The 57,671-nt window shown below is 66.9% G+C and carries 49 protein-coding genes, 1 tRNA gene and 1 pseudogene (2 of these 51 cut by a window edge); 26 read left to right on the forward strand and 25 right to left on the reverse strand.

The window, feature by feature from the left end; all coding sequences use genetic code 11:
* Positions 1-344, reverse strand: the 5' portion of a protein-coding gene (locus JO236_RS21665) for an acyl-CoA carboxylase subunit beta (protein ID WP_293335685.1). 1,153 nt of this gene lie to the left of the window's left edge; only the first 344 of its 1,497 coding nucleotides appear in the window; the start codon lies at positions 342-344; its stop codon lies off the left edge, out of view.
* Between the two features lie 75 nt (positions 345-419).
* Here JO236_RS21665 and JO236_RS21670 point away from each other — a divergent pair, with 75 nt between their 5' ends.
* Genes JO236_RS21670 through JO236_RS21685 form a run of 4 tightly spaced genes read left to right on the forward strand, consistent with a single transcriptional unit; the run spans position 420 to position 4,020 of the window.
* Entirely contained in the window at positions 420-875 is a 456-nt protein-coding gene (locus JO236_RS21670; RefSeq protein ID WP_293335415.1) for a pyridoxamine 5'-phosphate oxidase family protein, read from the forward strand.
* Between the two features lie 39 nt (positions 876-914).
* The gene (locus tag JO236_RS21675; RefSeq protein ID WP_293335418.1) at positions 915-1,937 is read left to right on the forward strand and encodes an LLM class F420-dependent oxidoreductase; all 1,023 of its coding nucleotides are present in this window, start codon (positions 915-917) and stop codon (positions 1,935-1,937) included.
* Positions 1,934-3,169: a cytochrome P450 gene (locus tag JO236_RS21680; RefSeq protein WP_293335421.1), complete on the forward strand. Its 1,236-nt coding sequence runs from the start codon at positions 1,934-1,936 to the stop codon at positions 3,167-3,169. The genes JO236_RS21675 and JO236_RS21680 overlap by 4 nt, the downstream gene beginning before the upstream one ends.
* A gap of 20 nt (positions 3,170-3,189) precedes the next feature.
* Positions 3,190-4,020 (forward strand): SDR family NAD(P)-dependent oxidoreductase, encoded by an 831-nt coding sequence (locus tag JO236_RS21685; protein WP_293335424.1) that lies wholly within the window; start codon positions 3,190-3,192, stop codon positions 4,018-4,020.
* Positions 4,021-4,224: 204 nt separating this feature from the next.
* Here the strand turns inward: JO236_RS21685 and JO236_RS21690 are convergent, their stop codons facing one another.
* Entirely contained in the window at positions 4,225-5,382 is a 1,158-nt protein-coding gene (locus JO236_RS21690; RefSeq protein ID WP_293335427.1) for a Zn-dependent alcohol dehydrogenase, read from the reverse strand.
* A gap of 8 nt (positions 5,383-5,390) precedes the next feature.
* Positions 5,391-6,626, reverse strand: coding sequence for a cytochrome P450 (locus tag JO236_RS21695; protein ID WP_293335430.1), 1,236 nt, complete (start codon positions 6,624-6,626; stop codon positions 5,391-5,393).
* Between the two features lie 131 nt (positions 6,627-6,757).
* On the opposite strand from JO236_RS21695, the gene JO236_RS21700 reads away from it, so the two are divergent.
* From JO236_RS21700 to JO236_RS21710, 3 genes are read left to right on the forward strand one after another with little or no spacing between them, the layout of a single operon-like run.
* Entirely contained in the window at positions 6,758-7,129 is a 372-nt protein-coding gene (locus JO236_RS21700; RefSeq protein WP_416362305.1) for a Rieske (2Fe-2S) protein, read from the forward strand.
* Complete coding sequence (locus tag JO236_RS21705; RefSeq protein ID WP_293335433.1) at positions 7,126-8,169, forward strand: amidohydrolase family protein; 1,044 nt, start codon at positions 7,126-7,128, stop codon at positions 8,167-8,169. Before JO236_RS21700 ends, JO236_RS21705 begins: the two co-directional genes overlap by 4 nt.
* Positions 8,166-9,335: an amidohydrolase family protein gene (locus tag JO236_RS21710; protein WP_293335435.1), complete on the forward strand. Its 1,170-nt coding sequence runs from the start codon at positions 8,166-8,168 to the stop codon at positions 9,333-9,335. Before JO236_RS21705 ends, JO236_RS21710 begins: the two co-directional genes overlap by 4 nt.
* A gap of 62 nt (positions 9,336-9,397) precedes the next feature.
* On the opposite strand, the gene JO236_RS21715 is transcribed toward JO236_RS21710, so the two are convergent.
* The gene (locus JO236_RS21715; RefSeq protein WP_323802188.1) at positions 9,398-9,991 is read right to left on the reverse strand and encodes a hypothetical protein; all 594 of its coding nucleotides are present in this window, start codon (positions 9,989-9,991) and stop codon (positions 9,398-9,400) included.
* Positions 9,988-10,794 (reverse strand): hypothetical protein, encoded by an 807-nt coding sequence (locus tag JO236_RS21720; protein ID WP_293335437.1) that lies wholly within the window; start codon positions 10,792-10,794, stop codon positions 9,988-9,990. The genes JO236_RS21715 and JO236_RS21720 overlap by 4 nt, the downstream gene beginning before the upstream one ends.
* Positions 10,795-10,984: 190 nt before the next feature.
* Between JO236_RS21720 and JO236_RS21725 the strand changes: the two genes are divergently transcribed.
* Positions 10,985-12,127, forward strand: a complete 1,143-nt coding sequence (locus tag JO236_RS21725) for an acyl-CoA dehydrogenase family protein (RefSeq protein ID WP_293335439.1) — start codon at positions 10,985-10,987, stop codon at positions 12,125-12,127.
* Positions 12,127-13,410: an acyl-CoA dehydrogenase family protein gene (locus JO236_RS21730; RefSeq protein ID WP_293335441.1), complete on the forward strand. Its 1,284-nt coding sequence runs from the start codon at positions 12,127-12,129 to the stop codon at positions 13,408-13,410. The genes JO236_RS21725 and JO236_RS21730 overlap by 1 nt, the downstream gene beginning before the upstream one ends.
* A 4-nt stretch (positions 13,411-13,414) precedes the next feature.
* On the opposite strand, the gene JO236_RS21735 is transcribed toward JO236_RS21730, so the two are convergent.
* From JO236_RS21735 to JO236_RS21775, 9 genes are all read right to left on the reverse strand, one after another.
* Positions 13,415-15,379, reverse strand: coding sequence for a SpoIIE family protein phosphatase (locus JO236_RS21735; protein WP_293335444.1), 1,965 nt, complete (start codon positions 15,377-15,379; stop codon positions 13,415-13,417).
* A gap of 147 nt (positions 15,380-15,526) precedes the next feature.
* Positions 15,527-15,955 carry an anti-sigma factor antagonist gene (locus tag JO236_RS21740; RefSeq protein WP_293335447.1) on the reverse strand — a complete coding sequence of 143 codons (429 nt, stop codon included), beginning with the start codon at positions 15,953-15,955 and terminating at the stop codon, positions 15,527-15,529.
* 66 nt (positions 15,956-16,021) lie between these two features.
* Positions 16,022-17,215, reverse strand: a complete 1,194-nt coding sequence (locus JO236_RS21745) for an amidohydrolase family protein (protein ID WP_293335450.1) — start codon at positions 17,213-17,215, stop codon at positions 16,022-16,024.
* 80 nt (positions 17,216-17,295) lie between these two features.
* The gene (locus JO236_RS21750; protein WP_293335453.1) at positions 17,296-18,327 is read right to left on the reverse strand and encodes a hotdog fold thioesterase; all 1,032 of its coding nucleotides are present in this window, start codon (positions 18,325-18,327) and stop codon (positions 17,296-17,298) included.
* A 169-nt stretch (positions 18,328-18,496) separates the two neighbouring features.
* Complete coding sequence (locus JO236_RS21755) at positions 18,497-19,993, reverse strand: class I adenylate-forming enzyme family protein (protein ID WP_293335456.1); 1,497 nt, start codon at positions 19,991-19,993, stop codon at positions 18,497-18,499.
* Positions 19,990-20,925, reverse strand: coding sequence for an acyl-CoA dehydrogenase family protein (locus JO236_RS21760; protein WP_293335459.1), 936 nt, complete (start codon positions 20,923-20,925; stop codon positions 19,990-19,992). The genes JO236_RS21755 and JO236_RS21760 overlap by 4 nt, the downstream gene beginning before the upstream one ends.
* Positions 20,922-22,088, reverse strand: a complete 1,167-nt coding sequence (locus tag JO236_RS21765; RefSeq protein WP_293335462.1) for an acyl-CoA dehydrogenase family protein — start codon at positions 22,086-22,088, stop codon at positions 20,922-20,924. The genes JO236_RS21760 and JO236_RS21765 overlap by 4 nt, the downstream gene beginning before the upstream one ends.
* Positions 22,085-23,197, reverse strand: coding sequence for an acyl-CoA dehydrogenase family protein (locus JO236_RS21770; RefSeq protein WP_293335465.1), 1,113 nt, complete (start codon positions 23,195-23,197; stop codon positions 22,085-22,087). Before JO236_RS21770 ends, JO236_RS21765 begins: the two co-directional genes overlap by 4 nt.
* Positions 23,194-24,276, reverse strand: a complete 1,083-nt coding sequence (locus JO236_RS21775) for an acyl-CoA dehydrogenase family protein (protein WP_293335468.1) — start codon at positions 24,274-24,276, stop codon at positions 23,194-23,196. The genes JO236_RS21770 and JO236_RS21775 overlap by 4 nt, the downstream gene beginning before the upstream one ends.
* An 85-nt stretch (positions 24,277-24,361) precedes the next feature.
* On the opposite strand from JO236_RS21775, the gene JO236_RS21780 reads away from it, so the two are divergent.
* Positions 24,362-25,201: an LLM class flavin-dependent oxidoreductase gene (locus tag JO236_RS21780; RefSeq protein WP_293335471.1), complete on the forward strand. Its 840-nt coding sequence runs from the start codon at positions 24,362-24,364 to the stop codon at positions 25,199-25,201.
* Here JO236_RS21780 and JO236_RS21785 read toward each other — a convergent pair.
* The gene (locus tag JO236_RS21785) at positions 25,123-25,905 is read right to left on the reverse strand and encodes an SDR family oxidoreductase (RefSeq protein ID WP_293335473.1); all 783 of its coding nucleotides are present in this window, start codon (positions 25,903-25,905) and stop codon (positions 25,123-25,125) included. The genes JO236_RS21780 and JO236_RS21785 overlap by 79 nt on opposite strands.
* Before the next feature lie 14 nt (positions 25,906-25,919).
* Entirely contained in the window at positions 25,920-26,741 is an 822-nt protein-coding gene (locus tag JO236_RS21790) for a FadR/GntR family transcriptional regulator (protein WP_293335476.1), read from the reverse strand.
* A gap of 83 nt (positions 26,742-26,824) precedes the next feature.
* Between JO236_RS21790 and JO236_RS21795 the strand changes: the two genes are divergently transcribed.
* The 7 genes from JO236_RS21795 to JO236_RS21825 all read left to right on the forward strand — a co-directional run bounded on the left by JO236_RS21795 (position 26,825) and on the right by JO236_RS21825 (position 33,903).
* Positions 26,825-29,224 (forward strand): CaiB/BaiF CoA-transferase family protein, encoded by a 2,400-nt coding sequence (locus JO236_RS21795; RefSeq protein ID WP_293335479.1) that lies wholly within the window; start codon positions 26,825-26,827, stop codon positions 29,222-29,224.
* Positions 29,225-29,243: 19 nt separating this feature from the next.
* On the forward strand, positions 29,244-29,435 hold the full coding sequence (locus tag JO236_RS21800) for a ferredoxin (RefSeq protein ID WP_293335482.1): 192 nt from the start codon (positions 29,244-29,246) through the stop codon (positions 29,433-29,435).
* A 228-nt stretch (positions 29,436-29,663) separates the two neighbouring features.
* Positions 29,664-30,791, forward strand: coding sequence for a Rieske 2Fe-2S domain-containing protein (locus tag JO236_RS21805; protein WP_293335485.1), 1,128 nt, complete (start codon positions 29,664-29,666; stop codon positions 30,789-30,791).
* Positions 30,792-30,802: 11 nt separating this feature from the next.
* Entirely contained in the window at positions 30,803-32,401 is a 1,599-nt protein-coding gene (locus JO236_RS21810; RefSeq protein WP_293335488.1) for an AMP-binding protein, read from the forward strand.
* A gap of 88 nt (positions 32,402-32,489) precedes the next feature.
* The gene (locus tag JO236_RS21815) at positions 32,490-32,915 is read left to right on the forward strand and encodes a nuclear transport factor 2 family protein (RefSeq protein WP_293335491.1); all 426 of its coding nucleotides are present in this window, start codon (positions 32,490-32,492) and stop codon (positions 32,913-32,915) included.
* 38 nt (positions 32,916-32,953) lie between these two features.
* The gene (locus tag JO236_RS21820; RefSeq protein WP_293335689.1) at positions 32,954-33,460 is read left to right on the forward strand and encodes an FAS1-like dehydratase domain-containing protein; all 507 of its coding nucleotides are present in this window, start codon (positions 32,954-32,956) and stop codon (positions 33,458-33,460) included.
* Positions 33,457-33,903 (forward strand): MaoC family dehydratase, encoded by a 447-nt coding sequence (locus JO236_RS21825; RefSeq protein WP_293335494.1) that lies wholly within the window; start codon positions 33,457-33,459, stop codon positions 33,901-33,903. The genes JO236_RS21820 and JO236_RS21825 overlap by 4 nt, the downstream gene beginning before the upstream one ends.
* A 17-nt stretch (positions 33,904-33,920) precedes the next feature.
* On the opposite strand, the pseudogene JO236_RS21830 reads toward JO236_RS21825, so the two are convergent.
* Positions 33,921-34,106 (reverse strand): annotated as a pseudogene (locus JO236_RS21830) (hypothetical protein); the annotation flags it as partial.
* A 103-nt stretch (positions 34,107-34,209) separates the two neighbouring features.
* Here JO236_RS21830 and JO236_RS21835 point away from each other — a divergent pair.
* Positions 34,210-35,577 (forward strand): secreted hydrolase, encoded by a 1,368-nt coding sequence (locus JO236_RS21835; RefSeq protein WP_293335497.1) that lies wholly within the window; start codon positions 34,210-34,212, stop codon positions 35,575-35,577.
* Here the strand turns inward: JO236_RS21835 and JO236_RS21840 are convergent.
* Positions 35,552-36,685, reverse strand: coding sequence for an aromatic ring-hydroxylating oxygenase subunit alpha (locus JO236_RS21840; RefSeq protein WP_293335500.1), 1,134 nt, complete (start codon positions 36,683-36,685; stop codon positions 35,552-35,554). The two genes, JO236_RS21835 and JO236_RS21840, sit on opposite strands and share 26 nt — an antisense overlap.
* 40 nt (positions 36,686-36,725) lie before the next feature.
* Between JO236_RS21840 and JO236_RS21845 the strand changes: the two genes are divergently transcribed.
* From JO236_RS21845 to JO236_RS21865, 5 genes are all read left to right on the forward strand, one after another.
* Positions 36,726-37,592 carry a MerR family transcriptional regulator gene (locus JO236_RS21845; RefSeq protein ID WP_293335503.1) on the forward strand — a complete coding sequence of 289 codons (867 nt, stop codon included), beginning with the start codon at positions 36,726-36,728 and terminating at the stop codon, positions 37,590-37,592.
* A 73-nt stretch (positions 37,593-37,665) separates the two neighbouring features.
* Entirely contained in the window at positions 37,666-38,397 is a 732-nt protein-coding gene (locus JO236_RS21850) for a DUF1906 domain-containing protein (RefSeq protein WP_293335506.1), read from the forward strand.
* 533 nt (positions 38,398-38,930) lie between these two features.
* Positions 38,931-48,176, forward strand: coding sequence for a type I polyketide synthase (locus tag JO236_RS21855; protein WP_293335509.1), 9,246 nt, complete (start codon positions 38,931-38,933; stop codon positions 48,174-48,176).
* 28 nt (positions 48,177-48,204) lie between these two features.
* Positions 48,205-48,597, forward strand: coding sequence for a holo-ACP synthase (locus tag JO236_RS21860; protein ID WP_293335512.1), 393 nt, complete (start codon positions 48,205-48,207; stop codon positions 48,595-48,597).
* Between the two features lie 93 nt (positions 48,598-48,690).
* Positions 48,691-50,016, forward strand: coding sequence for a dipeptidase (locus JO236_RS21865; RefSeq protein ID WP_293335515.1), 1,326 nt, complete (start codon positions 48,691-48,693; stop codon positions 50,014-50,016).
* Between the two features lie 21 nt (positions 50,017-50,037).
* Here JO236_RS21865 and JO236_RS21870 read toward each other — a convergent pair whose 3' ends face one another.
* Together JO236_RS21870 and JO236_RS21875 are read right to left on the reverse strand one after the other, a co-directional pair.
* A complete protein-coding gene (locus tag JO236_RS21870; protein WP_293335517.1) occupies positions 50,038-52,578 on the reverse strand; it encodes a PE family protein in 2,541 nt (846 codons plus the stop codon).
* Between the two features lie 219 nt (positions 52,579-52,797).
* A complete protein-coding gene (locus JO236_RS21875) occupies positions 52,798-53,106 on the reverse strand; it encodes a DUF732 domain-containing protein (protein WP_293335520.1) in 309 nt (102 codons plus the stop codon).
* A 111-nt stretch (positions 53,107-53,217) separates the two neighbouring features.
* On the opposite strand from JO236_RS21875, the gene JO236_RS21880 reads away from it, so the two are divergent.
* Entirely contained in the window at positions 53,218-53,613 is a 396-nt protein-coding gene (locus tag JO236_RS21880) for a hypothetical protein (RefSeq protein WP_293335523.1), read from the forward strand.
* A gap of 101 nt (positions 53,614-53,714) precedes the next feature.
* Here JO236_RS21880 and bcp read toward each other — a convergent pair whose 3' ends face one another.
* Entirely contained in the window at positions 53,715-54,188 is a 474-nt protein-coding gene (bcp, locus tag JO236_RS21885) for a thioredoxin-dependent thiol peroxidase (RefSeq protein ID WP_293335526.1), read from the reverse strand.
* Between the two features lie 81 nt (positions 54,189-54,269).
* Between bcp and JO236_RS21890 the strand changes: the two genes are divergently transcribed.
* A complete protein-coding gene (locus JO236_RS21890) occupies positions 54,270-54,497 on the forward strand; it encodes a DUF3618 domain-containing protein (protein WP_293335529.1) in 228 nt (75 codons plus the stop codon).
* Positions 54,498-54,512: 15 nt separating this feature from the next.
* On the opposite strand, the gene JO236_RS21895 is transcribed toward JO236_RS21890, so the two are convergent.
* The 4 genes from JO236_RS21895 to JO236_RS21910 form a co-directional block, all read right to left on the reverse strand.
* Complete coding sequence (locus JO236_RS21895; protein ID WP_293335532.1) at positions 54,513-56,252, reverse strand: DUF3556 domain-containing protein; 1,740 nt, start codon at positions 56,250-56,252, stop codon at positions 54,513-54,515.
* Positions 56,253-56,376: 124 nt separating this feature from the next.
* A complete protein-coding gene (locus JO236_RS21900; protein WP_293335535.1) occupies positions 56,377-56,544 on the reverse strand; it encodes a hypothetical protein in 168 nt (55 codons plus the stop codon).
* 97 nt (positions 56,545-56,641) lie between these two features.
* Positions 56,642-56,989 (reverse strand): PE domain-containing protein, encoded by a 348-nt coding sequence (locus tag JO236_RS21905; RefSeq protein WP_293335536.1) that lies wholly within the window; start codon positions 56,987-56,989, stop codon positions 56,642-56,644.
* 214 nt (positions 56,990-57,203) lie between these two features.
* A tRNA-Lys gene (locus JO236_RS21910) sits at positions 57,204-57,276 on the reverse strand.
* Positions 57,277-57,511: 235 nt separating this feature from the next.
* Here JO236_RS21910 and JO236_RS21915 point away from each other — a divergent pair.
* Positions 57,512-57,671 carry the 5' end (the start) of a L,D-transpeptidase gene (locus tag JO236_RS21915; protein WP_293335691.1) on the forward strand. The gene runs 1,007 nt beyond the window's last position, so 160 of the gene's 1,167 nt are visible here — the first part of the coding sequence; its start codon is at positions 57,512-57,514; its stop codon lies off the right edge, out of view.

A 57,671-nucleotide genomic window follows, 5' to 3' on the forward strand; every position in this document is an offset into this window, starting at 1 on the left:
CTGTCGCGCAGTGCCAGTTCGGCGATGCGGTAGCGCTTGGAGTTGCCGCCCGGCCCGATGCTGCCGGCCATCGTCGTAAAGTCCTCGGCGCCGACCAGCACGGGCACGCCGTTGATGAGGCCCGAGCCGGTGATGATTGCGTCAGCCGCGACCTCGCCGCCGACCAGCGTTCCGAGTTCGCGAAATGTGCCCGGGTCCAGGAGACGCTCGAGGCGCGCGCGGGCGTCGAGTTTGCCCTTGCCCCGGTGCTTGTCGAGCCGGTCCGCACCGCCCATGCCGCGCGCGTGCCGGCGCCGCTGGTCGAGGTCTTCGAGCGTCTCCGCCCAATCCGGGGGTTTGGCCATGGGATTCCTCACCTGGTGCAGGATAATCAATACTTACTGAATTGCTTACTGTAGCGTCTGCGAAATGGGAGCGACATGATCCGGTTGACGGCGGACGAGGCGTGGGACGTGATCGCGTCCGCGCACACCGGGATTCTGACGACGCTGCGCCGCGACGGCACACCGATCGCGTTGCCGGTCTGGTTTGTGGCCGAGGATCGCACGGTCGCGATGATGACCCCCGCGGGTACCAAGAAGATCGCGCGGGTCCGGCACGACCCGCGGGCGTCGTTCCTCGTCGAATCGGGGCAACGCTGGGTTGACCTGCGCGCCGTGCATCTGACCGGGCGCGTCGAGATCGTCACCGATGAAGCGGCCGAAAACCGCATCGAAGCGGCGGTCAACGCCAAATACGCCGCGTTCCGGCCAGCGCTTGCCGGCCTGCCCGCGGCCACCCAGAACTACTACGCCAAGCAGGTGTTCCTGCGGTTCGTGCCGGAGGGCAAAATTCTGACCTGGGACAACGCACGCGTCGGCAAGCCACGCTCGTGACGTTGACCCTACCGAATCGCTTACTGTAACTTTTCCCTTATGTCGCCAGGGAGGGCTCTCAAGCTCGACGGAGGCATCCCCAATCAACTCGTGCGGGCGGCCGAACGCGCCTCCGCTTTGGAGCAGACCGGCTACGACGGCGGATGGACGCCGGAAACCAGCCACGACCCGTTCCTGCCCCTGCTGCTGGCCGCCGAGCACACGTCGCGACTCGAGCTCGGCACCAACATCGCGGTGGCCTTCGCGCGCAACCCGATGATCGTCGCCAACATCGGCTGGGATCTGCAGACCTATTCGCAGGGCCGGTTCATCCTGGGCCTGGGCACGCAGATCCAGCCGCACATCGAGAAGCGATTCAGTATGCCGTGGAGCCATCCGGCCCGTCGCATGCGCGAATTCGTCTCGGCGTTGCACGCGATCTGGGCGGCCTGGAAAGACGGCAGCAAGCTCCGGTTCGAGGGCGAGTTCTACACGCACAAGATCATGACGCCGATGTTCACGCCCGAGCCGATGCCGTATCCGGCGCCAAAGGTTTTCATCGCCGCCGTGGGCGACGCGATGACCGAGATGTGCGGCGAGATCGCCGACGGCCACCTCGGCCATCCGCTCGTCTCGAAGCGGTACCTGACCGAGGTGACGATGCCGGCGTTGCTGCGCGGCATGCAACGCTCCGGACGCGAGCGCAGCGACTTTCAGGTCTCGGCGGAGGTCATGGTGGCAACCGGCGAGACGGACGCCGAACTAGCGACCGCCGTCACGGCCGCGCGCAAGCAGATCGCGTTCTACGGATCCACACCGGCCTACCGCAAGGTTCTCGATCTGCACGGCTGGGCCGACCTGCAGACCGAGCTGCACCGCCTCTCCCTGGAAGGCGAGTGGGACACCATGGGGACACTCATCGACGACGAGATCCTGAACGCCTTCGCCGTAGTCGGCCCGGCCCACGAAGTCGGCACCGCGCTGCGGAATCGTTGTGCGGGCGTGGTCGACCGAGTGCTGCCGATCTTCTACACCGCCTCCCAATCCTGTATTGCCAACGCACTGAAGGAGTTTCGCCAGTGAGCGCACCGACGACTGACAAGGCCGCCAGGTTATTGGCAGATCCGCTGGCGTACACCGACGAGCAGCGGCTGCATGCGGCGCTGACGCACCTGCGGGCCAACGCTCCGGTGTCGTGGGTCGATGTGCCCGACTACCGGCCGTTCTGGGCCATCACCAAGTACGCCGACGTGATGGACATCGAGCGCAACAACGTCCTGTTCACCAACTGGCCCCGCCCGGTGCTGACCAGCGCCGAGGGCGACGAGCAGGCGGCGGCGATGGGTGTGCGCACGCTGATCCACCTCGACGACCCGGAACACCGGGTGGTGCGCGCGATCGGTGCGGACTGGTTTCGGCCCAAGGCGATGCGGGCGCTCAAGGTTCGCGTCGACGAACTCGCCAAGGTCTACGTCGACAAGATGATGGCCGTGGGTCCCGAATGCGACTTCGTCCAGCAGGTCGCGGTGAATTACCCGCTCTACGTGATCATGTCGCTGCTGGGCGTGCCGGAGGAAGACTTTCCGCGCATGCTCAAGCTGACCCAGGAGCTGTTCGGTAGCGACGACAGCGAGTTCAAGCGTGGCACCACAACCGATGAACAATTACCCGCGTTACTCGACATGTTCGAGTATTTCAACGCGGTGACCGCCGCGCGCCGCGAGCATCCGACCCAGGACCTGGCATCGGCGATCGCCAACGCCCGCGTCGACGGCGAGCCGCTGTCGGACGTCGACACCGTGTCCTACTACCTGATCGTGGCCACCGCCGGTCATGACACCACCAGCGCCACCATCTCCGGCGGGTTGCAGGCCTTGGCAGAGAACACGGACCAGTTGGCCCGTCTGCGCAGCGACCTCAGCCTGATGCCGCAGGCGACCGAGGAGATGATCCGCTGGGTTACTCCCGTCAAGCAATTCATGCGGACCGCCGCCGAGGACGCCACGGTGCGTGGAACACGTATCGCCGCGGGCGAATCCGTGTTGTTGTCCTACGTGTCGGCCAACCGCGACGAGGACGTGTTCGACGACCCGTTCCGCTTCGACGTCGGGCGCGAGCCCAACAAGCACGTCGCCTTCGGCTACGGTGTGCACTTCTGCATGGGCGCGGCGTTGGCCCGGATGGAAGTCAACAGCTTCTTCACCGAGCTGTTGCCCCGGTTGAAATCGGTTGAGCTGACAGGTGATCCGGAGTACACGGCGACGACGTTCGTCGGGGGGCTCAAACACCTACCTGTGCGTTACTCATTCGGCTGAAGGTCGTTAAGATCGCTTCCGTGACGTCAAGGACGATTGTCATTACCGGTGCCAGTGATGGCATCGGCGCGGCGGCCGCGCGCCGGTTGCGGCGCAGCGGTGACAACGTCGTGGTGGTGGGGCGCTCGCAAAGCAAGACCACCGCGGTCGCCGGGGAACTGGCTGCGGACTATTTCGTGGCCGACTTCGCCGATTTGTCGCAGGTGCGAGCGCTCGCGGACAAGATTCGTTCGGAATACCCGCGCATCGACGTGTTGGCTAACAATGCCGGCGGCATGTCCACCGAGCTCGAGATCACGGCGGACGGCCTGGAGAAGACGTATCAGGTCAACTACCTGGCTCCGTTCCTGCTCACCAGCCAGTTGCTCGACGTGCTCGTCGAGTCCCGCGCGACCGTGGTGAACACCACCAGCTCGTCACAGCGGCTGCTGCCCAGGGTCCGCATCACCGACCTGGACGACACGGCCCGACATCGGCCGAGTATCGCCTACGCTTTCACGAAACTTGCAATCATCCTGTTCACCAAGGAATTACATCGGCGATACCAGCCCAGTGGACTGTCCGCCGTGACATTCCACCCGGGCTATGTCAATTCCAACTTTGGCGACGCCTCAGGATCGCGGCTTCTCCATTTCATGCAGCACCGTGTGCGGGTCATCAACCGACTCACCGCCAGCGTCGAGCAGGGAGCCGAACAGCTGATCTGGCTGGCCTCCAGTAAGCCCGGCACCGACTGGACGTCCGGCGAATACTACTCACGGCACAAGATCGCCAAAGCCCATCGGGTGGTCAACGACCCGGTCCTTGCGCGTGAATTGTGGGAGCGCACCCTGGCCAGGCTCAACTCGTGACCGGCGCCCTACGCGCCGACGCCCTACGCGCTGGCGCCCGACGCGCCGACGCCCTACGCGCCGACGCCCTACGCGCCGGCGCCCTACGCGCCGACTGTGAATTGCACGACGCTCGACCGGCGTGTCGCGTCGTCAGATTCACACTCGGCGCAATAGGGGGTCCCCGGCCTCAGCCCTCAGCCCTCAGCCCTCAGCCCTCAGCCCTCAGCCGATCCCGAAATCGATGACGCCCCTGACGATTTCGCCGTCAAGCAAGTCGCGGTAGGCTTCGTTGACATCATCCAGGCGATAGCGCCTGGTGATCATCTCGTCGAGCTGGAGCTGCCCGGTCTGGTAAAGCCTGGCCAGCCGGGAGATGTCGGCCTTCGGGTTGCACGAGCCGAATATGGTGCCCGCCAACGTCTTGTTCATGAGGATGAAGTCCTGCAATTCGATGTTGACTGACCCGGTCAGTTGCGAGGTCATCCCGGTGAGCACGCACGTCCCACCCTTGCGGGTGAGTCTCACCGCGTCGCGCACGTCGTCGGCGGTGATCAGGGACGGGGAGACCACGACAGCGTCGGCCATCACGCCGTAGGTCAGGTCGCGCACCAGGTCTAGTGCCTCGGCTGCCGTCGCCGCGCTGTGGGTAGCGCCGAACTGCAGGGCCGATTTCCGTTTGAACTCAACCGGATCCACGGCGACGATCTGCGCGGCACCGTTGATCCGGGCGCCCTGGAGCGCACCCGTGCCGATGCCGCCGACGCCCATCACGACGACGGTGTCACCCGGCCGCATGTTGGAGCGGTTATCCACCGAGCCGAAACCCGTCGGGATGGCACACGACAGCAGCGCGCTCGGCACCAGCGGCAGCCGCGGCTCGATCTTCACCACTGACTTCGTCGACACCACAGTGTGCTTGGCAAACGCGCCGACCTTCGCCAGATGGCCGAGGTCCTGACCGTCGGCGGTGTGATGGCGAAAGGTGCCGTCGGTCGGCATCCCCGGCGCCATGGTGCCGATGCCCGCATCGCAGATATATTCCATACCTGTTGCACACCAACGACATTGGCCACATACGGCGACGAACGACATCACCACGTGGTCGCCCGGTTCGAATTCGGTGACGCCGTCGCCGACTTCGCGAACGACGCCAGAACCCTCGTGGCCGCCGATCATCGGGAACATGGCCGGGCGCCCGAGCGCGCGCAGCACCTCGTTGGGCGCGGACATGTCGCCTTTGAGGATGTGGTCGTCGGAGTGGCACAGGCCGGCCGCGGCCATCTCGACCAGGACCTCGCCGGCGCGGGGTGGGTCCAGCTCGAATTCCTCGACCGACCATGGCCCGCCGACGTCATACAGGATCGCCGCGCGGCTTTTCATGGAGCTTCTCATGCGGCCGGGGTGAACGTGACGGGGAGCTTGTTGGGCGACCGGAAGGTGACCCCGACGATCTTGGACTCCTCGCCGGTTCCATCGTCGGGTACGAACGCCAGCTGTTCCAGGCGGTCGAACAGGCTGTTCAACATCACCCGCGTTTCCAGCCGGGCCAGGTGCATCCCCAGGCACATGTGGATGCCGCCGGCGAAGGCGATGTGGGCGTGCCGCGGCCGATGGATGTCGAACGTGTTGGCGTCGGGCCAACGGCTTTCGTCGCGGTTGGCAGAACCCATGCACATGTCGACCTGCGCGCCGGCCGGGATCGTCTTGCCGCCCAACTCGACTTCCGCGGTGGTGGTCCGCATGACCATCGTCAGCGGGGTCTCCACCCGCAGGCCCTCCTCGATGGCGGTCGCTATCAACGACCGGTCCTGCTGAACCATCGCCAACTGTTCGGGATGGGTCAGCAACAGGTAGAGCAGGTTGCCCGAAGACCGGTACGTGGTCTCCAGGCCCGCGGGCAGCAGCAGCCGCAAGAACGCGATGATGGCCTCATCGGTGAGCTTGGCACCGTCGATCTCGGCGGCAACCAGGTCGCCGATGATGTCGTTGGTGAGTTTGCGGCGCCGCTGCTCGACCTGATCGAGGAAGTAGCCGTGCAACTCGGTCGCCGCGGTCAGCCCCGCCATGATGTCGGTCGGGATCGAGATGAGGTCGAGGGACAGCCGGCGGAACATGTCGAGATCCTCGCGGGGCAGGCCGAGCAGTTCGGAGATGATCCGGGTCGGAAACTCGAACGTCAGCGCCTTCACCAGGTCGGCGTGCCCGTCGTTCTTGATTTCGTCGATCAGCTGATCGCAGACCGGCCCGATGACCGATGGCTCCCAGCGTTCCAGCGCGGTGGCCCGGAAGGCCTTGGCCACCAAGCTGCGATGGTCGTGGTGTTCCTTGCCGCCCATCGCGAGGATGGTGTGGCCCATGACCAATCCGATCGTGTTGTCGTAGGCGGCGGACGTGAAGACGCGGTCGTCCCGGAAGCCCTGGAACACGCCGTCGTACCCGAACAACACCCACTCGTCGCTCGGCCGCAGTTCCTCCGGCAGTTGTTCGGCGTCCATGAGCGAGCCATGCCAGACCGGATCGGTACGTCGCATGTATTCGAAGAAGGGGTAGGGGCTGGTCTCGCCGGTGGTGTCGAGGGTGACCGGCTGGTCCCCGAGATGGGGGCTTTCGGCGCGCAGCGTCATTGCCGCTCCTTCGGGCACGGGCCACTAACTGGGATTGTCGCTATCATAATATAAATAGCAACGAAGCCCAACTGGGTTGTGGACGTTACCGTAACGGGCACAGTATGGATCCGAGCGCTCGTAAGGAGGCCGTGAGTCTCAAGGTGCTGAAACGCCGATTCGTCTGCACACTCGACGAGTTGCCGCCTGGCCGAATGAAGCTGGTCGACGTCGGGAAGTTCGGCGTGGGCGTGTACAACGTGCGCGGCGCGCTGTACGCGATCGCCAACTACTGCTCGCACGAGGGCGCCCCGCTATGCCTGGGTCTGATTGGCGGCACCAACGAGCCCGACCCCAGTGAGCCCGGCGGCCTGCGCCGCGTGCATGACGGACAGATTGTGCGATGCCCTTGGCATAACTGGGAATTCGACGTCACCACGGGCCAAAACGTCGCCGATCCGCAACGACGGGTGCGTACCTACCAGGTCGACGTCAACGGCGGGGAGGTGTATCTGACCGCATGATTATCGACACCAACGTGCAGCCGCATTTCCGCTACAACGCCGAGATACGGCGCTATCTCCCGGAAGCCCACCAGTTGCGCTCGATCCCGGACGTGGAACAGCAGTGGTACCAGGCTCCCGGCGGCGATTACCGGCAGGATCTCTACGGCGAGCACTACCCGGGATCGGACCCCGAAACGGTCGGTCGCCATCTGTTCGACGGGACGGGCGTCGAGTACGCCATCCTCAACCCGCTGACCCGCGGCAACATCGCCGACTATTTGCTCAACAGCCGAATCTGCGCGGCGGTCAACGACTGGCTGCTGGACCGATGGCTGGAACCCGATGCCGGCAACCGTTTTCTCGGCACCATCCGGGTCAACCCCGAAGACCCGAAGGGGGCGGTCGGCGAGATCGAACGCCTAGCGGATCACCCCAAGTTGGTGCAGGTGGGTGTGCCGATGCAATCGCGCGAGCCCTATGGCAAGCCGATGTTCGAGCCCATCTGGGAGGCGGCCGCGGCTCATGGGCTGCCGGTTGCGGTGCATATCAACGGCGGCAACGGCGTCGACCACGCACCCACGTTCGCCGGGCACGCGCACACGTACCCGGGCTACGCGGCCTTTATGCCCCTGAACTACTTCGTGCACCTGGCCACGCTGATCGTCGAGGGCGTTTTCGGCCGCCACCCCGGCCTGAAATTCGTGTTCGCCGACGGCGGCTACGACATCCTGACCCCGCTGATGTGGCGGCTGGACACCTTCTGGTTGTCGATGCGGGACCAGACCCCGTGGGTCGACCGGTATCCCAGCGAATACCTGCCCGGCCATGTCCGGTTCTGCTCGTCGGCGTTCGACGGTCCGCTGCAGACCGACAAGATGGCGCGCTGGATGGAGTTCAGCGGCAAGGCCGAACTGTTGATGTTCGGCTCGGGCTACCCGCATTGGTCGACGTCGGCCGCGGATCTGGCGGCCGCCGGCCTTGACTCCGCGCAACGCGAGAAAGTGCTGTGGCGCAACGCTAGTGAACTTTACGGATTGACCGCGAGGAGCCTGACATGACCACGACCGAACCGCTCGCACGGCAGACGGGCCGACAAGAAATAGCGGTGGCGATCGTAGACACCGACGTCCACCCGCTGCCGGTCTCGATCGACGTGCTCAAGTCCTACGCGCCCGCCGAATGGGTGGACAAGATCTGGCCGACCGGAAATGCGGTCAGCCCGGTGCCGCATTTCTACGACACCCCGGACTCCTACAAGACGATGTCGCTGCGGCTAGATGCCGCGCCGCCCGGCGGGGGCGTTGCCGGCAGCGACCCGGACTTTGCCGCAAAGCAATTGCTGGTCGACGCCGGGGTGAGCATCGCGTCACTGGAGCCGATGTGTGATGCCCAGCTGCCGCAGGCCGAGCACGTGCTGAAGGCGACCTACAACGACTGGCTGGCCGACATATGGCTGGACAAATACAACGCGCACGGCCGCTGGCGCGGGTCGATCAGCGTCAGCGCGCAGACGCCCGGGCAAGCGGCGCGCGAGGTGGAACGGTGGGCGGGGCATCCGTACATGGCCCAAGTGTTGATGACACCGCAGACTCGTGGAATCCCGTTCGGAAACCCGCATTTCGATCCCCTCTACGAGGCCGCGTCGCGCAACGGGCTGCCGGTGGCCACTCACCTGATGGGGCAGACGCCGTTCGAACTGATCCCGATCTATCCCGTCGGAAACCCCGCGCACTGGCACGACTTCTTCGCGTCCTGGCCGCTGCTGTACGTGTCGCATCTGATGAGCCTGGTTTTCGACGGCGCCTTCGACCGGCACCCGGACCTGCGCGTGGTGTTCATCGAGGGTGGCTTCACCTGGGCAATGCCGGTGATGTCGCGGATGGACCGGATCTGGGAGGCTCGCCGTGGCGATCTGCCGCAGGTGCGTCGCCGCCCGTCGGAGTATGTGCGAGAACACGTCCGGTTCACCACGCAACCACTCGAAGACGTCGACACCGTACAGTTCCGCGAGTACCTCGAGATGATGGACCTCGGCGACAATCTCATGTTCTCCACGGACTATCCGCACTGGAGTTACGACGCTCCGACGTATGCGATCAAGAGGTTCTCCCGCGACCAGCGGGAGCGGATCATGCGGGGCAACGCGATGGCACTGTACGGGTTGCCGACGACAGTCACGGCCCTTCCCGGCGAACAACCGGCCATCGGTGACTCACTCGATTAAGAGAACCGAGCGCTGCACGCGCAGTCGCTGCGCCGCGCGTTCGCCATGTAGCGGGTTGTGACTTAGACCGGATCGAATTTGGTGATCAGCCACTTTCCGTTGATGTCGGCCATCCGCACCAGCACGCTGCTGGCCGCCATCGTCGGCTCGGGACTGTCCTTGGTCGTAGTGGTCTGATCGACGAAGACCAGGACGACGGCCGAATTGGGGCGCAGGTCCGAAACCGCGGCGCGAACCACACGCGCGGTGGTTTTCAGAGATTTCTGCTTGGCCGCGGGGCCCACCGTCTGCTGAGACAACTGGTCGTAGTACGACAGGAAGTCTCCGGTGAGATGTGAGCGGGCGGCGGCGAAGTCCTTATCGAGGGTGTCGGGTCCGTAGGACAGCAGAGCGACTGTACCGTCAGACGCCGCGGCGACCGCAGCCTGGGCGACGCTGGTATCGGTTTGCTGGTCGGGTTGGTACTGCTTGAAATACAGCCACACCGTCACCCCCCCGGATATCGCGGTGAGCGCAATCAGCAGCACGGGAACGATCCGCACGCGGCGCAAAGCGCCCCGCACGTTTACTCGAACTCGTTTCTTCGGGGCCTTGGTTTCATCGACTTCTTTTGTAACAGAGTCGATTTCAGCGTATTCGTGCAGATCGTCCGTCACGGCACGAACTCGACTTTCGACATCTTGTACTGTCCGCCGTCTTCGGTCACAGTGACTCTGAGCCGCCAGACCCGCGGTTCGTCTTTGGCGCCTGTGGAATTGGTGACGCGTGATGTCGCCGACACCAAGACTAAAGCGGAGTGCTCGTCCATGGATTCGAGGGCCGCGGCGTTCACCGTGCCTTCGGTGACAACCTTGGACTGCTGCACCACCTTCGTGAAATCGGTTGCCCGCCGCTGGAAGTCATCTCTGAATTCGCCGGTGGAGCTGTCGATGACGCGCTGGACGTCTTCCTTGGCCTTGTTGTAGTCGAGAGAGGTCATGTTGATGACGCCGGTACGCGCCCCGGCGACGAATGCAGCGGTGCGCTGCTGACGCTGCTTGGCCTCGTTGTGGTGCAACACCATGAACACGCTGAGTCCAGTGAAGGCGAGGATGAGGACCACCGCAGCCAACTTGGCGAGCAAGGGCAGGGCCGCCAGCCGCCTGCGACCGGGCGCCGCCACCGGCTTGGGCTCGGGTTCTGCGGCCGCGTCGTGGGCGTCGTCGGTGTCGACCGGATAGTCGAGCGTCTCGACGACCTCTGTTTCGTCCGAGTCCGCCGCGGCTTGAGCGACCGAGTAGGAATGGGCTTCGGCGGAGTCCGGTTCGCGAACCGTTTCACGCCGCAACCGGGCCGCGCGCTTACGGGCGCGCGCCGCTGCCGCCAGTGCCTCAGCTTCGGCGACTTCGGCCTCGACCTCTTCGAGCATCGACATCGCGTCGGCTTGCGCTTCCGCCGATGGTTCGTTGTCCTCAGCCATCGTGGTGACAGCCTGTCAGCATCATTATCGACTGAACTCCGGTATCTCTTACTGTATTGCCTATTGCTACCATCGGAGTCGCCAGCGAACTCCGACGAGGACCGATCAGGCGGATGATCAGCCACCCAATCAATTTCCCCGACTTCCTGCGCTGTCGCGCAAAAAGGTCGAGGACCGTCCGTCCAGCATCATGACCGCTGTCGACTCTCCCGAAAAGATACTCTTTACCTCGACGACCCAGGCGTTTCTGCAGAAAGAGGCGTCGCTGCGGTATGTCCGGGACCTGCACGCCACGGGTTCCTCTTTCGAACCGGCATGGTGGCAGCGGGCCGCGGAGCTCGGGTGGACCGGTTTGCTCGTACCGGAGGAACTGGGTGGGGGCAGCGTGTCGGGGGACGGCGTCGCCGATCTGGCTATGGTGGCCGAACAGCTGGGCAAGACAGTGGCACCGGGGCCGTTGTATCCGGTCAGCACGGTGCTCGCGGGACTGGTCGACTGCGCGGATCCGCAGGTCCATGCCGACACCATCAAGTCGCTGGTGTCGGGTGCAGCCGTCGCGTCCTGGGCGGTGTCGGAACCGGGCCGCGGCTGGGCGCCGCTGGATCCGTCGGTGACGTTTGTCCCGACCGAGTCCGGTTACCGTATCGATGGCATTAAGGACCGGGTCGAAGCCGGCGCGCAGAGCGACGTGCTGCTGGTGGTCGCGCGCAGCGGGGACGAGGTGCGCCAATTCCTGGTTCCCACTGATGCGCCGGGCGTACGGGTCGAGGTGCAGGAGTCCGTCGATCTGGTGAAGCAATACGCGCGGGTGCATTTCGGGGGCGTGGTGCTGCCGCGGTCCGCGGCCGTCGGCAGTGCGGGCGAGACGGCCGGCCTGATCGAACGACAGAGCCAAATCGCCCAGGTGCTGCAGTGCGCCGAGGTCGTCGGCATCCTGCAAACAGTGTTCGACCTCACCGTGCAATGGGCGCAGGACCGGTACACCTTCGGCCGCCCGCTGGCGTCGTATCAGGCGCTCAAACATGGCTTCGCCGATATGAAGCTGTGGCTGGAAGCGTGCCGCGCCACCACGGCCGCCGCTGTCGCCGACGTCGGCGCCCGCGCGCCGTCGGTGGGGCTGTCGGCCAGCATCGCCAAGTCCTACGTCGGCGAGCTGGCCGGCCGGATCGTTCAGGCCTGCGTGCAGATGCATGGTGGCATCGGCGTCACCTGGGAACATGACCTGCACCTGTATCTGCGACGAGTTACGTTGTACCGCTCCATGTTCGGCACGCCGGAAGAACACAATTTGCTGGTGTATGCCTGGCACGCGCGCGAGCGGGCGAGTCGATGATGACCCAGCCGACCGAGCCGACCGAGACAACCGAGCCAACCGAGCCGACCGAGCCGACCGAAACGGTCGCGGAGTTCGCCGCCCGGGCCCGAATCTGGCTGCACGACAACATGCCGCGGATCGATCCGCAAGCGCCGCCGGCCGCCCCCCGCGACGACGAACGCAGCTGGCAACGGGCCCGAGAATTGCAAAAGCGGCTCTACAAAGGCGGATTCGCCGGCATCTGCTTTCCCCGCGAGTACGGCGGGCTGGGGCTGGATTACGAATACCAGCGGGCGTTTAACGAGGAGTCTCTCAACTACGAGATGCCGCTCATCCTCAATATCCCGACGTTCACCATCTGTTGCGCCACGCTGCTCGACACTGGCACTGAGGAACAGAAGAAGCAGCACATTGCGGCCACGCTGCGCGGCGACGAGGTGCTGGTTCAGCTGTTGTCGGAACCCAGCGGTGGATCAGATCTGGCCGGCATCGTTACCCGTGCCGAACGGCGGGGCGAACGCTGGGTGATCAACGGCGCCAAGACCTGGAGCACAAGCGCGTTCGCCGCCGATTACGGCCTGTGTCTGGCCCGCACCGACTGGGAGGTGCCCAAGCACGACGGGCTGACCATGTTCCTGGTGCCCATCGGGCATCCGGGAATCACACTGCGGCGTATCACCCAGGTGAACGGTGGCGCCGAGTTCTGCGAGGAGTTCCTCGACGACGTGGACGTCGGCGACGACGCCGTCGTCGGTGCAGTAAACGACGGCTGGGCGGTGGCGTCTCGGCAGCTGTACCACGAACGCCGGGCGGTCGGCCAGGGCTCGGAGTTCGCCAGCGGCAGCGGCAGCGAGGGCGGGCACACGATGCCGGTCGACTACGCGGATCTCGCGGAGCAGACCGGCCAGGCCGACAACGAGCGCGTCCGTGAGATCGCCGGCCGCGCGTTGGTCCATCGCGCCGTAGCCGAGCAGCTGATCGACCACGTCTATCACAGCGTCAGGGACGGGACCCTGCCGCCGGCCGGTGGCACGCTGATCCGGCTATCCCATGCTGAAACGGTGATGCTGGAGATGGACGCCGCGCTGTCGATCACCGGTGCGGCCGGTGTCGTCGGGCAATATGAGGAAGGCCTGCGTAGCGGGATGCGCTACCTATCCCGGCAGTCCGTGGCCATCGGCGGTGGCACGACGGAAATGGCGCGCAACGTCATCGCCGAGCGGGTGCTGAACTTCCCACGGGAATACGCCGCGGATCGCGGCGTGCCGTTCAACCAGGTACGTCACGGCAAGCTGCGCTGACCGCCTATTCTTCGACGAAGACGCTCTCGGACTCATCGGTCACGAAGGGCAGCTGGACCAGCGACAACACATGGTGAGCCGGGCTGCCCGGCGGCGCCACCAGCACGCAGTCGCCGCCGTGCCGGAGCGCTCGTTCACGGGCGGCGGCCAGGGCGCTGACGCCGGCCGACCCGAGGTGGGTGACCGCACTCAGGTCGATCGTCAAAGGTGCTATGCCGGAACGGCTTTCGACTGCGATCTGACGGTCCAGGGTGGATGCGGTGTGCGAATCGACCTCGCCGCTGACGACGATGTGCCCGGCGCCGGTGACCAGGGAGACGAATTCGTTGTCGACGACGCGGTGCTGGAAGGCGCCGTTGACCACCGTGTCGGCGACGAAGTTCGCGGGCCGCGAAAGCCGGTGCTGCAGTGAGGCGGTCGTCCCCTCGGGCCCATACGCGATGTGTGCGTGCGAGACCAGGGCTTCGGCCATCGCAAGACCGCGTCCGCGTCCCTGCTCACCCTGTCGGTGATCCTTCCAATGCCCCTGGTCGACCACCGAGGCTCGCAGGTTGCCGTCGCCGCCCAGTTCCGCCTCGACGACCACACCGTCGGCAACGTCGGTGTCGTACCCATGCTCGACGGCGTTTTCGACGAATTCGGATATCGCATGAACGACATCGGAGATGTCCTCGGGATCGGCGCCGGCATCCGTCAGCCATTCCCGAAGTCCGGCGCGGACCGTGCGTGCGGCGTGAATCGTCGCATTCACCGTCATCCGCAGTGGCGGTGTTGGCGTACGGCGTTGTGCCGCAAGCATTGTGACGTCGTCGCTGTAGCCGGTGGACCGCAGCAGCAACTCGAGTGTCTCCGAACAGAGGCGGTCTACGGGCCGAAGCGGAGTGTCGATGACAAAACCGCTCGCGCCGCCGGCGATTCGTGCGGCCAGGCTGGCGAATTCCGCGGTGCTGGCGACCAGCGGCCGGCCCGGGCGTTCGATCAGTCCGTCGGTGTACAACAGGACCGTGTCGCCGATGTTGAGCATTTCGGTGCGAACCGGAAAACCGGTGCCGCTGCCCAGCGGTCCCGCGCCGGACGGTTCCAAATACCGCGCGCTGGCTTCGGCGCTCACCACCAGCGGTGGCGGGTGTCCCGCGGTGCAGTATTGGAATTCGCCGGTGACGAAGTCGAGTGAGCCGACGCACAGGGTGGCCGAATTCGATCCGGGCACGTGCTCATGGAAGCGGTCCACGGCCGCGAGTGCCTCGACGATGTTGTGCCCCGCCGAGATCTGCATTCGCACCGCGGTGCGTAGTTGCGACATCACCGCCGCGGCCGCGACGCCGTGGCCGACGACGTCGCCGACCACCAGGACCAGCCGATCTCCGAGCGGGACCGCGTCGAACCAGTCACCCCCGGCGGCGGTGTCCTCGGCGGCGACCAGGTACTCCGCGGCGATGTCCGCGGCCGGTAGGACCGGCACCGATCCGGCCAGCAGCGCCTGCTGCATGACGGTGGCCGAGTCGCGGACGTTGCGGTACCGCTCGGACAGTTCCTCGACGCGCGCCTCGGCGTCAAGGCGTGCCCGAACCCGGGATGTGACGTCGTCGAAGACGAGCTGTACCCCCTCGATCGAGCCATCCGCGCGTCGGCGCGGTGTGACGAGGAAATCGAAAAACCGTTCCCGTAGTCCTGCACCGTCGAGATCGATCTGGAGGCGCCACTCCACCCCGCGTTGCGGCTCGCCGGTTTCATACACCCGGTCGAACATGTCGTAGATCTGCTGACCCTCGAGCTCCGGATAAACCTCGCGCGCCGGCTGACCCACGGCGGTAAAGGCTGGACTGAGTGTGCGATAAGCCGCATTTACTGCGATGAAACGATGGTCCGGTCCGTCGAGACCGACCACCATCGTGGGGAGGTTCTCGAAGATGCGCCGCACGTCCTCGGCTGCGCCGACGACTTTGTCCCAGTCCATTTCGGCAGCCACCTGGCCGTCCCTCCTACGGACCGATCTCCGAAAAACCTGCACGGGCTTGACGAAATGGCCAGGCCGCAACAAACAGGTTATCAACGCGCCTCCGGCAGTGACCGCACGAATCCTCGGGCGCTCCGCGTGTCGCTTGCTGGCCGGTCCCTATGCCGCCGCCGACAGCGCGGAGTCCGTCGTCGGATACAAGGGCAGCAAGAGGCTGAACCCGCACGCTTCGATGATCCGCGCGACTCGCGGTTCACAGTCGACGAGACGCAGTTCGATGCCGCGATCGCGGCACCGGTTCGCCTCGTCGGCCAGGATTGCGAATGCGCCGCAACCCATGAAATCGAGCTCGGTGACATCGACGACGAACGGGCCCGGTCCGGTGGCGACCGCGGCCGCCTCGGCGACCAACCGGCGCCAGATGTCCTCGTTGGAGGCGTCGATCTCGCCGCCGGCGCTCACTATCACCGCCGAGTCATGGCGTTGGGTGACTGCCCGCAACGTGCTGTGCGGATCGCCCAGCTCCGCAACCAGCCGCGGATTCAACATCACGCGGCCGGCGAATGACTCCGCCGGGGCCAGGTCCATGCCGTTTTGTATAGCAAGACCGGCCAGCACCCGTCTACAGCTGCGGGCGGGCAAACGCCGCCCGAGTCAGGCCGAGACCGGCTTGGCGACCTTCATCAGCTTCATCAGGTTGCCGCCCATGATCTTGGCGACGTCCTCTTCGTCGAAGTCGGTGAGCTCGTCGACGAAGGAGATCGGGTCCTTCAGACCCTCGGGGTGTGGCCAGTCGGACCCGAACAGCACCCGGTCGGTGCCGACCATCTTGACGATGTCGGTGAAGTGGTCCTCCCAGAACGGGGTGATGTAGACGCACCGCTTGAACGCCTCGATCGGGTCTTCGCTGAACGCCTGCGGCATCTTCTTGTAGACGCCCTTGAGTCCCTTGAACAGGTCCGGCACCCAGCCGGCACCGTTCTCGATGGACAGGATTCGCAGGTCCGGGTTGCGGGACAGCGCACCGTGGCACACCAGCGCACCCATTGCGTCCAGGATCGGCCGGTGGCCCATCGTGAAGCTGCGGAACGCGGTCGGCTTGAACGGCAGGAACTCGTCGCCGGGTTCCCACACGTTCGCGAATTCGGAGTAACCACTGTCGGAGGCGTGCATCGAGACCGGGAGCTCGGCTTTGACGCAGGCCTGCCAGAACGGGTCGAACTCCTCGAGGCCGAAGGACCGGCTGCCGCGGTAGCCGGGCACCGGCGCCGGGCGGACCAGCACGGTGCGGGCCCCGCGCTCGAGACACCATTCGAGTTCCTCGAGCGCGCGCTCGACGATGGGCAGCGTGATCACCGGGGTGGCGAAGATGCGGTCGGAGTAGTTGAACGTCCAGGTCTCGTGCATCCACTGGTTGAGCGCGTGGATGACGTCGTGGGTCATGTCCGGATCGTCCTTCATGCGCTCTTCGACCAGGCTGGCCAGCGTGGGGAACATCAGGGCGTAGTCGATGCCGAGTTCGTCCATGACTTCCAGTCGCGGAGCAGGCTCACGGAAGGCGGGGATTGCCTTCATCGGCTCACCCAGGATCTCCCGGTAGCTCTTGCCTTGCGCGCCGTTGCGGAAGTAGTCCTCCTGGGCGCCCGGCTTGGCGACCTTCTCGAAGGTCGGGTTGGGGATGTACTCGCTGATGTGACCGCGCACCACGATCTTGGTGCGGCCGCGGACCTGCACGTAGTCGATGACGTTCTTGCGCTTGTCCGGGAGGAACTTGGTGAGTGCTTCCTGCGGTTCGTACATGTGGTTGTCGGCGTCGAACACGGGGAAGGAAAGTTCGCGCGAGGGCATGGCGATCTCCTGGTGAAAGTCTTGAGTTCTCCGTTAGTGGTAATGACGTTACCACTGCGGCGGGCAATGAGGTACCGGGGTTAGCCGCCGAGACCTACTGTTGGCGTCGGCCCGTTGATCAGGGCGAAGTTGACCGTTGCGGTCGCGGCAAGCTCGGCGCCGCCGTCTCCGTCGCCGTAGATGTCGACCTGCATGACCATCGCCCGCCGACCCGACCGCAACATGCGGGGCACGGCCACCGCCGAACCCCGCCGGATCGGCCGGAGATAACGGACGAAGAGGTCGGCCGTCGTCATGGTGGTACCGGGCTGCAGATGCCCCAGCCCGAACTGTCCGCCCGCCACGTCCACGAGCGTGGCGATCAAGCCGCCCTGCAAGGCGCCGGAGGTGTTGACCACCTGTGGGCTGACGGGCATGGTCAACGCCAGCTCCCCGTCGCGGGTGGTCGGGCGCATCCCGATCTGTGCGAACAGCTCGGCCAGCGAGGGTGCAAGCGATTCCTCGTCGCTGTCGCGGATGCCGAGCGCCCGGCTGCAGAACTCGTAGAGTTGGCCGGCGTCTATCGCCTTGCCGTTCAATTCGGTGCCCAGCCAACGCAATCGGAGCGCGCCCACCATGGTCTGCATGACGATCGCGGCCGCGGCACCGACATCGAGTCCCGGGCTGAAGACTCCCTCGGTGATGCCCTGGCCGACGATGTCCCGGATCAGCCGATGCAAAGGGGACAGCACCCGGGCGTACTCGCGCGGCCGGGTCTCGGCGAGGTGCTGGTTGTACAGGCTGAGTGCCCGGTTGAGGCTGTCCTGGGTGGTCGATTCCGGCTGGGCGCCGATGCGGTCGATCAGTATCTTCAGCGCGGCGGTGCTGTCCAGGCCGTCCGTCTCGTCACGCCACAGCTGCGTCGTCTGGGCGATGGTCCTGTCGAACAGCGCCAGCAGTAGTTCGTCCTTGCTGCTGAAGTGCTGGTAGAAGGCTCGCAACGAGGTCTTCGAGCGGGCGACCACCTCTTGCACGGTGAAGTCGGTGCGTCCCGTTTCGCCCAGAATCTCGACCGCGGTCTTGATGAATCGGTCACCGCGCGGGACCTCTACTTCGTCGCTGGGGGCCGTCATGAGCGCTTCTCCCCTTCCATCGCGCACGGGTTGCGCTTTGAGAATGAGGTTACCGTGCGCCATGCGGCGGTGCGCTGACGAGCCGCCAAGGACCCAGAACGGGGCGCCTAGTCGTTCCGCGGTCGCTACCGCCGACGCGTCGAGGGTGCCCAGCGGTACGTCTCGCGGCTCAACCGCCGCGGGCTTCGACCATCGCGGAGCGATTGACCTTGGTCGCCGCGGTGCGCGGGATCCGGTCGACGAATTCGACGGTCTTGGGCACCTTGTACGGGGCCAGTCGACCTTTGGCGAAGTCGATCACCTGTTGCTCGGTCAGTGGCGCTGCGGGCTGCACGACGGCGTGGACCCGGCGCCCCCAGTGCGGATCGGACAGGCCGAGAACCACGGCGTCGGCGATATCGGGGTGCCCGGCCAGCGCGGACTCCACTTCCGCCGGAAAGACATTCGCGCCACCCGTGACGATCATGTCGGCGCGCCGGTCGGTGATGTAGAGAAATCCTTCGGCGTCCAGGTAACCGATGTCACCGGCGGAACGAAACCCGTCGTCCGTCGACGGCAGCGCCGGCGCGCCCCCGAGGTACCGGTATCCCGCGCTCATCGGTGCGCGCAGGTAGACGTCGCCGAGTTCACCCTGCGGCAGCGGCCTCTTCTCGGAGTCCAGAATCCGAATCTCGGTGTCCCGGAAGCCCCGACCGACGCTCCCTTGGTGTGCCAGCCACTCGTCGCCGCGCAGCGCGGTGAGGCCGAGGTTTTCGGTCATGCCGTAGGCCGTCACGATCTGCTCGGGACTGAGCAACTCGAACCAGGTTTGCAACAGCGTGGGGGGCATCACGGCGGCACCCTGCAGGATGAACACCACGCTGGAGAAGTCACGCTGCCGGATGTCGGGCAGGGCCGCGATGCGCGCCAGCATCGTCGGGGTGGCCGTGAAGGTGGTGATCCGGTACCGCTCGATCGTGTCCACAAACACTGCCGCGTCGAACTTTTCGAGGATCACGAGATGATCGCCGCCCAACAACATGAGGAAGGTGGCGAAGCCGTTGGTGTGGTACATCGGTGCGGGCACCAGGATGGTCTGTGGCTTGGCCACAGGTGTCCAGTTCGACAGGAACGGCTCGCCCTGCTGCGGCGTCCAGAGCGACGGTGCCAGGTTCAGGATCACTTTGGGCACGCCGGTCGACCCGCTGCTGCAGATCCCGTTGGCAGTCGGGGAAATTGCTGTGGGCAGGGGACTTTCGGACTCTTCGGCGGCCCGTGCGGCAAGTTCCCACCGGCGCTGTTCGTCGACGACGACGACGGGATCGATCACCGCGATCACCCGGTTTCGTTCCCACTCGGGCAGGTCCCAGTGCATAGGAATCGGAACCGCGCCGATCTTCCAGCACCCCAGGGTAGCCAGCACCAGGTGTGTTGAATTCGGAATCGGAAGGGCGACATAGGAACCCGTTGCGGCGCCGTTGGCGGCTAGTGCCCGTCCCCATTGATTGGCCCGGGCGTCGAGTTCTCCGAATGTGAGCGAGCATGCGGTGCCGTCCAGCGCGACAACGGTGACTGCCGTGTCGTCACGCCGTTGTTCGGCGAGCTCGGCCAGCTTGGTACCGAATGGAACTCCGTCCGCGAACGGGTTAGGGGCCGCGTCCGCCGCGATGGGTTCGGTGCTATTCACGCCGATACCGGCCTACTGAACAGAGTCTCCAGGTAGCCGTCGCGGACATCGGGGATCAGGCGCATGCTGAGCGCCTCGGCGCTCAGGGGCAACCGGATCAGTGGTTGGGTATGCCGATCGAGCACGCTGATGTCGGATTCGTCGCAGAAACCCAGGGCCCCGAGCAGCTGGTGTGCGGTGCGCAGTACCTGCCGTGCGGTGTCGGCGGACTTGAGTCTGAGCACCGCGGCATCAGCCGAATGTATCGGCACCGGAGTCGATTCCGGTCGACAGATGGTGTATTTGGCGAGCTCGTTGAGACCCCGCACGGCTACCGCGGCGTCGGCGACCGCGAACCGGACGGCCTGGAAATCCGCCAGCGGTTTGCCGAATTGAATGCGCGCCCGCACGTGTTCGGTGGCGATCTGCAGAGACCGTTTCGCCGCCCCCAGCATCCGCCAAGACCCAAGCACGAGATGAAGGTTAACGTCCCCGGGCGGCACCATCCCGTCGGGCCCGCTCAGCGCGGCCGGGACCAGAAACGGCCCCAATTTGGCGTTGGTTCGCGCCCCCGGCTGCACGCGGTATCTGTTGCCGTCGAGGTCGGCGGCGATCCATTCACCGGGCAGGTCCCCATGGTCGATGCGCGGCGCGTCGGGGTTGACCAGCGCCAGCCGGGTGCTGTCGATCGCCAGCAGCTCTTCGACCACCGGATAGGGCAGGGCCGTCGCGCCGGCGGCCTCACACAACACCGCCGCGGCCAGCAGGTCGTCGGGGTCTGACCGGACGTCGAGCTCGAACGCCCCGACCTCGCTCAATGCCGTGCGTGCCGCGTCTCGGAGGCCGTCATCGGTTTCGGCCCGCAACGCGGCCTGCGGCCCGCCCAACCGGGTCAGCCGCTTGACCGCGACATCGGCGAAGTCGGAAACATCTTGCGGTAGTTCGGTATTCACCGGTGTTCTCCCAGGACGTCGCGCGCCACCAACATGCGTTGGACTTCTATGGTGCCCGACGCCACGGTGGCCGCCTGTGCGTACCGCCAATGGTCGTCGACGGCGCCGCGCAGCGCCGCCGAGGCCCCACCGTCCAGCGCCACGGGGCCCAGCACGTCGAACAGCAACTCGGCGACCAGCTGATCGCAGGTGGTGGTCAGGATGCGGGCCGCGCTGGCCGCCCCGCCCGCGGCCGGGTCATCCTGAAGCGACACCGCCCGATAGGCCAGCAGCCGGGCCACCCGAAGTTCTACCAGCGCCCGAACCCAGCGGGTGCGAATCGACTCGGGCAGGTTGTCCCAGTTCTCACCGAGCTCGGCCCGCATTCGCTCGAGCAGCGATTCGCAGCGTGCATAGCGAGCGATGCCGACCCGCTCGAACGCCAGGGCCTCGCGCATCACGCGCCAGCCGTCACCGGGCTCGCCCAGCATGTCGCCGGGGAATGCCTGCACGTCGTCGAGGAACATCTCGTTGAGGTGATGCGGCCCCAACATTGACGGGATTCCCCGGACCGTAAAGCCGGGCCGATCCATGGGAAGCAGAAACAAGCTGAGCCGCTTGGGCTTTGGGGCATCCGGGTGAGTGCACGCCGCCAGCACACACCAGGACGCCATCTGGGCATAGGACGTCCACACCTTCTGGCCGGTGATGCGCCAACCCTGGCCGTCGGGGCCGTCCGGAACGGCCCGGGTGCGCAACGAGGCCAGGTCGGTTCCGGCTTCCGGTTCGGAAAAGCCTTGGCACCAGATCACTTCACCGGAGGCGATGGCCGCGAGGTGTTGAGCCTTCTGTTCCGCGGTGCCATAGCGCATCAAAGCGGGGCCGACCCAGTTGATGCCCATGTACTGAGGGCCGCGTGGCTCGTGATGGGCCCACATCTCTTCACGCAGCACCGTCTGCTGCCAGACGGAGCCGCCGCCCCCGCCATGCTCTTTCGGCCAGGCCAGCGCCAGTAATCCCTTGGAAGCCAGCAACTTGCAGAACGACTCGGTGGTGGCCAGATCTTGCGGATCGTCGGTGCAGGCGCCCAGAAAATCGCCGTCGATGTGAGCAGATACCAGCTCCCGCAAGTGATTTCGCAGTTCGGCGGCGTCCTCGCCGAGTTCGTAATCCATCGTCGTCATCCCTTCGGCAGCCCGAGCAGCCGCTCGGCGATGATGTTGCGCTGGACCTCTGATGTTCCGCCGTAGATCGTCGCGGCCAGTGCATCCTGGCGCTCGAAGAGCAGATCCGGGTCGGCTGCCGATCCCGGTCCGGCGGTGACGGCGCTCAACTCCCAAACCTGTTGCAAGGTAACCGATCCGAGAAGCTTCATGATGTCCGCTTCGGGACTGGGCCGGCCGGCGAGTTCGTTGTCCAGCGCGCGGTATCCGGTGGCCCGCAAGGCCTCGGCATCGGCCAGCAGTGAGCCCAGCTCCGTGTAGATGTCCGGGCTGTGTTCCGCGGCGTGGGTGGCACGACGCACCGAAGCGAGCCCGCGCTGGATCTCGACCCAGTTCATGATCCAGATCATTTGGCGCTCGTGCTGCAACGACGACAATGCGACGTTCCAGCCGCCATTGCAGGGACCGAGCAGGTGCTCGACGGGCACTTCGACATCGTCGAGGAAGACTTCGCAGAACGTCTCGTCGGAGATCGAGGCCATCCGGATCGGTTCGACCCGCACCCCGGGCGCGTGCAGGTCCAGGATGAGGCAGGAAATGCCGCGGTGTTTGGGGGCGTCCGGATCGGTGCGGGCATAGAGCGTGCACCACCGCGACTGGTGGGCCTGGGTGGTCCAGATCTTGTGACCGTTGACCCGGAACACATCTCCATCGCGTTCGGCGCGGGTGCGCAGGCCGGCGAAATCGGATCCGGCCTCAGGCTCGGACATGCCCAGCGCCCACCACTCGTCGCCGCGCAGGAGTGGCACCAGCAGCCGGTCGATCTGCTCGGGCGTACCGAACTGGCGGATGCCGGGTGCCGCGACGTTGGGGCCGGCAATGTTGGGCAGCTTGGGGGCAGACCGCACCGCGGCCTCGATCCGGATTTCCATCGCGTCGCGCAATCCCAGCGACCGACCGCCGTGCGCACGGGGCCAAGTGGGCTGGATCCACCCGGCCTCGAAGGCGGCCCGCTGGTAGTCACGTCGCAGCGAGAGGTCCCAACGGTATTCGCGGTACCGGTCGCCGTAGTAGTCGTCGGGCAGAAATTCCGTCAACCAGGTGGCGAACTCTTCGACTACGGCCGTCATGCGTCGTCTCCCGCGTAACGGCGGCCCAGCTCGTGGTAGAGCGCGCGACTGTCGCCGAGCTGTGCCGCGACCTGCCATGCGTGGCGGACGTAGAGGTGGATGTCGTGCTCCCAGGTCTGCGCGAGGGCGCCGTGCACTTGGACCGCCGTGCGGGCGCAGCTGGCCGCGGCATCGCCGGCCGCCGCCTTGGCAAGTGCGGCCGCCGTCCATGCTTTGTCGGTGGGGGCGGCGCTGCCCCAGCTGAGCCGGGCCGCCGCCGCGTAGGTGAGGCTGCGGGCGCGCTCGATGCTGACGTAGTTGTCGGCCAGCGCGTGTTTGATCCCCTGGAACGCGCCGATGGGGGCGCCGAACTGACGTCGCGTCTTGGCGTGTTCGACGGAGCGCTGCAGCGCCGCGCCGGCCACCCCGACCAGGTCGGCGGCGGCAGCCACCAGCGGCGCCGCCAACGCCGCCTCGATCCCGTCGACCGCGGCGATTGCCAGCGGCTCGGCATCGATTTCGACATCGGCCACCGGCTGTGCGGGGTCGGTGGATTCGCCCGCCCGGACGGTCACGCCGTCGCCGGCGCGCACCACCGCAACCACCGGCCGGTCGGACGCGGCGGCAAGCGTGACGATCAACTCCGCGCGCGACAGGTTGGGGACCGCGACCGCGTGTCCGCGCAGACGGCCCTGACGCAGTGTCATGGGCAGGCCTGGCAGCCCTGGAAGGCGTTGCCCGCGGGCGTGCGCCGCCAGGGTCGCGACGTCGCCGGCGGCGATGTCGGCCAGCACCGGATCCATCGCGCTGCCGCAGGCACGCAGCGCGCCCGCGGCCAGACCGACACTGCTCAGTAACGGAATGGGCGCCAGGGCGGCACCGCATTCCTCCAGCACCAGCGCCTGCTCCACCGGTCCGAAATCGCTGCCGGATCGCGCGAGTTCTGTCCAGCCGAGGTCGACGACCGCTTTCCACAGGGCGCGCCAGCGCTCCGGATCCGTAATCGCTTGGCGGGCGACGCTGGGGGGAGACTCGACGCGCAGGACGTCGCGCACGGTATCGCGCAGCGCCAGCTGCTCCGAAGTCAGCCCGACATCCATAAGACCCCTAACATAATAAAAATAGTAAACTAGCGACCCGGGCGCAATTCGCGCGGACAACCGAGACGACACGCAGGCGGGACACATGGTCGAGTGGTTTCTGTTCCTGCCGCAGGTTCGGTTGCCGGTGGCCGACTTCGTGGCGCGCGCACAGCACGCGGAGGCCAGCGGGTTTGACGGAGTGGCATTCATCGATCATCTCGAAGCGCCCGGGCAGCCCGATGAAAACATCTGGGAGGCAATGGGCCTGGCGACTTGGGTGGCGGCCAAGACGCGGCGGCTCAAGGTCGGCCACTTGGTGCTCTGTGATGCGTTCCGGCATCCGGCCGTGCTCGCCAAACAGGCCGTCACCCTGTCGGCGGCGTCTGAGGGCAGATTCGAACTCGGCCTCGGCGCGGGCTCCTGGCCCGCGGAGTTCACCAGATTCGATGTCGGTCAGCAGGATCCGGTCGCGCGGGTCGAGCAGCTCGGACGCCACCTGGACTCGATGACGCAGTACTGGGGTGAGACCGAAAGGAGTCAATATCCGAGACCCGCGCACCCGATACCGCTCGTCCTGGGCGGTAGTGGCCCCCGAATGATGGAACTCGTACGCAGACATGCGGATTGGTGGAACCTGCCGGCCAATCATCTCGATCGGTTGGCGCGGCTGGCGCCGACGGTGGGATCTGCTCGGATCTCGGTCCAGCAGATGGTGGGCTTTGCCCGGCCGGGCACCGACCCGGGCAAGGTCCGCGAGGTCAGCACCCGGCGCTTCGGCCACCTGGGGTCGGGCCTGGTCTGCGGCGACGCCGACGAATTGATCGAGCACTTCGCCGGGCTTACCGCGCAGCGGGTCGAGCGCTGCTACGTGTGGTTCGCCGATTTCGCCGCCCCGGAATCGCTTACCGAATTCGGCGAATCGGTCATCAAAGCGTTGCGCTGAGCGCGCCGGCGCACCTCCGTGGGCACGATCGGGGGGCGGGCGTACGGCCCGCGCTGCACGGCGCTCAGCCGGATCTCCGGCAGGCCCACCGACGGGTCGACGGTGTCCAGCCAGGCCACCGCCTGCGCGACGTCGGACACCTGGATCGCGTACATCTCGAAGGGAACATCTTGCAGCATCTCGGTTTCCACCGGCCCCGGGGTGACGATGTGGACGGCGATGCCGTCCCGGTCGACCTCGAGGGCCAGGGCGCGGGCGAATGCGTTCATGCCGGCCTTGGTCGCGGAGTAGGCGGTCCGGGCCATCATCGGCTCGTGCGCCGCCGAGGACGAGACGAACACGAACCGTGAGCCCGGCCGCATCCGGGGCAGGACCGCGGAGGTGACCACGAAACAGGAATCCAGGTTGGCCGACACGATCGCGCGCCACTGTTCGAAGGTTTGCTTGCGGACGTAGGTCCCACCCAGCGCGCCGGCCGCGTGGACGAGGAGATCGATCGTCTCCAATCCGCTTATCGCCGCGGCGAATCCGACCGGATCGGCCGCGTCGGCGACAATGTGTCGCGCACCGATAACTGCGGCGGCCGCGCGCAGCGGCTCTTCCCGGCGCGCCACCAGCACCACGTCGTAGCCGAGCTCACACAGCCTGGCGCCACAGGCCTTTCCGATTCCACCGCTGCCGCCGGTGACCAGTGCGGTTCTCAATGGCTTCAGTGGCTTCAGGAGCGACGGATATCGCGCGGACGGGACAACGCCTGCGGGGACAGCGCGTAGATGCGCTGGTCGGTCCGTCCGGACAGGACGTAGGTCTGGGTGTCGGCGAGGTGGCGGCCCGCGATGCGGCGGGCACGGTCGACGTCACCCTCGGCGATCGTCTCGGCCAGCTTGATGTGCGTGTTGAGTGCCGCGCGGCGCTTCGCCAACGACGGGTAAGTGCCACGCGCCGCGCTCTCGTCGGCCCACTGCCGTTCGTGGCTCGACCACAGCGTTTCCAAGCTGCCGACCACGGCGATGATGGTGTGATTTCCGCATCCGCGGACGATGAGATCGTGGAATTCGCGGCCGATTTCGGTGAAGCGCCGACCGTCGTCGAGGTTCTCGGCCATAGAGTCGTTGACCCGCTTGAGTTCTGGGACAAGGGTGTCCGCGCGGTCGGGCCGCTGGGCCGCCAGGGCGGCGCAGGCGGGCTCCAGCTCCTGCAACGCCATGCCGAGGTCGGCGACCGCGACGGACTCGCTCTGTAACAGCAGACCGAGCATGTAGGCGGCGCTGGTCTTGGCGGGCGCGTGCACGACGGCCCCGCCGCGGTTACCACGCCGCACCGATACCAATCCTTCGGTTTCCAGGATCCGCAGCGCTTCCCGCAGCGAAACCAGGCTGACGTTGAACTGTTCGACCAGGACCTCCTGGCGCGGCAGCAGATCGCCGTCGGCGAGTTCGCCGTCGATGATCTGGCGGCGCAGCTCGTCGGCTACGATCTCAGCGATCCTCGGTGCCGACAAGCGGCGTCGGGCATCGGGGCCAATTCCCAGGGCGGTCATCCGATCCTCGTAACATTCCGCGGCGGCAAGAACAGAAATTCGACTGGCTTAGCTATTTTAGCAGTAATGGCATAGATAGAACTATGCTCGGCAACGTGAGCCAGGGGTCCGACACTCGGCCGCCACCGCTCGACGAGCTGCGCGTCGTCGAGATCAGCGACCGCATCGCCGGCAGCTATTGCGGAAAGCTGTTGGTGGACGCTGGGGCTCAGGTGCGCAAACTCGAACCCCCGCAAGGAGATCCGTTGCGGCGGCATACAGCCAGTTGCGTGCACGTACCCGAAGGTGAAAATTCGCCGTTGTTCAGCTACCTCAACGCGGGCAAGCGCGGCGCTAACCTCGGCGGCGAGCCCGAGGCGATGCGGACCGAGCTTGCTCGCGCCGACGTCGTGGTCGTAACGGCCAGTCGTTCGCAGGCACTGGCCCTGGGCATCGATCCGCGGCAGCTGCTGGCCGAATCGCCGCGGACGGTGATCGTGACCATTTCCGACTTCGGTTGGCACGGTCCGTATGCGGAGCGTGCGGCCAGCGAGTTCACCCTGCAATCATGGTCCGGCCTCACCGGATTTCGGGGTGATCCGGCCGGCCCGCCGATCTCGATCGGCGGTGATCTGGGGGAGTACATGGGCGGGGTGTTCGCCGCGTTCGGCGCGTTGGCCGTGCGTCGCCGGGTCGAACGGGGCGGCCCGGGCGAGCATCTGGACCTGTCCATGCTCGAGGCGCTGACCACGATGCAGAGCAGCGAATGGCTGCACTCCCAGCTGCTGCAGGTGGCGCCGATCCGCCGCACGCTCGAAGTGCCGTCCATCGAGCCCGCCAAAGACGGCTACGTCGGGATCACGATGGTCACCGGTCAGCAGTGGCTCGACTTCGCCGCAATGGTCGAATGCCCGCAATTCGAGGAGATCGAGCAGCTGCGATTCCAGATCGGCCGATGGGAGTACCGCGATTTCATCCGTGCACAGATCCATCCGTGGATGGCCGAGCGGACCGTCGAGGAGATCGTCGAACTCGGGCAAATGTTCCGGCTGCCGATCGCGCCGTTGGGCAACGGTGCCACGATCCGCGGTTTGGATTACGTGACCGAACGCGGGGTGTTCGTCCCCAACCCCGCCGGCTTTGACCAGCCGCGCCCACCTTGGCTGATGACCCGATGCGCGCCCGCACCGCCACGCGACACCCCCGCCCCCGACACTGACGATGACGAGTCACCTTGGCGCAAAAGCGAACCCGAGCACGGGTCGACGGCGCCGGTGTTGCCGCTGGACGGCGTGCGCATCGTCGACCTGACGGCATTCTGGGCGGGCCCGGCGGCCACCCATCTGCTGGGTGCTTTCGGCGCCGACGTCATCAAGGTGGAGTCGATCCAGCGCCCCGACGGTATCCGCTACTCGGGCGGCATGCGCAAAGATGTCGACGACTGGTGGGAGTACGGCTGGGTCTTTCACGCAATGAACACCAACAAGCGTTCCGTCACACTGGATTTGGGCTCGGACGAGGGCCGGATGTTGTTCAAACGCTTGGTGGCCCGGGCCGACATCGTGATCGAGAACTTCTCACCGCGAGTGATGGACCACTTCGGGCTCACCGCCGAGGCACTGCTGAAGGTCAACCCCAAGCTCGTCGTCGCCCGCATGCCGGCGTTCGGGCTGTCCGGTCCGTGGCGCGAGCGGGTCGGGTTCGCACCCACGATGGAGCAGATCGCCGGGCTGGCCTGGGTGACGGGATTGCCCGACGAGCCTCCGGTGGCGCCGCGCGGCGCCTGCGATCCGCTGGCCGGCGTGCACGCGGCCTTCGCGGTGCTGGCAGCGCTGCACTTTACCGAGCGCACCGGGTGGGGCCAGCAGGTGGAACTGCCGATGGTCGAGACGGTGCTCAACGTCACCGCGATACAGCCGATCGAGCACCAGGTGTTCGGGACAGCGCTGACCCGGGTGGGCAATCGCGGCCACGGTAGGGCGGTGCAGAACATCTACCGATGTGCCGGCGCCGACGATGATTGGATCGCCGTCGGCGTGCGCGACGATCGGCAGTGGGCTGCGCTGGTGGATCTCATGGACCGGCCCGCATGGTGTGACCAGCGCATGGCCACGGTCGCCGGACGCCTCGAACGGGCGGACGACATCGACGGCCGGCTGTGCGACTGGTTCGCCGGGCAGCCGCTTGATTCGGCGGTGGAACGCCTGTGCGCCGCGGGCATTCCCGCCGCACCCGTGGTGTCACCGTCGTTGGTCACCGAGAACCCGCAACTGTGTGCGCGCGGGTTCTTCGAGTCGCTGGACCATCCCAGGACGGGCATCGGCCTGTATCCCACTCCGCCGTTCGCCTTACTCGCGGGCCAGCGCGAATGGCTTGAGCGCCCGCCACCGACTCTGGGCGAGCACAATGAGGAAGTGCTGCGCGATCTGTGCGGGCTGACCGACGAAGACCTGGCGCGCCTTGCGGTCAGCGGGGTGATCGGGACCAGTCCGAAGGGCGCCTGACTAGTGGAGGGAGCAGCTGATGCGCGTGATCGTCGATGCGGACCAGTGTGAGGCCAACGGCTTCTGCGAATCGCTCGCGGCGGACATTTTCGAACTGGGCGATCAGGACGTGGTGCAGATCGCCGACGGCCCGGTGCCGGAGGACCGGGAAATCGACGTGCGGGCCGCGGTGGAGCAATGTCCCAAGGCGGCGCTGCGCCTGATCGAGTGACCCCGCCCGACGACGGCGAGGGCATGTGGAATCCATTGTGCTACAAGGAGTTCTGGAACTCGTCACCGCGACGGCCAGCGCCTGCCACCTTGCCTCGGTGGGGCACATTGAACCCGCGAAACCAGCCGCGTTGACGTTCTATGCTTAAAATAGTAAAAATAGGACCAGTCGTCGAACGCGGTGAGTGCAGCCCGCTGCCGCTCGGCCTCGTGGGAATCGGAGAGCTTCGTGACGCACACCATTTCAGACCCGGAATCCGACTCGACCGCAGATCCGTCGGAAACCGAGTTCGGGCCGACTGGCATCGCGCTGTCGAAGTATCGGTTTCCGACGGGCTGGTTCATCGTCGGCTTCGGATCGGATCTGGGCGCCGGCGAAGTCAAGCGCGTGCACTACTTCGGTGAGGAATTGGTGCTGTTCCGTACCACGTCCGGCACGGTGCACGTGCTGGACGCCTACTGTCAGCACCTCGGCGCCAATCTGGCCGTCGGCGGCACGGTGGAAGGCGAGAACATCGTCTGCCCGTGGCACGGCTGGCGATGGCGTGGCGACGGCACCAATGCGCTGATTCCCTACAGCAAGATCGGCTGCAAGAACAACGTGCGCATTCGCACCTACCCCGCCACGGAGTGGTACGGCTTCATCCTGGTGTGGCACGAACGCCATGGCCGGGCGCCGTACTGGCAGCCCCCGGTGCTGCCCGAGCTGGAGACCGACGAGTACTACCCACTGCACCCGCACACCCGGATGGTCAACCGGGTCAAGGTGCATGCCCAGATGATCATCGAAAACGCGGCCGACCCGTACCACGTTCAGTACGTGCACAAGGCCGCCAACCCGGCCAACACCGCGTCATTCGAGGTCTCGGGGTACCACCTGCACGCCACGGTCAACGCCCACTTCGGCGGTGGCAGGTCGCAGACATGGTTGACCCCGAAGGGGCCGGTGGACGCCAAGATCATCTACGACAACTACTCACTGGGGCTGGGGGTGGTCCGCTTCCCCAGCGATCTGGTGGCCACCTGCCAGGTCACCGGGCAGACCCCGGTCGACGAGGACTATACCGACTACTTCTATACCCAGGCGTCCATTCGCGAGCCCGGCGACACCGGCGACCGTCCAACCGGCCGCGCCGCCAAGTTCCTAGCGCTGCAGCAAGAGGTCATCAAGCAGGACTTCTTCACCTGGGAGAACATGAAGTATCTGGAGAAGCCGAACCTGGCGCCCGAAGAGGCGCACGACTATGCGGCCCTTCGGCGGTGGGCGCACCGCTTCTACCCCGGCAAGGAGCCGTCGTCCACGGATTTCGGTTACACCGCCGAGGGCCAGCCCGACCCGGCGGCCGCCGGGGCCTGATCGGAGGCCTGATGCACAGGCCTTTAGGTCCGTCCGATTTCGGCGTCGAATCCTTCACCGTGCCGGCGGTGCTGGACCGTCGGGCCGAGCAATGTCCGGACCGGGTGATGATGTCGATCGCCGGCATCGACGTGACCTTCGAACAAATGCGGCAGCGCTCGCGTGCTGCGGCCGGCGTGCTGACCGGCCTGGGCGTCGGGCGCGGCGAGACCGTGGCTCTGTTCACCGCGACCTGTCCGGAGTGGGTGTACTTCTGGCTGGCCGCGGCACGCATCGGCGCGCTGAGCGCCGCGGTGAACGCCGCCAGCAAGGGCGACTTTCTCCGACACGCCCTGTCGCTGTCGCGGGCCAAGGCCATCATTACCGATGCCGAGCGGCGGCCCCGTGTCGAGGAAGTCGCCGACGGCCTGGAGGTGCTCACCGACATTGTGCTGCAAGGTGATTCGCTGGGCCGCGCACTCGCCGGCGCCCGCATCGGGCCGGACAGTCCCGCGGAACCCACGACTGTGGGCCCGTTGTTTTTCACGTCCGGCACCACAGGACCCTCGAAGGCGGTCGCCACCACGTGGCACTACCTGTTCTCGGTCGCCGCGACGGCGGTCTCGGCGTGGGAATTCGCGGCGGGGGAGGTGCTGTGGACCGCGATGCCGTTGTTCCATTTGAGCGCCGCGCCGAGCATTCTGGCCCCGATGCTGGTCGGCGGGACGACCGTGCTCGCCGACGGCTTTCATCCCGGCAGGGTCTGGGACGACGTACGCGCCCATGGCGCGATCGGCTTCGTGGGGGCCGGCGCGATGGTGTCGATGCTGTTGAACCAGCCGGCGGATCCGCGTGACGCGGACCTGCCCCTCCGGTTCATCTCCGCGGCGCCCATAGCCGCGAGCTCGTGCGCCGAGATTGAAAAGCGTTACGGCTGCGGCATTGTCACGATGTACGGGATGACCGAGGCTTTCCCGATTGCCGTCAAGGGTGTCGCCGAGGACGGAATTCCGGGAGCGTCGGGGCGGCCCAACCCCAATTTCGACGTGCGCATCGTCGACCCCGACGGCGCGTCGCTTCCCCCCGGCGTCGTCGGCGAGATCGCTTGCCGGCCAAGGAACCCGCACGTGATGAGCGAGGGCTACGTGACGGGTTATCTGCCGGGGACCGCCGGACCGCGGGTGGCTCCGCACCCGGAGTGGTTCCGCACCGGCGACCTGGGGCGGCTCGACCTCGACGAAAAGGGCGATCAGCACCTGATCTATCTGGATCGCGTGAAGGATTCCCTGCGCAGGCGCGGCGAGAACGTCTCCTCGGTGGAAGTCGAGACCATTGTCATGCGCCACCCGGCGGTGGCCGAAGCGGCGGTGGTCGGGGTGCCCAGCGAGCTGGGTGAGGACGACATCCTGGTGGTCGTCACGCTGACGCCCGGGGCCGAACTCGATTGCGCCGGACTGCTCGACTTCTGCTCGGCGCGGATGCCCTACTTCTGCGTGCCGAGGTTCGTCGAGACGGTCGATGAACTGCCGAAGAACGCAATCGGGCGAATCCGCAAAGACTTGTTGCGCAACAGGGGTTTAGCCCCCGACACGTGGGATCGTGACATGCACGGATACGTTGTCAGCAGGTAAATGTATGTTACGTTTGTGTTACTTGATGCCCCAAGTTTGATAGTCGCGAATCCCCCGCCAGTTCCGACAGAGAGGTCCACGATCCCCAATGAGTCTGACCTACCAGGAGCAGCTGATGCTGCAGGCCGCCACGGCCCGTGCTGCGATCCTGGACCTGACAGCCCGGCACAACCGCGCCTTCTCCGACGGCGAGCGCGACGTGTGGGTGGCGACGTTCCGCCATTCCGGTGCCGCCTTTATCCGCGACCGTGACGTGTTCACCGACCTGCGCGCGGCGTTCGACGGCGGTGACGGACAACGATTGGTTACCGTCGACCACGAGATCAGTGTCGACGGCGTTTACGCGACGCAACGTTGCGTCGCTTTGCTTTTCGCCGTCGCCTATGGTGACACGACGCTGCGGGCCACGGGGGTCTACCGGGACGAGCTGATCTACGAACGCGGCGGTTGGTACTTCACGTCCCGCGACCTCGCATGGGATTCGGCGCCCAGTCGGCATCCGCTCGTCATGTGAGTGAAGATCACGACCCCGGCCATCGGCTGAGCTACCGAATGGCCTTCGGCAGCTACGAGGATGCGCTGCGCATGGTCGGCGTTGTCGACGAGCCGCGAACCGCGACTACCCCGGTCAGCGCCGCACGCATCCAGTTGTTCGCCGCGATGGTGCACGACGGGAATCGCTCGTACTGGGACGCCGAGTTTGCCCGCAAGCGCTGGGGAGGGCTGCTGGCCCCGCCGGCCGTGTTGATGGGGTGGACCATACCCCCGCCGTGGGAACCGGCCGGCCCCCCGCCGGCGGCCTCGATCGCCTTGCGGGTGCCGTTGCCGGGCACCACATTCATCAACGCCGCCAACGATGTTGAGTTTTTGCAGCCGATCGTCGAGGGGGATTGCCTCACCGTCGTCGAGGAGCTGGTGTCGGTGTCGCCGGAAAAACAGACCCGGCTCGGCTTGGGCCACTTCATCGAGACGCTGGAAACCTACACCCGCCAGGACGACGTCGTGGTCGCCCGCAACCGCAACACGCTGTTCCGTTTCACTCCGGGACCGGCCCTATGAACGCCGCGGATCTGGACTGGAGCGAGATAGACATCCCCGTCGAGCTACCCGAGGTCATCGACGAGATCAGCTACCAGCGGGTGGTGCAGAACGCGGGCGCGACCTGGGACTATTTTCCGGGTCATTTCGATCCCGAATATGCCCAAAGCCAGGGCAATCCAACCATTTTCGTCAACACCATGCATCTGGCCGGGTTCGCCGACCGGGTCGCGACCGACTGGGCCGGCCCGGGCAGTCGCGTGGTGCGCCGTGCTATGCGGTTAGGTAGCCCGATCTATGCGGGAGACACCATGGTCGGCAGGGGACGGGCGGTGGCCAAGCGGCGCGACGCGTCAGTGGACCCACCACGCTGTCTGATCGACATCCAGATCCAGGTGACCAACCAGCACGGAACGCTGTGCTGCCCGGTCGAACTCACCCTGCAGCTACCCGAAAGTCCTTGAGCTCCGGGAACTTTCCTCTGCGGCCACGGACCGTCGTCGAAAGCTTTCCGGGCCGCGGCGACGGCGGCGTCGTGGTCCTCGGGGCCGGCCGCTTGGAGGTGGCCGATGGACTTCTCCGAGTGTGGCAAAATCATCACAAGTTGCTGGGGGGTTGATGAGCACCTCGGGCGGGGTGACGGTAACTTCGCTATTGCTGCTAACATAGCGAAAAAAGCCGCTGGCCCGGCCGGCTCCGGCGCACCGCGAGGAGGATGGAGTTTTGCCCGCTTCACAGCGACAATTTCGTTTGCGTCGGCGCGGCATGACATGAACGGCGATTGGCGCAGTTACCCGTTTCGGCTGGTGCCCGGGGATGATCAACTCGACTTCCCCGGCGCCGAAGGCGAACACCCGGATCAGGAGTCCGACACCTGGTTCCTCGCGGGCCAACTCGACGCCGCCGACACCGGCCGCTCGTTTGCTTTCTTGACCATCTTCAACAAAAACCGGCCAAGCGGAACCATCGTCGCCGATTTCTACACGATGGCGTTATTCGACCTGGACAGCGGCGAGTACGGGACCTACACGGATTACGACATGCCGCCAGCCAACATGAGGCCGGGTGCGGTGCCCAAACTATCGATGGCCGTGGGACACCTTGATCTCGAATACAGAAGCGGCGCAGGCATAGCCACGTGGGCCAGCTGCCGCGACGGCAACGGCGAACTGCTGCCCTACACGTACCTGGTCAGTCTGGTGGGCCAGGACCACGCCGGCCAGCCGATGCGACTGGACCTGGAGGCCACACCCACCCGCGCGCCGACTCCGCTGGGAGCGTCGGACTACAACGGCAAGATCACCTGCTTCGGCCAACCCGACACGTACTCGTACTTCCAGACCGGAATGGCGATGAGCGGGACCCTGCGCTGGGGCGACTCGGTGGAGCAGGTCAGCGGAGCCGGCGGGCACGTCGACCGGCAATGGTTTCCCAAGCATGCCGGAGCCGGGGCAGCCGGTGGAGATCCGCGCAGCAGGTCGCACGAATGGCGCACGATCAACTTCGACAACGGCATCGACATGAGCATCTGGCGGCAGTTTGACCGCGAGAATGGCAATGCGCTGCAACCATTTACGGCCGCGACGACGAGCTGTCCCGACCCGGGGCCAGCACCGGCGTGCGCCGAAGACATCGAGGTCACCGTGAGCAGCTATGTCCGCTGGCCGGATTCGGTGCAGGCGTTGTTACCGCCGATAGGGCCGGCCAGGTATATGCCTGATCGGCACCGGATCACTTGCGCCACACTCGAGTTGGATCTGGTCGGTGAGCCATTGGTGCCCGCCCCGGGGCACGGCCTGCCGATCGAGTACATGGAGGGCCCGTACCGCTACCGGGGGACGTTGTGGGGTAAGCCGGTAACCGGCTTCGCCTTCTACGAGCGATCCCTGGCGTTGTACCGGGACTGGGAGCTGGTCGACGTGCTGGCGGCGGCCGCGCGGAACGCCGAAGACCTCGAGATCGCTTTGTTGGCGGATCAGATTAAGCCGCTGGTGATTTCGGGACATCGCGCCGAAGCGCTGAGCTTGCTGAAAAAGCCGCCTCCCGTCCAGGAGGAGTTCTTGGCAACCGTTTTGGCGGATCTGATCGCGGTGCTCGACACCGCGGTGGCCGTCACGCCGGCGAGTTCGCCCAAGTAATGTGCCGATGCTGCAGCCCGGGCTCGTTGCGGCCGAACACGAGTTTGTCGCGGGCTCCCGATTCGAGGTTGGCCTGCAGCCCCTCGGCCAGCCGGTAGTCCTCATCGCGCACGGTGGCATGCGCGTACTCGAAGACGGCCGCGGCACCGGCGGCCACCGATTCGTCGGACAGGTCCAGCGGCGTGGAATTCTGGTGGACGGTGATCGAGCGACCGGCCCGATCCCCCGGATAGATCCGGAACAGCTCGCCGTTGGCGATCGTCACCGACAGCACGATGTTGGGGAATAGTGCGTAGATGACGACCATGTTGTGGAACGGATCCCATTGCTCGTCCGGGACGTCCGCCAAGTCGAGGATGCCGTTGAGCGGAAAGATCAACCGATGGTGCGGGCCGTATGAGTCGAAGACAGTGCAGTTGCTGCGTGCGATCTTGGCAAACGTCGTTTTGTGCACGGTGGCGAAATGGTAATTCTCCGCGAACGTGTCCACGGCCAGTTTCCAGTTGATGGGGGAGTCGAGCACCTTTTCGCCCAGCGGCGACCATCTCCCGATGCCCCACGAGTCGAGCTCGTCGCCCAGCGGTCCCAGGTGCGCGGCGACGTCCAGCGTGGTGCCGGGAACCAGTGCCACCCAAAGGAACCCGGCGAACTCCGTGGCGGGAAGCTCGGTCAGGCCAGCGGACTTCGGCGCGACATCGGGGAAGCCCTCACGCCCCGGCACCACGACCAGCCGACCGGTGTTGTCGTATGTCCACGCGTGATACGGGCAGCTGAACCGTTTGGCGCTGCCACAGCCGGTGACGACCTGGGCCTGGCGGTGCAGGCAGACGTTGTCGAACGCCCTGACCGCCCCGTCGGACGTTCTGGTCAACAGGATGGATCGCCCCATCACCGTTTTGGTGCAGTAGCTGCCCGGACCGGGCAGCTCCGAGACGTAGCCGACCAGTTGCGGGCTGGCCAACAGCATGGCCCGATCGCGCTCGTGCCGCTCGGTGGAGGTGTACTCGCGAGCGTCGACCGCGTATTGCCGGGGCGCCAGATCGGTCGCGTTGTCGCGCGCCAGCTTCAGGGCGCGTCGGGTCAGATCGATGAGTTGGTCGTGATCCATGTTTCCAGTACAGACCTTGTGACGGTTGTAAGGTCAAGAAGTGGCGGAGCAGTTGCTGATCGGCGACGTCACAGCCTTGACCGGGATCGCCTCCGGCCGCATCCGCCATTACGAGAAACTCGGACTGCTGTGCGCCGAGCATCTGAGCAACGGCTACCGCGTCTTCGGCATCGAGCAGGTACTCGACCTGTTGCGCATCGACCTGATGCGCAGCCTCGGCCTCAGCCTCAACGACATCCAGCGGTTGACCGAGGGTGGGCAGACCACGCTGGCCGGTCTTCTCGACCAACACCGCGCAGTGCTGGTGCGGCAGCGGGAGCGGCTCGAACAACTGATCACGGCTATCGACGCCGCTACCGATTGCGGAGAGGCGGGCGTCAACGAACACATCCTGCGCAGGCTGGCGACCACCCACCGGGACAGCATCGGTGTCATCGGAAGGCTGACCGCGCCGCTTGCCGGCCCCATCACCGCGATGTACGCCGACCTGTTCGAGGAGTGGGAGCTGCCTGTTCCGGCGTTGTTCGGACAAATGGTGCTGCCCCCGGCGGCCAGCACGCTGTTAGACCAACTCGCCCAGGCGCCGGGGCGCCAGGTGCTGTTCGACCGATTGCGCAAGCTCGCTGGTGAGGTTATTGCCCTGGGCGAAAACCTGGCGGCCGCAGCAGACCTCGCGAGCACCTGGATCGACGAGCAACTGGCCGACCCCCTGCCCGACGACGTGGTCAACGCGTTGTGTGTCGTGCAGCCGTTGTTGCGACGCGACCCCGTCATAGTGCAGGGGTTCCGGGCCTGGGCCGCATCGATAAATCCGGCGGCCGCCCGCTTCATCGACGAGATGTCCGCCCAGACCGCCCGCCGCGGGCTCGACGCCGTAAGCGTCATCGTGCTGCCGCTAAACCAGTGATGCGACAATGTGATACACATGTAACTGCTGTGGCTCGTGTGTCAGATGTTATTTTTGTCGTACCCTGTGGCATGTGTCGGTGTCTCGGCGTGACCTGCTCAAATTCGCCCTGCAATCCGCCGTCGCGGCGCCGGGCCTGGTAGGTCTGGGCACCGCGGCGTCGTGGCTTGCGGCACCGGCGTCGGCCGCCTCGCTCGGCACCCTGTTGGACTACGCCGCCGGCGTGATCCCTGCCGCCCAGATCAAGGCCGCCGGGGCCGTCGGATCGATCCGCTACGTGTCCGATCGGCGACCCGGGGGCGCGTGGATGCTCGGCAAGCCGATCCAGGTCGGTGAGGCCCGTGACCTCAGCGGCGGTGGGCTCAAGATCGTCTCGTGCTACCAGTACGGAAAAGGCAGCACCTCGGACTGGCTGGGCGGCGCCCCCGCCGGCCTGCAGCACGCCAAGCGCGGGATGGAACTGCACACCGCCGCGGGCGGACCCGCCAGCGCCCCGATCTACGCGTCCATCGACGACGACCCGTCATACACCCAGTACAAGAACCAGATCGTGCCCTATTTACAGTCCTGGGAGTCGGTCGTCGGACACCAGCGGACCGGCGTATATGCCAACTCGAAGACCATCGATTGGGCGCTGCACGATGGGCTGGGCTCCTACTTCTGGCAGCACAACTGGGGCTCGCCGCACGGGTACACCCATCCGGCCGCGCACCTGCACCAGGTGGAGATCGACAAGCGCAGCGTGGGCGGCGTTGGGGTGGACATCAACGAAATCCTCAAGCCGCAATTCGGGCAGTGGGTCTAGCCACGTCTCTCGAGTTACACGACACCCAGATTCCAGCAAACAGTCGTTCGCTCGATCCGCGGCGGCGGCGGCGTCGGCGCCCCAGCAATGCGGAGGCCGACGGAGACTTGTCGGCCGAAAATTTTTACATAACGATTACATAACAATACTGCTTTGATCAGCGCAGTTATAGCTACTCGACCGTAACCACCAACATGCAGGAGGTTTGTCACACACTTGCCCGGCGCCGGTTCGGTGCGCTGTTACCCACGACACGGTTACCCGTGCGTAGAACTCGCCAGTAACCAATCGCCGCAAGAAAAGTGCACGGATCCTTATGACACTCTTAGTAGGAGCCGCTGCGGTCCACCGCGCCGTCCGATCCAGGGTCGGCCCACCGACAACGCAGCGGTCAGCTGATTTTCGACTGCGATTCGATGCCGAATCAGACGACGCTTCGCCTTAGAAAGCCGGAGCAGCCACAAGTTGGCCCAGCAATACTCCGGGCCGCACGAAACCGATACGTATAGACGCACAGCAGGGAGATGCAGAACGTGACGATCCATGAGCACGACCGGGTGTCCGCTGATCGTGACGGAAACGGCCCGCAGAGCACCCATGCGCTGGTCGATCGTCTGACTGCGGGCGAGCCCTACGCCGTCGCGTTCGGTGGCCAGGGCAGCGCCTGGCTGGAGACGCTTGAAGAGCTGGTGTCCTCGGCGGGCATCGAGTCGGAGTTGGCGACGCTCGTCGGTGAGGTCGAGCTGCTGCTGGAGCCGGTCGCCAGGGAACTGGTGGTGGTACGCCCCATCGGCTTCGAGCCGCTGCCCTGGGTGCGCGCGCTGGCCGCCGAGGACCCGGTCCCGTCCAACAAGCACCTGACGTCGGCCGCGGTATCGGTTCCGGGGGTGCTGCTGACCCAGATCGCGGCCGGGCGTGCCCTGGCCCGCCAGGGCATGGACCTGGTCGCCACACCGCCGGTCGCCGTGGCCGGGCACTCGCAGGGCGTGCTGGGCGTCGAGGCGTTGAAAGCGGGCGGCGCGCGCGACGTCGAGCTGTTGGCGATGGCCCAGCTGATCGGTGCGGCCGGAACGCTGGTGGCCCGGCGGCGTGGCATCTCGGTCCTGGGCGATCGTCCGCCGATGGTGTCGGTGACCAACGCCGACCCCGAGCGCATTCGCCGGCTGCTCGACGAGTTCTCTCAGGACGTCCGGACCGTGCTGCCGCCCGTGCTGTCCATCCGCAACGGTCGGCGCTCGGTCGTCATCACCGGCACTCCCGAACAGCTGTCTCGCTTCGAGCTGTACTGCCAGCAGATCTCGGAGAAAGAAGAGGCCGAGCGCAAGAACAAGATCCGCGGCGGCGACGTCTTCGCACCCATCTTCGACCCCGTACAGGTCGAGGTCGGATTCCACACCCCACGGCTGGCCGACGGCATCGACATCGTCGGCGGCTGGGCCGAGAAGGTGGGCCTGGACGTGGCGTTGTCCCGGCGGCTGACCGAGGCCATCCTGGTGAACAAGGTCGACTGGGTGGACGAGATCACGCGCGTGCACGACGCGGGCGCGCGGTGGATCCTCGACCTCGGCCCCGGTGACATCCTGACCCGGCTGACCGCACCGGTGATCCGCGGCCTCGGGGTCGGCATCGTGCCGGCGGCCACCCGCGGCGGGCAACGCAATCTCTTCACGGTCGGGGCCACCCCGGAAGTGGCGCGAGCCTGGTCGAGCTACGCCCCGACGGTGGTTCGCCTGCCCGACGGCAGGGTCAAGCTGTCCACCAAGTTCACCCGGCTGACCGGGCGCTCGCCGATTCTGCTGGCGGGCATGACCCCTACCACCGTGGACGCCAAGATCGTCGCCGCGGCGGCCAACGCGGGGCACTGGGCCGAGCTCGCGGGCGGCGGCCAGGTCACCGAGGAAATCTTCGCCAACCGCATCCAGGAGCTGTCCGGGCTGCTCGACGAGGGCCGCACCTACCAGTTCAACGCGCTGTTCCTCGATCCATACCTGTGGAAGCTGCAGGTCGGTGGCAAACGGCTGGTGCAGAAGGCCCGTCAGTCGGGGGCGGCGATCGACGGTCTGGTGGTCAGCGCGGGCATCCCCGACCTCGAGGACGCCGTCGAGCTGATCGGGGAGCTCAACGACATCGGCATCAGCCACGTCGTGTTCAAACCCGGAACCATCGAGCAAATCCGCTCGGTGATCCGCATCGCGACCGAGGTGCCCACCAAGCCGGTGATCATGCACGTCGAGGGTGGACGTGCCGGCGGCCACCACTCCTGGGAAGACCTCGACGACCTGCTGCTGGCGACCTATTCGGAGCTGCGTTCGCGGCCCAACATCACGGTGTGCGTCGGCGGTGGCATCGGCACCCCGGAGCGGGCGGCCGACTACCTGTCGGGACGCTGGGCGCAGGCGTACGGCTTCCCGCTGATGCCGATCGACGGCATCCTCGTTGGCACCGCCGCTATGGCCACGCTGGAGTCCACCACCTCGCCGTCGGTCAAGCGGATGCTGGTGGAGACCCAAGGCACCGATCAGTGGATCAGCGCCGGAAAGGCCCAGGGCGGCATGGCCTCCAGCCGCAGTCAGCTGGGCGCCGACATCCACGAGATCGACAACACCGCGTCGCGCTGCGGCCGGCTGCTCGACGAGGTCGCCGGTGACGCCGAGGCGGTGGCGGAGCGCCGCGACGAGATCATCGCCGCGATGGCCAACACCGCAAAGCCGTACTTCGGCGATGTCGCGGAGATGACCTACCTGCAGTGGCTACGGCGCTACGTGGAGCTGACGATCGGTGCGGGCGACTCGACCGCCGACACCGCCGCGCCGGGCAGCCCGTGGCTGGCCGACACCTGGCGTGACCGCTTCGAAGAAATGCTGAAGCGTGCCGAAGCCCGTTTGCACGCAAAGGATTACGGCCCGATCGAGACCCTGTTCACCTCGGCTGAGCTGCTGGAGGATCCCGAGCAGGCCCTCGCCACACTGTTGGCGCACTATCCCGACGCCGAGACCGTCCAACTGCATCCGGCCGACGTGCCGTTCTTCGTGACCCTGTGCAAGACGCTGGGCAAGCCGGTGAACTTCGTGCCGGTGATCGACAAGGACGTCCGCCGCTGGTGGCGCAGCGACTCGCTGTGGCAGGCGCACGACGCCCGCTACGACGCCGATCAGGTGTGCATCATTCCCGGCACCGCCGCGGTCGCCGGTATCAGCCGGATGGACGAGCCCGTCGGCGAGCTCCTGGACCGCTTCGAGCAGGCCGCCATCGACGAGGTGCTCGAGACCGGCGCCGAGCCCCGGGACACGATATCGCGGCGGCGCGGACGGCTCGATGTGACCGGACCGCTGGCCGTCGTGCTTGACGCCCCTGACGTGTTGTGGGCCGGGCGCACCGCGACGAACCCGGTGCACCGGATCGCCGACCCTGCCGACTGGCAGGTCCACGAAAACCGCACTGCCACAAACTCTTCCACGGGCGCTCGGTTGCAGGTGACCCCGCATGGCCGGGTGACCCTCAGCGTGCCGGTATCGGGCACCTGGGTGGAGATCCCGTTCACCTTGCCCGCCAACACCATTGACGGTGGTGCCCCAGTGGTTTCGACCCAGGACGCCGCTACCGCCATGCGTGCGGTCTTGGCGATCGCCGCCGGCGCCGACGGCCCGGAGTCGCTGCCCCCGGTGCACGACGGAACCGCCACCGTTGCGGTGGCCTGGGACCCCGAGCGGGTCGCCGACCACACCGGTGTCACCGCCACCTTCGGCGAGCCGCTGGCCCCCGGTCTGACCACCGTGCCCGACGCGCTCGTCGGACTTTGCTGGCCGGCGGTGTTCGCCGTGATCGGCTCGGCCGTTACCGACGCCGGCGTGCCGGTCGTGGAGGGCCTGTTGAGTTTGGTGCACCTGGACCACGCTGCGCGCGTGCTGGGTCAGCTGCCCACCACCCCGACCCAATTAACGGTCACCGCAACGGCTTCGGCCGCCGTCGACACGGATATGGGCCGCGTCGTCCCGGTGAACGTGAGCGTTACCGACGCGGGCGGCGACGTCGTTGTGGCCTTCGACGAACGGTTCGCCATCCTCGGCCGCACCGGCGCCGCCGAACTCACCGACCCGGCCCGGGCCGGCGGCGTGGTGTCCGAGAACGCCACCGACACCCCACGGCGTCGTCGTCGCGACGTCACCCTGGCCGCGCCGGTGGACATGCGCCCGTTCGCGGTGGTGTCCGGTGACCACAACCCCATTCACACCGACCGCGCCGCCGCGCTGCTGGCCGGACTGGAATCGCCCATCGTGCATGGCATGTGGCTGTCGGCCGCTGCGCAGCACACGGTGACCGCCACCGACGGACAGGCCCGGCCGCCGGCCCGGCTGATCGGCTGGACGGCGCGGTTCCTGGGCATGGTACGTCCCGGCGACGAGGTTGACTTCCGCGTCGAACGCGTCGGAATCGACCAGGGCGCAGAGGTTTTGGAGGTCACCGCACGCATCGGATCGGATCTGGTGATGTCGGCGAGTGCGCGACTGGCCGCACCCAAGACGGTGTACGCGTTCCCCGGCCAGGGCATCCAGCACAAGGGCATGGGCATGGACGTGCGGGCGCGGTCCAAGGGCGCCCGCAAGATTTGGGACCAGGCCGACAAGTTCACCCGCGAGACGCTGGGCTTCTCAGTGCTGCACGTGGTCCGCGACAACCCAACGAGCATCATTGCCAGCGGCGTGCACTACCACCACCCCGACGGTGTGCTGTTTCTGACCCAATTCACCCAGGTCGCCATGGCGACGGTGGCGGCCGCGCAGGTCGCCGAGATGCGCGAGCAGGGCGCCTTCGTCGAAGGTGCGATCGCTTGTGGGCACTCCGTGGGCGAGTACACCGCGCTGGCCTGCGTCAGCGGCATCTTCGAGCTCGAGGCGTTGTTGGAAGCCGTGTTCCACCGCGGATCGAAGATGCACGACATCGTGCCGCGTGACGAGTTGGGCCGCTCCAACTACCGGCTGGCGGCGATCAGGCCGTCGCAGATCGACCTGCCTGACGACGGCGTCTCGGAGTTCATCGCCGAGATTGCCGAGCGCACAGGGGAATTCCTGGAGATCGTGAACTTCAACCTGCGTGGCTCGCAGTACGCCATCGCCGGCACGGTGCGCGGTCTGGAAGCGGTGGAAGCCGAGGTGGAGCGCCGCCGCGAAATCACCGGCGGTAAGCGGTCGTTCATCCTGGTGCCGGGAATCGACGTGCCGTTCCACTCGCGGGTGCTGCGGGTGGGGGTGGCTGAGTTCCGCCGGTCGCTGGAACGACTCATGCCGCTGGACAAGGATCCCGATCTGATCATCGGGCGCTACATCCCCAACCTGGTGCCGCGGCCATTCACCCTGGATCGCGACTTTATCCAGGAGATCCGGGATCTAGTGCCGGCCGAGCCGCTCGACGAGATCCTGGCCGACTACGACACCTGGCGTGCCGAACGGCCGCGGGAGATGGCCCGCCGGGTGTTCATCGAGCTGCTGGCTTGGCAGTTCGCCAGCCCGGTGCGCTGGATCGAGACGCAGGACCTGCTGTTCATCGAGGAGGCCGCCGGCGGCCTGGGCGTCGAGCGCTTCGTGGAGATCGGCGTGAAGGCGGCGCCGACGGTGGCGGGTCTGGCCACCAACACCCTCAAACTGCCCGAATATGCCCACAGCACAGTGGAAGTGCTCAACGCCGAGCGCGACGCCGCGGTGTTGTTCGCCACCGACACTGACCCCGAGCCGGAGCCGGAGGCCGAGGAGCCAGTCGCCGAGGCCGCTGCGGCGGACGCCGCGCCCCTGTCAAATGTCGCCCCCGCCGTCGCTCCGGCTCCCGCCGCAGCTCCGTCGGGTGCCGCGCGGCCCGACGACATCGCGTTCGATGCCGCCGACGCCACACTGGCGCTGATCGCGCTGTCGGCCAAGATGCGCATCGACCAGGTCGAAGAGTTGGACTCCATCGAGTCCATCACCGACGGTGCGTCGTCGCGGCGTAACCAGCTGTTGGTGGACCTGGGCTCCGAGCTGAACCTGGGTGCAATCGACGGTGCCGCCGAAGCCGACCTGGCCGGGCTGCGGTCGCAGGTGACCAAGCTGGCGCGTACCTACAAGCCTTACGGCCCAGTGCTTTCCGATGCGATCAACGATCAGCTGCGCACGGTGCTCGGGCCTTCGGGTAAGCGACCCGGCGCCATCGCCGAGCGGGTCAAGAAGGCCTGGGAACTCGGCGACGGGTGGGCCAAGCACGTGACGGTCGAGGTCGCTCTGGGCACCCGCGAGGGCACCAGCGTCCGGGGGGGTGCCATGGGCAACCTCCACGAGGGAGCGCTGGCCGACGCGGCGTCGGTCGACAAGGTCATCGACGCGGCCGTGGCGGCCGTGGCCGCGCGCCGCGGCATTTCGGTGGCCCTGCCGTCCGCGGGCGGCGGCGGCGGCGGTGCGACCGTCGACGCGGCGGCGCTGAGCGAGTTCACCGATCAGATCACCGGCCGCGACGGCGTGCTGGCGTCGGCGGCCCGGCTGGTGCTGGGTCAGCTGGGGCTCGACGACCCGGTCAGCGCGTCGGCTGGATCGTTAGGGGCCAGCGACGCCGAGCTTATCGACCTGGTCACTACCGAATTGGGTTCGGACTGGCCGCGTTTGGTGGCACCTGCGTTCGACGGCAAGAAGGCCGTCGTCTTCGACGACCGTTGGGCCAGTGCCCGCGAGGACCTGGTCAAGCTGTGGCTGGCCGACGAGGGTGACATCGACGCCGACTGGCTGCGGCTGTCCGAACGGTTCGAGGGCGCCGGCCACGTCGTGGCCACCCAGGCCACCTGGTGGCAGGGCAAGGCGCTGGCGGCGGGGCGGCAGGTCCACGCGTCGCTGTACGGCCGGATTGCGGCAGGAGCCGAGAACCCGGAGCCCGGTCCCTACGACAGCGAAATCGCCGTGGTGACAGGCGCTTCGAAGGGTTCGATTGCGGCGTCGGTGACCGCGCGCCTGCTCGACGGCGGTGCCACCGTCATCGCGACGACGTCCAAGCTCGACGAGGAGCGGCTCGCGTTCTACCGCTCGCTGTACCGCGACCACGCTCGTTACGGCGCGGCGCTGTGGGTGGTGGCGGCCAACATGGCGTCGTACTCCGATATCGACGCCCTGGTCGACTGGATCGGCCACGAGCAGAGCGAAAGCCTTGGGCCGCAATCGATTCACATCAAGAACGCGCTGACCCCCACGCTGCTGTTCCCATTCGCGGCGCCGAGGGTGGTCGGTGACCTCTCGGAGGCCGGCTCGCGCGCCGAGATGGAGATGAAGGTACTGCTGTGGGCGGTGCAAAGACTCATCGGCGGGCTGTCGACGATCGGCGCCGAACGCGACATCGCCTCCCGGCTGCATGTGGTGCTGCCGGGGTCGCCGAACCGCGGAATGTTCGGCGGCGACGGCGCCTACGGCGAAGCCAAGTCCGCACTGGACGCCGTGGTGAGCCGCTGGCACGCCGAGTCGTCATGGGCCGAGCGCGTCAGCCTGGCCCACGCGCTGATCGGCTGGACCCGTGGGACCGGGCTGATGGGCCACAACGACGCGATCGTCAGCGCTGTCGAAGAGGCCGGCGTCACAACGTATTCCACGGACCAGATGGCCGCGATGCTGCTGGGCCTGTGCGACGTCGAGTCCAAGGTCGCCGCAGCCAGCGCGCCGATCAAGGCGGACCTAACCGGCGGGCTCGCGGAGGCCCACCTCGACATGGCCGAGCTGGCCGCCAAGGCCCGCGAGGAGCACGCGGCGAAGGCCGCAGAGGGTGAGGCCGAGGAGGCGCCGGAGGGCACCATCGCCGCGCTGCCGTCGCCCCCGCGCGGCTACACCGCGGCACCACCCCCGGAATGGGCCGACCTCGACGTTGACCCGGCCGACCTGGTGGTGATCGTCGGCGGTGCCGAAATCGGCCCGTACGGTTCGTCGCGCACCCGGTTCGAGATGGAGGTCGACAACGAGCTGTCGGCGGCCGGCGTGTTGGAACTGGCGTGGACTACCGGCCTGATCCGCTGGGAGGACGACCCCCAACCCGGTTGGTATGACACCGAATCCGGTGACCTGGTCGACGAGTCCGAGCTGGTGGAGCGTTACCACGACAGGGTCGTGGAGCGCTGCGGTGTTCGCGAGTTCGTCGATGACGGCGCGATCGACCCCGACCACGCGTCACCTTTGCTGGTGAGCGTGTACCTGGACAAGGACTTCACGTTCGTGGTGTCGTCCGAGGCCGACGCCCGTGCGTTCGTCGAGTTCGATCCCGAGCACACGGCTATCCGGCCGGTGCCCGACTCCACCGACTGGCAGGTCATCCGCAAGGCCGGAACCGAAATCCGGGTCCCGCGTAAGACCAAGCTGTCCCGCGTCGTTGGCGGCCAGGTCCCGACCGGCTTCGACCCGACCGTGTGGGGCATCAGCCCCGACATGGTCGGTTCGATCGACCGGCTGGCGGTGTGGAACATCGTGGCGACCGTCGACGCGTTCCTGACCGCCGGCTTTAGCCCGGCCGAGGTAATGCGTTACGTGCACCCGAGTTTGGTGGCCAACACCATGGGCACCGGCATGGGTGGTGGCACCTCGATGCAGACGATGTACCACGGAAACCTGTTGGGCCGAAACAAGCCGAACGACATCTTCCAGGAAGTGCTGCCGAATATCGTTGCCGCGCATGTGGTTCAGTCCTACATCGGCAGTTACGGCGCGATGATTCACCCGGTTGCCGCGTGCGCGACGGCCGCGGTTTCGGTCGAGGAGGGCGTCGACAAGATCCGGCTGGGCAAGGCCGAGCTGGTGGTGGCCGGCGGCATCGACGACATGACGCTCGAGGGCGTGATCGGCTTCGGTGACATGGCGGCCACCGCCGACACCGGCATGATGCGCGGCCGGGGCATCCACGACTCGAAGTTCTCCCGGCCCAACGACCGGCGCCGGCTAGGCTTCGTCGAAGCGCAGGGCGGCGGCACCATCCTGCTGGCCCGCGGTGACCTGGCGCTGAAGATGGGGCTGCCGGTGCTCGCGGTGGTGGCGTTTGCGCAGTCGTTCGGCGACGGCGTGCACACCTCGATCCCGGCCCCGGGCCTGGGCGCCCTGGGCGCGGGCCGCGGGGGCAAGGACTCGCCGCTAGCCCGCGCACTGGCCAAGCTGGGCGTCGGCGCCGACGACATCGCGGTGATCTCCAAGCACGACACCTCGACGCTGGCCAACGACCCCAACGAGACCGAGTTGCACGAGCGGCTCGCAGACTCGCTCGGTCGGTCCGAGGGCGCCCCGCTGTTCATCGTGTCGCAGAAGAGCCTGACCGGTCACGCGAAGGGCGGCGCCGCGGTCTTCCAGATGATGGGTCTGTGCCAGATGCTGCGCGACGGCGTTGTCCCGCCCAACCGCAGCCTGGATTGCGTCGACGACGAGCTGTCCGGTTCCGCACACTTTGTCTGGCTGCGCGACACGCTGCGGCTCGGCGACAAGTTCCCGCTCAAAGCCGGGATGCTGACCAGTCTGGGGTTCGGGCATGTGTCCGGCCTGGTCGCGCTGGTGCATCCGCAGGCGTTCATCGCCACGCTGGACCCCGAGCAGCGCGCGGACTACCAGAAGCGGGCTGACGCAAGGCTTTTGGTGGGTCAACGTCGGCTGGTTTCGTCCATCGCCGGCGGGGAGCCGATGTATCAGCGGCCGCCCGGCCGCCGCTTCGACCACGAGGTGCCGGAGAAGCGTCAGGAGGCTTCCATGCTGCTGAATCCGGGCTCGCGGCTGGGCGCCGACGACATCTACAAGGCCTCCGCCGATTGACTCTGACGATCCGTTAACCTGGCCACCCATGGGCATCGTCGGTGTGGGGATCGACCTCGTCTCGATTCCTGATTTCGCCGAGCAGGTCGATCAGCCGGGCACGATGTTCGCCGAGACGTTCACCCCGGGCGAGCGGCGTGACGCCTCCGACAAGAGTTCGTCGGCCGCGCGCCACCTGGCCGCCCGCTGGGCCGCCAAGGAGGCGGTCATCAAGGCCTGGTCCGGTTCGCGGTTCGCCCAACGGCCGGTGCTGCCGGAGGACATCCACCGCGACATCGAAGTGGTCACCGACATGTGGGGACGGCCACGGGTCCGGTTGAGCGGAGCCGTCGCCGAGCATCTGGCAGACGTGACCATTCACGTGTCGCTGACCCACGAGGGGGACACCGCAGCCGCGGTCGCAATCCTCGAGGCCCCGTAACCGCGAGCGTGCGTGTTTGTCCGCGACACGCCGGGGAATGACGGCATTCTGCGCACGCTCGCGGCGTCTCGACGCACGACTAGCCTGGGGGCCATGACTGATCTGGTTGAGCGCGTGCGCGACGTGCTGCCCTCGGTGCGGCGCGATCTCGAAGACCTGGTGCGCATCGAATCGGTGTGGGCCGACCCCGCCCGTCGGGATGAGGTGCACCGCAGCGCACAAGTGGTGGCAGATCTGTTGTCGCAGGCTGGTTTTGGTGATGTCCGCACGGTTAGCGAGGGTGGCGCACCGGCGGTGATCGCGCGGCATCCGGCGCCGCCGGGGGCGCCGACGGTGCTGTTGTACGCCCACCACGACGTGCAGCCAGAAGGTGACCGCGACCAGTGGGCAACGCCGCCGTTCGAGCCCACCGAACGTGACGGGCGGCTCTACGGTCGAGGCAGCGCCGACGACAAGGCAGGCATCGCAACACATTTGGCGGCGTTCAAGGCTCACGGTGGCCAGCCGCCCGTTGGCGTGACCGTGTTCGTCGAGGGTGAGGAGGAATCCGGATCGCCGTCGCTGGGGCGGTTACTCGCCGCGCACCGCGACGCGCTGGCCGCCGACGTGATTGTCATCGCCGACTCGGACAACTGGAGCACTGAAGTTCCCGCGCTGACGGTGTCGCTGCGGGGTCTGGTCGACTGCGTGGTCGAGGTCGCCACCCTTGACCATGGGCTGCACTCCGGTATCTGGGGCGGGGTGGTTCCCGATGCGCTGAGCGTACTGGTGCGGCTGCTGGCCAGCCTGCACGACGACGACGGCAATGTCGCGGTGGCCGGTCTGCACGAAAGTAGCGCGGCGGCAGTGGATTACCCACCGGAACGGGTACGCGCCGATTCGGGTCTGCTGGATGGTGTGCGCGAGATCGGTTCGGGTTCGGTGCCGCAACGGCTGTGGGCCAAACCCGCGATCAGCGTGATCGGCATCGACACCACGTCCATTGCGGCAGCGTCGAACACGCTGATCCCGCGGGCCAGAGCCAAGATCAGCCTGCGGATCGCGCCCGGCGGCCAGGCCGAGGCGCATCTGGCCGCGCTGACCGCGCATCTGAAGAGCAATGTTCCCTGGGGTGCTCACGTCACCGTCACGCGTGGTGACAAGGGCGAACCATATGCCATCGACGCGTCGGGACCGGTCTACGACGCCGCTCGGTCGGCCTTCCGGCAGGCGTGGGGCACCGACCCGATCGACATGGGGATGGGGGGCTCGATCCCGTTCATAGCCGAGTTCGCCGCCGCATTCCCGCAAGCCACGATTCTGGTCACCGGAGTGGAAGACCCCGCGACGCAGGCGCACAGCATCAATGAGAGCCTGCATCTGGGTGTGCTGGAACGCGCGGCGACCGCCGAAGCGTTGCTGCTGGCCAACCTGGCCTGACTGGCCCCGCCGCTGGCGGGTCTACAACCCGTCGATCCCGTTGACACCGAGCAAGCCGGCGTTGCCGCCGGAGCCGGGGGTGCCAGGCGTGGGGGCGCTGTCGGCGTTACCGCCATTGCCGCCGTCGCCGATCAACAGGCTGTCGCCGCCGTCACCGCCGCTGCCGCCGGTCACGAAAGCACCGCCACCAGCGCCGCCGTCACCGCCGCTGCCGACCAAAAGGCCTCCCCTGCCGCCGATGCCGCCCGAACCACCAGCCGTCGAGGTGAAGCCGCCGGCTCCGCCTGCTCCGCCGAAGCCGAACAGCGACGCGCCACCGCCCGCACCACCGGCTCCACCGGTAATACCCGGTCCGCTGCCGCCACCCCCTCCGCTTCCGCCGTCGCCGCCATCGGAGAGCAGCAGACCCGAAGTGCCGCCGGCCCCACCCTTGCCTCCCGCGGTCCCTGTCCCGCCGTCGCCGCCGTCCCCGAACAGCAGGCCGCCGTTACCGCCGTTGCCGCCGTTGCCGTGCGCGCCGCCGAATGCTCCGGACCCGCCGGCTCCGCCGACGCCGGCGATCACGCCGCCGTTGCCACCGGCTCCGCCGGCGCCGGCGGCAGCTCCGCCCTGTCCGCCGGCTCCACCGATGCCGCCCCCAGCGTCGAAGAGTCCGCCAAGCAGCCCCCCGCCGCCGCCGGCGCCACCGACACCACCAGTTCCCTTGCCGCCGGTGAAGTCGGCATAACCGCCGCCGCCACCGTCGCCGCCGGCACCCAGGAGTCCGCCGGCTCCGCCTGCGCCGCCGGCGCCAGCGGTGGCGGATGCGGACCCGCCGCCGATTCCGCCAATCCCGCCGCTGCCCAGCAGCAGTCCACCGGACCCGCCGGCGCCACCGGACCCACCGTTGCCCGATGTGGAGAAGCCACCAACCCCGCCGGCGCCTCCCTCGCCAAGCAGCCCGGCCGCTCCGCCGGCCCCGCCTGTTTGGCCGGCCGCGCCCGATCCGCCCGCCCCGCCGGAGCCCAACAAGATCCCGCCGGCCCCGCCGGGCAGCCCGGAGCCGGGGGCCGCGTTCGCGCCGTTACCTATCAGGGGACGCCCCAACAGCAGGTCGGTGGGGGTGTTGATGACGTCGTACAGCGGCTGCAGCGGGGTGGTGCCATTGGCGCCGGCGGCACCGATGGCACCCGGATTCGAGCCAAACCCGCCGTTGCCGCCATTGCCGGCGGCGCCGAGCAGACCCCCGTTCCCGCCGAACCCGCCCGCGCCACCGGGCCCGGCTCCGAGCGCGCCGTAGCCCCCGGCGCCGCCGGCGCCGCCGTCGCCGATCAGCGCCCCGCCCTGACCACCTTGCCCACCGGACCCCGCAGTGCCGCCAATGAACCCGCTCAGGCTCGCGCCCCCGCCGGTCCCGCCGACCCCGCCGTCGGAAAACAGGAATCCTGCAGCGCCGCCAGTCCCACCGGACCCACCTTGGAAGCCGAATCCGCCGGCACCGCCGGCACCGCCACTGGAAAACAACAGGCCCGCCTTGCCGCCCGCTCCGCCATCACCACCGGTACCACTTGCGTTGCTTCCGCCGGCGCCGCCGGAACCCCCTGTGCCGAACAACGCGCCCGCGTCGCCACCAGCACCTCCGTGACCGCCGGTCAGGGCGAAGCCCCCGCCGTTTCCGCCGGCGCCGCCGGGCCCGCCGAGCAGCCCTCCCGCACCGCCCGCTCCGCCCGCACCGCCGGCGCCGTTGCCAGAATCGACCCCGTTGCCGCCGTCGCCCCCGTGACCGCCCCCCGCGCCCAGCAGGCCAGCCAGCACCCCGCCGGCCCCGCCGGTCCCACCGGAACCACCGAGCGCGCCGTCTCCGGCGACGCCACCGGCGCCGCCGGCACCACCGGCGCCGAACAGCCCGCCTGCCCCGCCAAGCCCACCTGCCCCACCGGGGCCGCCGACCGAATTGCCCTGACCTCCGTAGCCGCCGGAGCCGCCGCTGCCGAACAAAATTCCGCCGGCCCCGCCCGCGCCGCCGGCCGCGCCCGGGGAGCCCATAACCAAGTCTTGGCCTGGCCCCCCGGCGCCGCCGGGCCCACCGGTGCCGAACAAACCCGCGGCCCCACCGTTACCGCCGTTTTGACCCACCGCACCCGAACCACCGGCACCGCCGTTGCCGAACAGAATTCCCCCGGCCCCACCGTTTTGCCCAGACCCGGCCGGCGCGTTGGCACCGTTGCCGATCAGCGGCCGACCCAAGGCCGTCTGGAAGGGCGCGTTGATCACCAGGAATATGGCCTGCAACGGATTGGCGCTGGCGGCCTCGGCAGCCGCATAGGATCCCGCGCCGGCGGCCATTGCCTGGACGAAGCTGTCGTGAAACGACGCAGCCTGCACGCTGAGCGCCTGATACTGCTGGCCGTGTGCCGAAAACAACGACGCTATCGCCGCCGACACCTCGTCGCCCCCCGCAGCCATCAGCGCCGTGGTGGCAGGCGCCGCCGCCGCCTGAGCCTGATTGATCGCGGCGCCCAGACCGCTTAGTTGTGCCGCCGAGGCTTCCAGGGCATCGGTAGAGACGAAGACGAAAGACATCGGTTACCTCACTTTGCGAACACCCCGACGATCGCAGCACCACCGTTGCGCGCCGACTGTGCCAAAGTAATCCTTCCCGTGACGACAGCAAGGCGGTTTGTGTGACAGGAATGTGAACCGGTCCGATCGCAAAGAGGGAAAAGGGTTTATCCCGGTTCAGGGATCACGGGATGGCCCGAGAGTGTTGGGCCCGTGCGTCCTTCGTCATTTCTCTCCGAGTCACTGGACGACGAATTCCGGGCAGTAGGCCTGGGTGCTGGCGCTGATGAAGTAGGCAGCTTGGTCGCGGTCCAAATACGGATTGCCCTGACGGAAGGACGATAGAACGTTGTCATAGGGCATGCCGCCCTTCATCTCATTGCAAATCCCGTGCGCCGAGTCGATGAGGCCCGGCACGTCGTCGACCTCTACGCCCATGCCGTTGCGGATGTTTTGGACGAACTGCGCGTCGCTCGGATCTGCGTGCGCGGTTGCCGCGAGGACTGCAGAACCCGCCAAGACCACGGCAATGGAAAGCAGCATCTTCATGCGAAACCGAACCCAATTCGAAATGCGGACAACGCCAGGCAATCATCTTCCCAAAGCGCGCGGTTACCCCCGGTCCGGGGTAGCAAACCCCTGACATCAGCGCGACAATCCGTGCATGCGCCCCTCGCGCTCCTCGCCATCACAGCCACACTCCTCGTCGCGGCGCCGCCGCTCTGGACAACCGCCCCCTCGACGCCATCAAGCTGCCATCCGCAAAGCAACAACGGCACCTGCTACGAGCCCGGCGAGCGCTGTCGTAACAGCGACCATGGAGCATCTGACGTGGCCGGTGATGGCGAGAGCATCGTTTGCCAGAACAACGACGGCTGGCGTTGGGAGCCAGCATCGCAAACAGCAGCGCAGGTGACCTCGATCCGTCTTAACGAGGAGCTTTGCAATTGCCGCTTCCCGTCCGCCCGGGCTCAACGGATCAGCCTGCATATGTGGAAGGTAAAAACTGCCAAGCGCGCGCTCGGTACGGATTATGGCGAACACAATGGTTCCTGATGCTGCTATGAGCACCGCGTCTTCGAGCGCGGGTTACAGGTGCCATCTGCATGCATTCAGCGCTGCCGATGTGGGGCCAGTCGCGGTCAGCCGCAGGCCACCTACACATCGAGGTCGCGGCGCAGCTTCGCGACGTGGCCGGTCGCTTTGACGTTGTACTGGGCGACGCTGATTTTGCCCTTCTCGTCGATCAGGAACGTTGACCTGATAACACCTTGGATAGTCCGCCCGTACATCGTCTTCTCGCCATAGGCACCGTATGCCGTCAGCACCTTGCGGTCGGGATCGGAGAGCAGCGGAAACGTCAACCCCTCGGCGTCCCGAAACTTGGCGAGCTTCTCTGGCTTGTCGGGGGAGATCCCGACGACGTCGAAGCCGGCGTCGTTCAGCTCGGCCAGGTTGTCCCGGAAGTCGCACGCCTGTTTCGTGCAGCCCGGCGTGGACGCGGCCGGGTAGAAGTACACGACGACGCGGCGTCCCTTGTAGTCGGCCAGCGACACCTTGTTCCCGTCGGCGTCGGGCAGGCTGAACGCGGGTGCCTTGTCGCCAGGTGCCAATCGGGTGCTCTCGGTCAAGGTACGTCCCTTTCTGTTCACCGCGGCGTCGGCACTAGGGTAGTGCGTCAGGTGCACCAGCCGGACTTGGAGGACAGAGACGTGGCCGACCGGGACCCCGAAGCAATCAAGCAGGAGATCGACGTGGCCCGCGACCAGCTGGCCGCCACCGTCGATTCGCTTGCTGAGCGCGCCAACCCCCGCCGCCTGGCCGACGACGTCAGGGCCCGGGTGCTCGAATTCGTCAGAAAACCGGTGGTGACGGTGTCGCTGGCCGGAGTCGGAGCACTCGTCGTCGTGGTGGTGGTGCACCGGGTCCGCAACCGCTGAGCCGCCGCCGCGCGCTCAGGCCATCCCGGCGGCGCTGCTTTGGACGTGTATCGGAATGTCATCGGCCCAGGGCTGATTGGTAACCATCACGTCGACGTCGACGTAACCCCGTTCGAACTCGCCCGTCGCCGCGTCGACCAGCCGGTACTCCTGCGTCTGTTTCTGGATCGGCTGCGCGTCGAGAATGACCACCCGGACATCGCCGGGCTCGAATCGGCACCGCTGCTGTAGCGCCTCGATAAGGCACTCGTTGTGCAGATGGCCGTCGCCGAAGTTCCAGCCAAGAACCATCGCGCAAAGAACCTCGCCCTCACAGAGGTTGTAGTCGTCCTCGTCGTAGCCGGCCATCGCCCGGTGCGCCAGGGTGAACAGCGCGCGCCCGTGCGTGTTCATCCCCCGAAACGCGTATGCGAGGTGGATCGGGACCAGGGTGGCCTCTTTGCTTTTGTACAACCGCTCGAGTTGCAGGTGCTGCATGGGGCCGAGCGCGCGCGAGCCGGTGCGAAACTTCTCGTCCACCGACGGCTTGACGCACCAGAGTGTGGTGTCCCAGTTACCCGCGTAATAGCGCATACCGGGCAGGAAGGAAACCTTGCGCGGGTACAGGTTCCCGACGACGACGGTGCCCGCGATGACGGCGAACAGGATGGCCAGCGGCAACGGATTGGTGACGCTCGCCCACCCCAGGTTGGCGTGCGCGACAAACAACCACAGCACCCCGAAGATCATGAACACGTTCCACTCCAGCGGCACCCCCATCGGGAAGGCCAGCAGGATGTTCAGATGGAACAGGATCATCACGAACGCGGCGACGGCGGTTGGCCAGCCGCCGTGCGAAAAGAACAGTGCGAGCGGCACCAATCCCTCCACGGCAGTGGAGAAGTGGGCGATGAGACCCGCCAACGCGCTGGGCCGCAGATCGTCCGGATAACACTTGAACAGCGACCGCTTGAGAAACCCGGAGGGGATGAAGGGGTTGTTGGCCAGCATCGTCGAGATCACAAACGGGAAGTGGCGGTTGAGCTTCGACGTCGCCGCGCCCAACCAGATCACCATGAAGACCGCCTTTGTGCCGACGACGATGTCGGCGCCGGAGAACAGGAACGCCAGCGCCAGCGGCGCGTACACCTCGCCGCGGGCGGCCAGGAAGATGACCTTGTCGCGCAGGCTGAGCACGGCCAGTACCGACAGGATCGCGGTGGTCTGCCACCAGGGCAGCACGCCGATCACCGTGTGCAGAGCGGGAATTGGGCCGCTGCCGTCGGACACTAGAGCTATTGCGAGCAACATCACCAGGGCGCCGTAGAGCACGGCGTCGAACGGGGTTCTGTTGTTGCCCTTGGTCAACGGCACCCGGTCCGGCCACGGTGGTAGCCGGATGGTGCCGGGCCGCAGCCAGTACAGGATCGAACCCATCGGCGGAAAATAGCGTCCGGCCAGCGGACCGAAGCAGCATCCGAGACCGACGACCTCGAACAGCATCGTGAAGAGCACGGCCTTCTGGAACACGATCGGTTCGGTCCACCACTCGGCGACGCGAGTGAATCCTCCGATGCCTGCCGTGGTCCAGGCGAACAGCCAGCCGCCAAGGATGTACAGCGCGATCTTCACGCCGTACATGACGTGCATCACCAGCGGGGTGCCGAAGCCGTTCTCGGCGATGTGGCGCATCATCGGCACAACCCGCTCGGCGCGCGTGCCCTTACTCCATTCGGGTATGTCGACGACGGGCAGATTGGGCTGGATGAACCCCATTGCGGCTCCTTCGACGCGGGGGGCCTGTCGGTGCAAGGAAAGCTACCGCTTGGCCCGGTCCTGATTACCTCTTTCTGAATAACGGCTGGAACGGCCCCGCGCCGGCTTCTAGCGTCGCGGCTGATCAGTGACCGGCGCCGGCCTGCCCGTCGTGGCCGAACAGCAACCCGCGCCGGCCCCCGGGGCCGCCGGGGCCGCCGTTTCCCGGAGCGCCCCCGACGCCGCCGCTGCTGCCGACCTGTCCGCCCGCTCCACCGGATGCGCCGGTTCCCCCGGCCCCGCCGTCGCCCACCAGGCTGGCGTCGCCGCCGCCCCCGCCGGCCCCGCCTGCGCCCCCGGCTCCGCCGTTGGAGTTGCCGCCGATCGAGCCCGTGCCGCCGTCACCACCATCAGCGCCCGTGCCGCCGTTTCCACCTTGGCCGCCGTTGCCATGTATCCAGCCGCCTTGCCGGTTCCGCCGCTCGCCCCGGCGCCGCCGTCGGCATTGCCGAGGATATCGCTGCTCTGGCCGGTCGTGGTGCCGCCGGCGCCGCCCGCTCCGCCCGTCCCGCCGGCCCCGCCGTGGCCCAATAGTCCAGCGCCGCGATCGCCCCCGACACCTCGTCCTCGGCGGCGGCCGCGATCGCGGTGGTCCGCGTCGCCGCCGTGGAATTGGCCGCGCTCACAGCTGAACCCGTCCGGGCCACGGCGGCGGCGGAGACGGCAAACTCATCCGGAATCGCGTCGAGATACGACATCAGGTGCCCCCCTATCGCCAGGATTGGGCGTGACCATCAGATTGCGTCATAACTATCACAGTGCCCGCACCCCGTACGCGTGTTGAAACGGATTGCTGGTCGCCGGACGAGCGAACGACCCAACGGGCGCTCGGGTGCTGGCAGATCGCAGGAGCGCGGAGCGAATTCACCGAGCCGCTCGACCTGCGGTTGAATGCGTTGAAGTGCGTTGAGGTGCGCCGTCAGGGTTTCGAACCCCGGACCCGCTGATTAAGAGTCAGCTGCTCTACCAACTGAGCTAACGGCGCCTAGATCCACCTAGCCAAGGCACATTAACAGGCAATGCGCTACGAGGTGAAATCTCAGATTAGTGAACTTCGGCGGGCGTAACAACGTAGTGGCCTCGTGGTGCTCCGCGAGGCCCTAAACTACTCCGAGAGTTTTGCGCCCGGTCACGACGCGGTGGAGGGGAGGTGAGTGCGAAAGGTGGGTGTTGTGACCAGTCCCGTGGCCAGGGGCCGTCGCGCCAGAGCTTGGCTAGCCATGCTGATGATCCCTGTTGCGCTGTTCGGCGTCGCCTGCAGCAGCAACGGCAGCCCCGGAGCCGCGCCGCCGAAGGCCATCGTGGACAAAGGCACGCCATTCGCAGACCTGCTGGTACCCAAGCTCACCGCCTCGGTCGCAGACGGCGCGGTCGGTGTCA

It is taken from the genome of Mycobacterium sp. (genome assembly GCF_019247635.1).
In the GTDB taxonomy this organism is placed as follows: Bacteria; Actinomycetota; Actinomycetes; order Mycobacteriales; family Mycobacteriaceae; genus Mycobacterium.

Excerpts from the sequence above, each read along its gene's own strand:
- JO236_RS21865 (WP_293335515.1), top strand. The coding sequence starts at position 48,691 with ATGACTGATCTGGTTGAGCGCGTGCGCGACGTGCTGCCCTCGGTGCGG.
- JO236_RS21720 (WP_293335437.1), bottom strand. The coding sequence starts at position 10,794 with ATGGCTGAGGACAACGAACCATCGGCGGAAGCGCAAGCCGACGCGATG.
- JO236_RS21765 (WP_293335462.1), bottom strand. The coding sequence starts at position 22,088 with ATGACGACGATGGATTACGAACTCGGCGAGGACGCCGCCGAACTGCGA.
- JO236_RS21745 (WP_293335450.1), bottom strand. The coding sequence starts at position 17,215 with ATGCCCTCGCGCGAACTTTCCTTCCCCGTGTTCGACGCCGACAACCAC.
- JO236_RS21825 (WP_293335494.1), top strand. The coding sequence starts at position 33,457 with ATGAACGCCGCGGATCTGGACTGGAGCGAGATAGACATCCCCGTCGAG.
- JO236_RS21780 (WP_293335471.1), top strand. The coding sequence starts at position 24,362 with ATGGTCGAGTGGTTTCTGTTCCTGCCGCAGGTTCGGTTGCCGGTGGCC.
- JO236_RS21820 (WP_293335689.1), top strand. The coding sequence starts at position 32,954 with ATGGCCTTCGGCAGCTACGAGGATGCGCTGCGCATGGTCGGCGTTGTC.
- JO236_RS21690 (WP_293335427.1), bottom strand. The coding sequence starts at position 5,382 with ATGAAAAGCCGCGCGGCGATCCTGTATGACGTCGGCGGGCCATGGTCG.
- JO236_RS21815 (WP_293335491.1), top strand. The coding sequence starts at position 32,490 with ATGAGTCTGACCTACCAGGAGCAGCTGATGCTGCAGGCCGCCACGGCC.
- JO236_RS21725 (WP_293335439.1), top strand. The coding sequence starts at position 10,985 with ATGACCGCTGTCGACTCTCCCGAAAAGATACTCTTTACCTCGACGACC.
- JO236_RS21740 (WP_293335447.1), bottom strand. The coding sequence starts at position 15,955 with ATGGACCTGGCCCCGGCGGAGTCATTCGCCGGCCGCGTGATGTTGAAT.
- JO236_RS21750 (WP_293335453.1), bottom strand. The coding sequence starts at position 18,327 with ATGACGGCCCCCAGCGACGAAGTAGAGGTCCCGCGCGGTGACCGATTC.
- JO236_RS21775 (WP_293335468.1), bottom strand. The coding sequence starts at position 24,276 with ATGGATGTCGGGCTGACTTCGGAGCAGCTGGCGCTGCGCGATACCGTG.
- JO236_RS21905 (WP_293335536.1), bottom strand. The coding sequence starts at position 56,989 with ATGTCGTATCTCGACGCGATTCCGGATGAGTTTGCCGTCTCCGCCGCC.
- JO236_RS21675 (WP_293335418.1), top strand. The coding sequence starts at position 915 with ATGTCGCCAGGGAGGGCTCTCAAGCTCGACGGAGGCATCCCCAATCAA.
- JO236_RS21710 (WP_293335435.1), top strand. The coding sequence starts at position 8,166 with ATGACCACGACCGAACCGCTCGCACGGCAGACGGGCCGACAAGAAATA.
- JO236_RS21800 (WP_293335482.1), top strand. The coding sequence starts at position 29,244 with ATGCGCGTGATCGTCGATGCGGACCAGTGTGAGGCCAACGGCTTCTGC.
- JO236_RS21790 (WP_293335476.1), bottom strand. The coding sequence starts at position 26,741 with ATGACCGCCCTGGGAATTGGCCCCGATGCCCGACGCCGCTTGTCGGCA.
- JO236_RS21840 (WP_293335500.1), bottom strand. The coding sequence starts at position 36,685 with ATGGATCACGACCAACTCATCGATCTGACCCGACGCGCCCTGAAGCTG.
- JO236_RS21705 (WP_293335433.1), top strand. The coding sequence starts at position 7,126 with ATGATTATCGACACCAACGTGCAGCCGCATTTCCGCTACAACGCCGAG.
- JO236_RS21695 (WP_293335430.1), bottom strand. The coding sequence starts at position 6,626 with ATGACGCTGCGCGCCGAAAGCCCCCATCTCGGGGACCAGCCGGTCACC.
- JO236_RS21770 (WP_293335465.1), bottom strand. The coding sequence starts at position 23,197 with ATGACGGCCGTAGTCGAAGAGTTCGCCACCTGGTTGACGGAATTTCTG.
- JO236_RS21730 (WP_293335441.1), top strand. The coding sequence starts at position 12,127 with ATGACCCAGCCGACCGAGCCGACCGAGACAACCGAGCCAACCGAGCCG.
- JO236_RS21835 (WP_293335497.1), top strand. The coding sequence starts at position 34,210 with ATGAACGGCGATTGGCGCAGTTACCCGTTTCGGCTGGTGCCCGGGGAT.
- JO236_RS21860 (WP_293335512.1), top strand. The coding sequence starts at position 48,205 with ATGGGCATCGTCGGTGTGGGGATCGACCTCGTCTCGATTCCTGATTTC.
- JO236_RS21795 (WP_293335479.1), top strand. The coding sequence starts at position 26,825 with ATGCTCGGCAACGTGAGCCAGGGGTCCGACACTCGGCCGCCACCGCTC.
- JO236_RS21670 (WP_293335415.1), top strand. The coding sequence starts at position 420 with ATGATCCGGTTGACGGCGGACGAGGCGTGGGACGTGATCGCGTCCGCG.
- JO236_RS21875 (WP_293335520.1), bottom strand. The coding sequence starts at position 53,106 with ATGAAGATGCTGCTTTCCATTGCCGTGGTCTTGGCGGGTTCTGCAGTC.
- JO236_RS21870 (WP_293335517.1), bottom strand. The coding sequence starts at position 52,578 with ATGTCTTTCGTCTTCGTCTCTACCGATGCCCTGGAAGCCTCGGCGGCA.
- JO236_RS21895 (WP_293335532.1), bottom strand. The coding sequence starts at position 56,252 with ATGGGGTTCATCCAGCCCAATCTGCCCGTCGTCGACATACCCGAATGG.
- JO236_RS21810 (WP_293335488.1), top strand. The coding sequence starts at position 30,803 with ATGCACAGGCCTTTAGGTCCGTCCGATTTCGGCGTCGAATCCTTCACC.